The 57,671-nt window shown below is 34.0% G+C and carries 47 protein-coding genes and 2 tRNA genes; 28 read left to right on the plus strand and 21 right to left on the minus strand.

Annotated features, from left to right (window positions below; all coding sequences use genetic code 11):
• Positions 1–16: 16 nt before the first annotated feature.
• The gene (gene hypD, locus IPK14_20320) at positions 17–1,123 is read left to right on the plus strand and encodes a hydrogenase formation protein HypD (protein MBK7995632.1); all 1,107 of its coding nucleotides are present in this window, start codon (positions 17–19) and stop codon (positions 1,121–1,123) included.
• Between the two features lie 21 nt (positions 1,124–1,144).
• Positions 1,145–2,248 carry a hydrogenase expression/formation protein HypE gene (gene hypE / locus IPK14_20325; protein MBK7995633.1) on the plus strand — a complete coding sequence of 368 codons (1,104 nt, stop codon included), beginning with the start codon at positions 1,145–1,147 and terminating at the stop codon, positions 2,246–2,248.
• 318 nt (positions 2,249–2,566) lie between these two features.
• Here hypE and IPK14_20330 read toward each other — a convergent pair whose 3' ends face one another.
• From IPK14_20330 to IPK14_20350, 5 genes are all read right to left on the minus strand, one after another.
• Positions 2,567–6,181: a protein kinase gene (locus IPK14_20330; GenBank protein MBK7995634.1), complete on the minus strand. Its 3,615-nt coding sequence runs from the start codon at positions 6,179–6,181 to the stop codon at positions 2,567–2,569.
• Between the two features lie 143 nt (positions 6,182–6,324).
• Complete coding sequence (locus IPK14_20335; protein ID MBK7995635.1) at positions 6,325–6,882, minus strand: DinB family protein; 558 nt, start codon at positions 6,880–6,882, stop codon at positions 6,325–6,327.
• 70 nt (positions 6,883–6,952) lie between these two features.
• Entirely contained in the window at positions 6,953–7,489 is a 537-nt protein-coding gene (locus IPK14_20340) for a DinB family protein (GenBank protein ID MBK7995636.1), read from the minus strand.
• 33 nt (positions 7,490–7,522) lie between these two features.
• Entirely contained in the window at positions 7,523–9,436 is a 1,914-nt protein-coding gene (locus IPK14_20345; protein MBK7995637.1) for an amino acid transporter, read from the minus strand.
• Positions 9,437–9,641: 205 nt separating this feature from the next.
• Positions 9,642–10,715: an alpha/beta fold hydrolase gene (locus tag IPK14_20350; protein MBK7995638.1), complete on the minus strand. Its 1,074-nt coding sequence runs from the start codon at positions 10,713–10,715 to the stop codon at positions 9,642–9,644.
• A 188-nt stretch (positions 10,716–10,903) separates the two neighbouring features.
• Between IPK14_20350 and IPK14_20355 the strand changes: the two genes are divergently transcribed.
• Positions 10,904–13,402, plus strand: a complete 2,499-nt coding sequence (locus IPK14_20355; protein MBK7995639.1) for a YfhO family protein — start codon at positions 10,904–10,906, stop codon at positions 13,400–13,402.
• Here the strand turns inward: IPK14_20355 and IPK14_20360 are convergent.
• From IPK14_20360 to IPK14_20405, 10 genes are all read right to left on the minus strand, one after another.
• Entirely contained in the window at positions 13,399–13,881 is a 483-nt protein-coding gene (locus IPK14_20360) for a dihydrofolate reductase (protein ID MBK7995640.1), read from the minus strand. The two genes, IPK14_20355 and IPK14_20360, sit on opposite strands and share 4 nt — an antisense overlap.
• Positions 13,878–14,807: a thymidylate synthase gene (locus IPK14_20365; protein MBK7995641.1), complete on the minus strand. Its 930-nt coding sequence runs from the start codon at positions 14,805–14,807 to the stop codon at positions 13,878–13,880. The genes IPK14_20360 and IPK14_20365 overlap by 4 nt, the downstream gene beginning before the upstream one ends.
• Before the next feature lie 3 nt (positions 14,808–14,810).
• Positions 14,811–16,187 carry an HlyC/CorC family transporter gene (locus IPK14_20370; GenBank protein ID MBK7995642.1) on the minus strand — a complete coding sequence of 459 codons (1,377 nt, stop codon included), beginning with the start codon at positions 16,185–16,187 and terminating at the stop codon, positions 14,811–14,813.
• 30 nt (positions 16,188–16,217) lie between these two features.
• Positions 16,218–16,496, minus strand: coding sequence for a hypothetical protein (locus tag IPK14_20375; protein MBK7995643.1), 279 nt, complete (start codon positions 16,494–16,496; stop codon positions 16,218–16,220).
• Positions 16,497–16,532: 36 nt separating this feature from the next.
• Positions 16,533–17,471 (minus strand): ribokinase, encoded by a 939-nt coding sequence (locus IPK14_20380; GenBank protein MBK7995644.1) that lies wholly within the window; start codon positions 17,469–17,471, stop codon positions 16,533–16,535.
• A 9-nt stretch (positions 17,472–17,480) separates the two neighbouring features.
• The gene (locus IPK14_20385) at positions 17,481–18,353 is read right to left on the minus strand and encodes a CPBP family intramembrane metalloprotease (protein MBK7995645.1); all 873 of its coding nucleotides are present in this window, start codon (positions 18,351–18,353) and stop codon (positions 17,481–17,483) included.
• 56 nt (positions 18,354–18,409) lie between these two features.
• The gene (locus IPK14_20390) at positions 18,410–18,940 is read right to left on the minus strand and encodes an NUDIX hydrolase (protein ID MBK7995646.1); all 531 of its coding nucleotides are present in this window, start codon (positions 18,938–18,940) and stop codon (positions 18,410–18,412) included.
• Entirely contained in the window at positions 18,930–20,276 is a 1,347-nt protein-coding gene (locus IPK14_20395; protein MBK7995647.1) for a bifunctional folylpolyglutamate synthase/dihydrofolate synthase, read from the minus strand. The genes IPK14_20390 and IPK14_20395 overlap by 11 nt, the downstream gene beginning before the upstream one ends.
• Complete coding sequence (locus IPK14_20400) at positions 20,276–21,130, minus strand: acetyl-CoA carboxylase carboxyltransferase subunit beta (GenBank protein MBK7995648.1); 855 nt, start codon at positions 21,128–21,130, stop codon at positions 20,276–20,278. Before IPK14_20400 ends, IPK14_20395 begins: the two co-directional genes overlap by 1 nt.
• A gap of 168 nt (positions 21,131–21,298) precedes the next feature.
• The gene (locus IPK14_20405) at positions 21,299–22,420 is read right to left on the minus strand and encodes a glycosyltransferase family 4 protein (protein ID MBK7995649.1); all 1,122 of its coding nucleotides are present in this window, start codon (positions 22,418–22,420) and stop codon (positions 21,299–21,301) included.
• Between the two features lie 107 nt (positions 22,421–22,527).
• Here IPK14_20405 and IPK14_20410 point away from each other — a divergent pair, with 107 nt between their 5' ends.
• The 7 genes from IPK14_20410 (at position 22,528) to IPK14_20440 (ending at position 28,534) form a co-directional block, all read left to right on the plus strand.
• The gene (locus tag IPK14_20410) at positions 22,528–23,820 is read left to right on the plus strand and encodes a prepilin peptidase (protein ID MBK7995650.1); all 1,293 of its coding nucleotides are present in this window, start codon (positions 22,528–22,530) and stop codon (positions 23,818–23,820) included.
• A gap of 240 nt (positions 23,821–24,060) precedes the next feature.
• The gene (locus tag IPK14_20415) at positions 24,061–24,993 is read left to right on the plus strand and encodes a UDP-3-O-acyl-N-acetylglucosamine deacetylase (GenBank protein ID MBK7995651.1); all 933 of its coding nucleotides are present in this window, start codon (positions 24,061–24,063) and stop codon (positions 24,991–24,993) included.
• 130 nt (positions 24,994–25,123) lie between these two features.
• Entirely contained in the window at positions 25,124–26,101 is a 978-nt protein-coding gene (locus IPK14_20420) for an alkaline phosphatase family protein (GenBank protein ID MBK7995652.1), read from the plus strand.
• The gene (locus tag IPK14_20425) at positions 26,098–26,787 is read left to right on the plus strand and encodes a hypothetical protein (protein MBK7995653.1); all 690 of its coding nucleotides are present in this window, start codon (positions 26,098–26,100) and stop codon (positions 26,785–26,787) included. Before IPK14_20420 ends, IPK14_20425 begins: the two co-directional genes overlap by 4 nt.
• Before the next feature lie 2 nt (positions 26,788–26,789).
• A complete protein-coding gene (locus tag IPK14_20430; protein MBK7995654.1) occupies positions 26,790–27,506 on the plus strand; it encodes a glycosyltransferase family 2 protein in 717 nt (238 codons plus the stop codon).
• A complete protein-coding gene (locus IPK14_20435) occupies positions 27,503–27,865 on the plus strand; it encodes a flippase-like domain-containing protein (GenBank protein ID MBK7995655.1) in 363 nt (120 codons plus the stop codon). Before IPK14_20430 ends, IPK14_20435 begins: the two co-directional genes overlap by 4 nt.
• A 336-nt stretch (positions 27,866–28,201) precedes the next feature.
• The gene (locus IPK14_20440) at positions 28,202–28,534 is read left to right on the plus strand and encodes a flippase-like domain-containing protein (GenBank protein MBK7995656.1); all 333 of its coding nucleotides are present in this window, start codon (positions 28,202–28,204) and stop codon (positions 28,532–28,534) included.
• A gap of 70 nt (positions 28,535–28,604) precedes the next feature.
• Here the strand turns inward: IPK14_20440 and IPK14_20445 are convergent, their stop codons facing one another.
• Positions 28,605–30,044 (minus strand): cation:proton antiporter, encoded by a 1,440-nt coding sequence (locus tag IPK14_20445; protein MBK7995657.1) that lies wholly within the window; start codon positions 30,042–30,044, stop codon positions 28,605–28,607.
• Between the two features lie 396 nt (positions 30,045–30,440).
• Here IPK14_20445 and lysS point away from each other — a divergent pair, with 396 nt between their 5' ends.
• The 3 genes from lysS to IPK14_20460 all read left to right on the plus strand — a co-directional run bounded on the left by lysS (position 30,441) and on the right by IPK14_20460 (position 35,836).
• A complete protein-coding gene (gene lysS, locus IPK14_20450) occupies positions 30,441–31,991 on the plus strand; it encodes a lysine--tRNA ligase (protein ID MBK7995658.1) in 1,551 nt (516 codons plus the stop codon).
• 218 nt (positions 31,992–32,209) lie between these two features.
• Complete coding sequence (locus IPK14_20455) at positions 32,210–33,400, plus strand: hypothetical protein (GenBank protein ID MBK7995659.1); 1,191 nt, start codon at positions 32,210–32,212, stop codon at positions 33,398–33,400.
• A gap of 330 nt (positions 33,401–33,730) precedes the next feature.
• Positions 33,731–35,836, plus strand: a complete 2,106-nt coding sequence (locus tag IPK14_20460; protein ID MBK7995660.1) for a hypothetical protein — start codon at positions 33,731–33,733, stop codon at positions 35,834–35,836.
• Positions 35,837–35,931: 95 nt separating this feature from the next.
• On the opposite strand, the gene IPK14_20465 is transcribed toward IPK14_20460, so the two are convergent.
• Positions 35,932–36,558, minus strand: a complete 627-nt coding sequence (locus IPK14_20465; protein ID MBK7995661.1) for an energy transducer TonB — start codon at positions 36,556–36,558, stop codon at positions 35,932–35,934.
• 587 nt (positions 36,559–37,145) lie between these two features.
• Here IPK14_20465 and IPK14_20470 point away from each other — a divergent pair.
• The 12 genes from IPK14_20470 (at position 37,146) to IPK14_20525 (ending at position 51,224) form a co-directional block, all read left to right on the plus strand.
• Positions 37,146–38,213, plus strand: coding sequence for a VWA domain-containing protein (locus tag IPK14_20470; protein MBK7995662.1), 1,068 nt, complete (start codon positions 37,146–37,148; stop codon positions 38,211–38,213).
• A gap of 254 nt (positions 38,214–38,467) precedes the next feature.
• Positions 38,468–40,903, plus strand: coding sequence for a hypothetical protein (locus IPK14_20475; protein ID MBK7995663.1), 2,436 nt, complete (start codon positions 38,468–38,470; stop codon positions 40,901–40,903).
• 24 nt (positions 40,904–40,927) lie between these two features.
• Positions 40,928–42,052, plus strand: a complete 1,125-nt coding sequence (locus tag IPK14_20480) for an SDR family oxidoreductase (GenBank protein ID MBK7995664.1) — start codon at positions 40,928–40,930, stop codon at positions 42,050–42,052.
• A gap of 18 nt (positions 42,053–42,070) precedes the next feature.
• Positions 42,071–42,580, plus strand: a complete 510-nt coding sequence (locus IPK14_20485; GenBank protein MBK7995665.1) for a hypothetical protein — start codon at positions 42,071–42,073, stop codon at positions 42,578–42,580.
• A 97-nt stretch (positions 42,581–42,677) separates the two neighbouring features.
• On the plus strand, positions 42,678–43,841 hold the full coding sequence (locus tag IPK14_20490; GenBank protein ID MBK7995666.1) for a serine/threonine-protein kinase PknK: 1,164 nt from the start codon (positions 42,678–42,680) through the stop codon (positions 43,839–43,841).
• A 29-nt stretch (positions 43,842–43,870) separates the two neighbouring features.
• A complete protein-coding gene (locus tag IPK14_20495; protein MBK7995667.1) occupies positions 43,871–46,555 on the plus strand; it encodes a hypothetical protein in 2,685 nt (894 codons plus the stop codon).
• Between the two features lie 129 nt (positions 46,556–46,684).
• Complete coding sequence (locus IPK14_20500; GenBank protein MBK7995668.1) at positions 46,685–47,443, plus strand: hypothetical protein; 759 nt, start codon at positions 46,685–46,687, stop codon at positions 47,441–47,443.
• A complete protein-coding gene (locus IPK14_20505; protein ID MBK7995669.1) occupies positions 47,427–48,146 on the plus strand; it encodes a class I SAM-dependent methyltransferase in 720 nt (239 codons plus the stop codon). Before IPK14_20500 ends, IPK14_20505 begins: the two co-directional genes overlap by 17 nt.
• Positions 48,147–48,148: 2 nt before the next feature.
• Positions 48,149–48,949, plus strand: a complete 801-nt coding sequence (locus tag IPK14_20510) for an RNA ligase family protein (GenBank protein MBK7995670.1) — start codon at positions 48,149–48,151, stop codon at positions 48,947–48,949.
• Positions 48,943–50,022, plus strand: coding sequence for an AAA family ATPase (locus IPK14_20515; GenBank protein MBK7995671.1), 1,080 nt, complete (start codon positions 48,943–48,945; stop codon positions 50,020–50,022). The genes IPK14_20510 and IPK14_20515 overlap by 7 nt, the downstream gene beginning before the upstream one ends.
• A gap of 512 nt (positions 50,023–50,534) precedes the next feature.
• A complete protein-coding gene (locus tag IPK14_20520) occupies positions 50,535–50,852 on the plus strand; it encodes a PilZ domain-containing protein (GenBank protein MBK7995672.1) in 318 nt (105 codons plus the stop codon).
• 66 nt (positions 50,853–50,918) lie between these two features.
• Positions 50,919–51,224, plus strand: a complete 306-nt coding sequence (locus IPK14_20525; GenBank protein ID MBK7995673.1) for a PilZ domain-containing protein — start codon at positions 50,919–50,921, stop codon at positions 51,222–51,224.
• A gap of 101 nt (positions 51,225–51,325) precedes the next feature.
• Here the strand turns inward: IPK14_20525 and IPK14_20530 are convergent, their stop codons facing one another.
• Both IPK14_20530 and IPK14_20535 read right to left on the minus strand, forming a co-directional pair.
• Positions 51,326–52,732 (minus strand): phosphoglucomutase/phosphomannomutase family protein, encoded by a 1,407-nt coding sequence (locus IPK14_20530; protein ID MBK7995674.1) that lies wholly within the window; start codon positions 52,730–52,732, stop codon positions 51,326–51,328.
• 1 nt (position 52,733) lies between these two features.
• The gene (locus IPK14_20535; GenBank protein ID MBK7995675.1) at positions 52,734–53,762 is read right to left on the minus strand and encodes an NDP-sugar synthase; all 1,029 of its coding nucleotides are present in this window, start codon (positions 53,760–53,762) and stop codon (positions 52,734–52,736) included.
• 251 nt (positions 53,763–54,013) lie between these two features.
• Here IPK14_20535 and IPK14_20540 point away from each other — a divergent pair, with 251 nt between their 5' ends.
• From IPK14_20540 to IPK14_20550, 3 genes are read left to right on the plus strand one after another with little or no spacing between them, the layout of a single operon-like run.
• Positions 54,014–54,676: a phospholipase gene (locus tag IPK14_20540; protein ID MBK7995676.1), complete on the plus strand. Its 663-nt coding sequence runs from the start codon at positions 54,014–54,016 to the stop codon at positions 54,674–54,676.
• Between the two features lie 21 nt (positions 54,677–54,697).
• Positions 54,698–55,921 carry a serine/threonine-protein phosphatase gene (locus IPK14_20545; GenBank protein ID MBK7995677.1) on the plus strand — a complete coding sequence of 408 codons (1,224 nt, stop codon included), beginning with the start codon at positions 54,698–54,700 and terminating at the stop codon, positions 55,919–55,921.
• Positions 55,922–55,980: 59 nt separating this feature from the next.
• Complete coding sequence (locus IPK14_20550; GenBank protein MBK7995678.1) at positions 55,981–57,120, plus strand: HU family DNA-binding protein; 1,140 nt, start codon at positions 55,981–55,983, stop codon at positions 57,118–57,120.
• Positions 57,121–57,207: 87 nt separating this feature from the next.
• Here IPK14_20550 and IPK14_20555 read toward each other — a convergent pair.
• Positions 57,208–57,281: transfer RNA gene (locus IPK14_20555), tRNA-Arg, on the minus strand.
• A 12-nt stretch (positions 57,282–57,293) separates the two neighbouring features.
• Positions 57,294–57,367, minus strand: a tRNA-Pro gene (locus IPK14_20560).
• Positions 57,368–57,671: the final 304 nt, after the last annotated feature.

A 57,671-nucleotide genomic window follows, 5' to 3' on the forward strand; every position in this document is an offset into this window, starting at 1 on the left:
ATTTAAGGTAATAATTATGAAATATATAGATGAGTATAGATCAGGAGAATTAGCTAAAAAACTAACAGAAGAAATTGCTAAAATATCAAATAAAAAATTAAGCATAATGGAAATTTGCGGTGGTCATACTCATACAATTTTTAAGTATGGAATAGAAGATTTATTACCTCCAAATATAAATATGATTCATGGGCCTGGCTGTCCTGTTTGCGTAATCCCTCTTGGTAGAGTTGACGATGCAATATCAATTGCTTGTAGCCCAGAAGTTATTTTTACTACTTTTGGGGACACAATGCGTGTGCCAGGGTCAAAAACTAGTTTGCTAAATGCTAAAGCTGCTGGTGCAGATGTACGAATGGTTTATTCGCCACTTGATGCACTAAAAATAGCTAAGAAAAACCCTGATAAATCAGTAGTATTTTTTGCAATTGGTTTTGAAACTACCACACCATCAACGGCCATGACTGTTTTACAAGCTGCTAAGGAAGGAATAAAGAATTTTAGTATTTTTGCTAATCATATAATGGTTGTACCAGTGCTTAAAGCTTTGTTAGAGTCGCCAGACCTTAAGCTAGATGGTTTTATTGGCCCTGGGCATGTTTCTACGGTGATAGGAACAAAACCTTATGAATTTATTGCTAATACATATAAAAAGCCAATTGTAGTTTCTGGTTTTGAGCCGCTAGATGTTTTACAGTCTATTTATATGGCAGTAAAGCAAATAATTAAAAATGAAGCAAAAGTAGAAAACCAATATGGGCGAGTAGTTACAGAAAATGGAAATCAAAGGGCAATAGATGCTATTTCAGAAGTTTTTGAACCTAGGGAATATTTTGAATGGCGTGGTTTAGGGACAATTGCTTATAGTGGTTTAAAATTACGTAAAAAATATGAAGAGTTTGATGCTGAACTTAAATTTCCAATAGCTAATTTCCAAATTGCAGATCCAAAAGCTTGTCAATGTGGAGAGATCTTAAAAGGCGTAAAAAAACCTTGGGAATGTAAGATTTTTGGGACAGCTTGCACACCTGAAACACCTATTGGATCTTGTATGGTTTCATCTGAAGGGGCTTGTGCTGCTTATTATAATTTTGGTCGGCTTTCAAAAATTGCTCAACGATAGGGAGTTAAAAATAAATATAAAATGACGGAAGATTTTACGCCGCTATTTCAGAGTATAGAAATAGCTAGAAGAAAAAAAACAAAAATAAAAGATAGTATTATTACCTTAGCGCATGGTAGTGGAGGCAAAGCTACACATGAGCTAATAAACGGCTTATTTTTAGAATATTTAAGTAACCCTATTTTAGAAAAACTTGAAGACCAAGCCACGCTTGAAATTAATAGCCCAAACTCTAAAACAAGACTTGCATTTACAACAGATTCATTTGTAGTTGACCCGATTTTTTTTCCCGGTGGAGATATTGGAAAACTTGCTGTTTATGGAACTGTAAACGATTTAGCAATGAGTGGAGCAACTCCGCTTTATCTTTCAGCAAGCTTTATACTAGAAGAAGGTTTTCCAATTAAAGACTTAAAACAAATAGTTAAATCAATGCAGGAAGCTGCACAAGAAGCGCAAATTCAAATAGTTACAGGTGACACAAAAGTTGTACAAAAGGGCAGTGCCGATAAAATATTTATTACTACTTCAGGAATAGGAATTATTGATTTGCCCCTACAGATTTCTTCTACACAAGCGCAGGTTGGAGACAAAATAATAGTAAGTGGAACAATAGGAGATCATGGAACAACTATTTTAATTGCACGGGGAGAACTTGAGCTTGAAGCTGAAATTAAAAGCGACACAGCACCGCTAAATTTACTAGTTAAAGATATGTTGGATGAAGTCTTGCAAATAGGAAATTTAGAAGCAATTCATTGCTTACGTGATCCAACTCGCGGAGGTATTGCAACAACATTAAATGAAATTGCTTTAAGCTCTAATAAATACATAGAGATATACCAGAAAAATATCCCAATTTGTGAAGAAGTTAATGGAGCATGTGAAATTTTAGGACTTGATCCTTTGTATGTAGCTAATGAAGGGAAATTAATTGCTATAGTCTCAAATGATGTTGCAGAAAGGCTTTTAGAGCGAATAAGAGAAAATCCTCTAGGTAAAGATGCTGCAATAATTGGAGAAGTCAAAGCAGAGCCTAGCGCGATAGTAGCCTTAGTAACGAATTTTGGTAGCACAAGAGTAGTAGATATGCTTGTAGGGGAACAATTGCCCAGGATTTGTTAGTACACTGTAAACTAAATATTCTGATATTTTAATCTTAAGCCCAAGCGGGGCGATAGATATGTAGCGTAGAGTTTTAACCCTACGTATGATAATGAGCAATTCCCAAAAGCCCCAACGGGGCGACAGAGTATTTTCTTAGCATTAAAAGACTATGTCGCCCTTACAGGGCTTAAAAAGACTTAATTATTATTTCCTAGGGCTTGCGCCCTAGGCTACAGTTATTTCGCCCCTCTGGGGCTTAAGAGTTAAGAATACAAAATTGCTATATTACTTAGTTTACACTGTAGTTAGTAGTAAAATACAATATATAAAAAACACTTATTTTTTAGTATTTAGAATAGTTTTTTTCTCAAATGAATCACTTGTTGAAGCTGAATTAAAATTAAAAAAAGGAGTTTGTGCAGAGATTATTTTAGTAGTTAGATCGTTAGAGGATTCATTACTTATTGATATTTCATCTGTTTGTGGGTCATTCGTTTCATCTAACAAATGCTTAAAACCAACCACACAAGCAAATTTTTCAGCTAATTCTTTAGTAGTTGGACGTTCATTAGGATTTTTTGCTAAGGCTTGGAAAATTACTTTTTCTACTTCAGGTGAAATTTTAGGGTTTTGCTCTGTCATTGATCGAGGAGTTTCAGTTAAATGTAAAGATATTATTGACCAAAAATCTTCTTTACTTGCTTGAAAAGGAGGGTGTCCTATAAGTAATTCGTAAAGCATTACACCTAAACTATAAACGTCAGCTTTTCCATCATAAGGCTTACCACTTAATCTTTCAGGAGCCATATAAACAGGTGTTCCAATAATGCAACCAGCTTCTGTTAGTGTATCGACCTTATTGCTAGCAGCATCTCCTAAAAGTTTAGCAATCCCAAAATCTACTACTTTAACTATTTCTCCATTTGCTCCTTTATGCAAAAAGATATTATCTGGCTTTATATCTCTATGAATAATGCCTGCGCTATGAGCTTTTGAAAGAGCATTGCAGACAGGTAGTAGAATTTCTACACAGCGTTCTAAGGAAAGAGTCCTTTTTTTAGTTAGCTCTTTTTCTAATGTGCGTCCTTTTAGTAATTCCATCACCAGGTATGGAATACCTGCTGCGGTTATTCCTGAATCAAGAATTGAAATTGCATTTGGATGATTAACTCTACAAGCAGATACTCCTTCCATTTGAAAGCGTTGTAGAGCTTCTTCTGTGACATTATTATCTATTGGGCGAAACACTTTCACAGCTACTTGATGGCTAAGATTTAGGTGTGTTGCTTGAAAAACTATTCCAAAACCACCGCTGCCAATTTTATCTTCTAGACGGTATTTGTTGTCTAAAATAGAGCCTGGCAAAAGCTCCGATAAAGCAGAAAATATAGTTTCTATTTTTTTGTTTGATTGTAGTAATTCTTCCTTAGATTTAACAAGCTCTTCATTCTTTTTATTTAATTCATCATTTTTTTTATTTAACTGTTCATTTTTTGATTCTAGCTCATTCTTTTGTGAAAGAACTTCATTAGTTCTTTCTTTTACTACTAGTTCTAATTGTTCTTTTTGTAGCTCTATTTTTCTAATTCTATAAGCATAAAATCCATATACTAGTGTTACTATAGTAAGAAATGACAAACTTAAAAACCAAAATTGTAGCCAAAAAGGTTTTAGAATTTCAATTTGTAAGGTTTTAACCTCGCTTGGTAATCCATTTTTATTTAATGCTTTAACCTTAAATAAGTATTTTCCTGGGGTTAAATTAGGATATTTAGCAATTTTTTCTTTGGTAGTTATCCAGTTTTTATCAAATCCTTCTAATTGATATTGATAAGAAATTAAGTCTTCATTTATAAAAGATATACCTAAGAAATCAAACTCAAAACTATTTTCAAAATAAGGAAAAGAGATTAGTTTATTTTCTAGTAGTTGGGAGTATTTTTCATATGCTAAAAGCTTTTGATCTAATCGAATAGCTTCAATTTCAATTGTAGGAGGTGTTTTAACTTGATAATCAAGAGAAGGAATATATTTTTTTAACCCAAATTCAGTAGCAAACCAAAGATTATTTTCTTTGTCTAACATTAAAGATCTAACATCAGAACTTTTTTGAGATGTTCCATCATTATAGTTATAATTCTTAAACTTACCATTAACAAACCTATCAACGCCTCTAGCCGTAGCAATCCAAAAAATACCTTTAGGCATTTCTAAAATTGTATAAGTAATATTGCTAGATAAACCATCTTTGGTAGTATATTGGGTAAAAGTTTTGCTATCCCACTTAAACAAACCAGAATTATCACTACTAAACCAAATATTTCCTAACGAGTCTTCATAAATATTTTGTACTCGTTTAGCTGGTAAACCTTCTTTTGTAAAGTAATGCTTAAAAGTAGGTGAACTATCTAAGCCAAGTGTGATTTTTATTGCTCCTTCATTTGCTCCTACCCAAATATTTCCTTTTGAATCAGTATTTATAAAAAGAAATCTGGTCTCAGGGAAATTTACAGTTGTGTTACTACTGTAAATTTTGATAGTTTGTCCATTATAGCAAATAAGTTCTGCGGCATAGGTTGTAATCCATATTTGGCCTAAATGGTCTTCGACTAAACTAAATGCTCTGTTAACTTTGTCTTTTGCTTCTAGGCTAACTACTTTTTTAAGAGATATTTTTTCTCCTTGACGCTGTTTTTCAAAAGCATAAACCCCATTTAATTCTTGTACTACCCAAATTCTTTCTTTGCTATCAATAAATACGGAATTAGTGTTGTTACCTAGCGTAGAGTCCGAATTAGATAAGATTATAGCTTTATTATTTACTAGTAAATTTACGCCTTTATGAGTAGCTATCCAAATATCACCATCTTTATCTTGGACAGTTTTATAAATAGTATTAGAAGATAGTCCAGTTGCAATATCATAACTAACAAATTTTTCACTTGTTAATTTACTTAAGCCATGATGAGTACCAAACCATAAATTATCTTCTCTATCTAATAAAATAGGGTTCATATTGTTATGAACTAGTCCATTTTGTTCTTGAAAAATTTGTAGGATTTTTAATTTATCAACTTGAGTAGGTTCTAAAGATTTTTCTAGTGTAAATTTAATTACGCCATTATAAGTAGTAGCCCAGTAGTTGCCAGCTTTATCTTGAAGTATCTTAAAACATAAATTAGAAGGTAGTCCGTCTTTTTCTGTAAATAATTGTGTTTTAGTAACAATTTGATCTTTAAAAACAACTTGCAAAATTCCTGATTCTTGAAATAAGAGCCAAAAATCTCCTAGTGTGTCCTGATAAATACCTCTAATTAAATTATCATTTGATAAAATGCCATTTTTATTGTCATAAATTTTGTAAGTAGAAGAAGTTATATCTAATTTAATAAGACCTTGGTTACTACCAACCCAAAGATTATGGTTAGGGTCTTTATAGCCACAACGAAAACGCATTTGAGGGTTTGAAGGAAGATTAGGAAAAAGACTAAATTGTTGACCATCAAATTTAATAATTCCTGTTTTTCCAATAAAAAAGAGTTGGTTATCTTTTTCTAAAATATTTGCAATTGCTCCAACATCAGGAATATCTAGTAGTTGGGTAAATTTTTCCTTACCCTCCTTAATTTCTAATTTTGTAATACCTGTTTCTGTACCAATCCAAAAAAGATTATCAAATTGTTGGTAAATTGTATAAATTCGGTTATTAATTAGCCCATCATCAGTAGTGTAATTCTTAAATTTAACTCCATCATAACAACTTACTCCATCTCCTGTACCTATCCAAATTTTTCCAGATTTATCTTGTAGTAGGTCTATAACTAGATTGTTGGCAAGTCCATCTTGAGTTGTATAATTGCGGAAATTATATTTTTGGGCAAAAACTACCAGGTTTAAACAAGCAAAAAAAATATATAAAAAAGTTACAAATAGAGAAAACTGCTTAGTCATAACTGCTTTATTACTTATAGGTTAAAATTTCGGATATTAACGACGGTAGTTTTGTTTATTTTAGCAGAAGACATAATTAAACGAGATAAAAATTTCTAAAAAGATAGCCTAAAACTTATAAATTTTAGGCTATTTTTTAAGCTTTATGCTGTGGCGTGAGACTTAGCTTGCTTTATTTCCTGAATTTGACTTAAGTGTCGCATATCATGATAAGCTAACAATGAAAGCCAACCCGGGCCACTAATCATCATTCCCATTTCTTTAACTGGGTGCTGAATTTCAATAGAAGCTAAATCATCTAAAGTAGTATTATTAAGAAGCTCTTTTAAAGCATTACGAGACTCTTCTAAATACTTAGGTATTTCGCTTAGAGAAGGACAATTAACAGGTACTGATCCTTCAGGTGCTACTATACGTTGTTTTCTACCTGGGACACGTTCGGCAATTTGTTCCCATTCAAAACGTAAATATTCATCAGATTTTCTTTCAACTTTTTGTGCTGCTAAAGTTTTTTGTATACCTGTAGTAATAATTTTTTCTACTAGATAAAGATGATAAGTAATTTCACTAACTGACCAACCATTTTCAGGTTTTGCATCTACTCCATCACTTATTTCATTAAGTATCATTTCTCTTGCTGTTTCTAATGCTGCTAGACGATCAGAAAGTGTTGCTGGAAATTCTTGTAACGGATTTGACATTAATTTTTACTCCTTAAGATTGAACTCTAGTAAATATTAATTAAATTATTTAATTAATTATTAAAAATAATTATTGTTTAAGCTCTTTAAGTTGTTCTACATATCGCAGTTCATGACGAGCAATTAAAGTAAGCCAACCTGGGCCACTAATTAGCCCTACTTCTTTTACTAAATGCGGACGAGAAACACAAGCTAATTGGTCAAGTGTAGTATTATTAATTAATTCTGATAAAGCTGCACGAGACTCTTTTATTAGCTCTAATGATTCACTTAACGAAGGGGCGTTGTTAGGTTCTACTACGCTAGGTGCTTGAACTTTTTCTTCTCTATTTCCGGTAAAACCAACAATTGTTTGCCATTCTATTTTTAAGTCTGCATCAGATTTTCTTTCAGCTTGTGTAGTTGAAGCTAATGCTTTTTGAAGCATTCCTGTAATACCTTTTTCAACAATATATAAATGGTAAACAATTTCGCTTACTGACCAGCCTGACACGGGTTTTGTGTCTATTCCATCTTTAGTTAGTTCTAGTAAAGTGTTTCTAGTTGCTTCTAACTCAGCTTGTCGGGCAGCCAAAGTTGCTGGAAATTCATTTAATACATTTGACATTAATTTTACTCCTTGGATTGAAAAACTTAGAAACTAACCAACATGCACATAAGGACGACGTTTTGGATTAGGTTCAGCTAATCGCAGCACTTCGCGTGTTACAGGTGCAGTATCACCTTCACCAAATGCTAAGTATTTTAATACATAAGTAATAGGATTGCCTTCTGTCCATCCAAAATAAACATGTGGTTGAAGGTGAGTTTTATCACGAATATGTAAAAGTAGTGCAGCTATTGCATTAGGTATAGCTGGGCTTTCGCATCTTAAAATATAATGTTTTCCTTCTTTGACTCCATGCACCTCTAAAACTTCATCTGTAAATTCTGAAGCATCCCCAGCTTTTATTTCAAGAAAAACTATTAGATCATCAAAAATATTATGAGTGTCACGAGCTTCTTTTTCCTTAAAAGTATAAGTATGCCCGCCAGGTCTATGGGCTACAATGCGAATAGATCCTTGTTTAGTAGCTTCTTTAATGAATTTTTGTGCTATATCATCCAAAATTACTTTCTTTGTACGAAGTTCTGTAGAACGTAAAGCACGAGATACTAAAGATGTTCCTACTATTGTAAGAATAAAAAATGATGCTATTTTTATTCCTTCAGGTCTTTGATACACATTAAGTAATAAAGTATAGCTAAAAATACTAGTTATGATAAAAAATAGTATTCTTTTCTTCCATCCGCTTTCCCAGGTAATAAGGCTAACTGCTATTGCTGCTGAAGTAATTAAAGCTAAAACCCCAGTTGAATAAGCACCGCCTTGAGCGTTTATATCAGCTTCAAAAAGAACTGTAAGAATAATGCCTACAATTGTAAAGAATATTACTAGCGGCCTAGATGCTCTTGCCCAATCAGGAGCCATTCCATACTTAGGTAAATATAAAGGTACAAGATTAAGTAATCCAACCATTGCCGAAGCACCAGCAAACCATAAAATAGAAATAGTGCTTAAGTCATAAATAGTTCCAAATATATTGCCTAAGTAAAAATAGGCTAAGTAGGCTAATGCACGTCCATTAGCTTGGCCGCCAGTTTGGAATTCTTTTACAGGAATTAAAATAGTTGTTATTAAACTACTGCCAATTAAAAAGAAACTCATAATTACAGCAGCAGTTGTTAATAAATATTTTGTATTACGAATACGGCCAAGAGGTTTGTCTATTTTATCTGTAAGCTCACCTTTTACTAAAGGCATAACAGAAACGCCAGTTTCAAAGCCTGACAAGCCTAATGCTAATTTTGGAAATAGAAGTAAGGAAAAGGTAGTTATTCCCCAAATAGAACCATGTGTATTAAAAATATTTACTTTCCAATTAGTAACTACAGAAAAATCCTTAGCTATATAATAAAATCCTACAGCAATAACAATTAAATTTAATAATAAATAAGCAAAAACTAAGAAAACAGCTAAATTAATAGCTTCCTTAAATCCTTTTAGGAAGATTAGGCCCAAAGCCATTATCAAAAGGGAAGTAACTATAACAGGATGGTGAAACATCGCTGGCACAAAGGGATTTTCAACAATATGTGCTGTAGCATCTGCGGCTGAAAGTGTAATGGTGATAATAAAACCTGTTGCTGCAAATCCAAGTAAAACAAGAACTAATGCTTTACCTTTCCAACGAGGTAGCATTGATTCTAGGATAGAAATACTTCCTTGACCATGAGGGCTATTTTCTGCAACTGTATTATAGACTGGTAAAGCTCCAAATAAAGTTACTAGCACTAAAACTAGGGTTGCCATTGGTGATAAAACACCTGCGGCTAAAATAGCAATACTAGGTTGATAGCCTAGTGTAGAAAAATAGTCTACCCCAGTTAAACACATCACTTTCCACCAAGTAGAGCGTTCATGAGACTTTTGTTTTTCTGGTGTTTTAGTGGATTCTTTTAAGCCTTCTAATAACCATAAATTAAATCGTTTTTTTAGAGCCTTATTTATCATAATAGACCTTATTTGATAGACGAGTTGCTACAGGAAAATTTTGGCAAGATTAAAGAAAAAGCTGTATGGGCTGGAAAATTAAACATGAACTAAATTTAACTGCATTATTAAAAAAAAGTGAAGCGAATTTTGGAAGGAAAATTTCTTGGAAAAGCTAGTAGCTTATGCTTATAAACTACCTAAGCTACTAGCTTAAAATGAAACCTTATTTATTTTTCTTACCAGCGGCTAAAATTTGTTTAATTGGATCAATTAAAGTAGCAGGACTAAAAACATGTACATTATGAACTGTATTTGCGCCTGTTAGGGGAAAGAAAAGCTTGCTAGAAGAATCTTGGGTTAAATGAGTATAAAGGTCTTGGTGTTCCTTAAGTGTATAAATTCCATCTTGTTCTAGTGCGATTAAACCAGCGGTTGTTCCAGAAGATTTAGCAAAAATACCTGCTGAAACGGTTGGACGTTGAAAAGGTGGTGCGCCAAGAAATTCTGCTACCATTAATGCTGAATCATTGGAGATAAAGCCATTGGCTACAGCTTGATCTGGGGTTGGTGCGCCAGCAACAACTCTTCCCATTAAATCACCATAAAAGAAACCAATCCAAACAGGAGGAGGAAATACTACAACTCTACCTTGTTGTGGATCGTCTACACTTAACATAGAAAGCACTGCTGCACCTGTTCCACTATCGGTAAATGCCCAGGCTGGCGGGCCCACAATATCTGGTACAACAAAAATAGCGGTTTTAACGCCAAATTCTTTTCTAAAGCTACTATTTTGGCTTACAAGTCTTTGTTGAGCTAAATGTAGCATTTCTGCACCAAGGCTATGACCAATAATTACATCTGGAGCCATATCAATTTCATTAAGTTTTCTTAAAGATTCAATTAAAGCTGTTACATAATCACTTAGTGTTAAATCACCAAATTTAACACCAGTTGTTGAAATAGGAAGACTGCTATTGCCATGTCCAGGATAGTTTAACAAAATGGTTCTGGCTACAAGCTTATTGGTAGTTGTGTCAGTAAATAATTGTTGTGAAAGTGGAATAAAGGTATTGGAATTTTGCCCAGTGCCGTTTAATACTAAAATAGTTGAACCTTTTTTTGGTTTAGTTGGGTTAAGTACTACATTAGCTCCCATATCAACCGTTACACCAGGTTTAACTTGTACGGTAAAATTGACTCTAAAAGTTGGGGCTTGAGCATTAACTATATGGCTAAAACCTAAAGTTAACATTAGAAAAAGCCCAAGAAGTGTGGATAAAACAAACTTTTTCACTAGATCTGTCCTTTCTAAATAGAAGATGTTTTTAAGCGTATCGTTTAAGTTAAATTCTGAGAATTTTTAAGATTTGTAGATTATTCCATAAATCTTAACCAATAGCCAAGTCTATTTTTGCTAAAATTTAATAAAATCTTAATTTTTAGTTTACTTGCTAATATATTGATAAATAATGATTTATATTTATGACTATAAATAAAATTTCTTTTTTTGACTTAATTACTAGTAAAGAAAATGTACCAATAAAAATACATGTTATTGCTGTTTTAACATTACTAGTAATTATTGTTGGAATGTTTGCACAAGTTTTCTTTTTAGGAGAAACCTTAGTTGATTTAGCAGCACATTCAAATCAATTACCCTGGGGAGCAAATACAACTGAATATAGTAGTTATGCTTATAATCGACGTGATTTAACTGACACCTATATAACACGAGACTATTTTTTAGTAGATAGCTATCGTAGCAAAGAATTACCACTTTGGAACCCTTATATTTTAGCTGGACACCCAATCTACGCCGATGGGGTGACAAAAATTTTTGCTCCTACAAATTTGCTTTATTTAATTTTTGATATTCCTTTAGGTTACTCACTTGCAAGACTTTTAGAGCTTGCTCTAGCTACAATTTTTATTTATCTCTTTTTAATTAACTTAAACTTAAGTCCTGCGGCAGCCTTTACAGGAAGTTTAGTATTTTTACTCTCTGATAATGTAATGCAGCATTTAACCTGGCTAGGTTGGTTAGGTGGGCTGATGTGGCTACCTTTAATGTTATTAGCGGCTGATAAAGCTTTATCACAGCGTAAAACCTTGCCTGCAATTGGTAGTGGTATAGCCTTAGCCTTACAATTTTACTGTGGTTACACCCCAACAGCTATTTATTACCTTGGTGCATTGATTAGTTATTATTTACTAGTTAGTTTGCTAAATAAAACAATTACTAATAAATTAGCTGCAATTAAAACCTCCTTAAAATATCTATCTATAACATTATTTGTAGGTTTTGGATTGTCGGCTGCAAATTGGTGGCCTGTCTTTGAGCTACTTAGTTTTTCTAATCGCAAAATTGTTCCTACAGAAATTGGTTATGTTTGGCTTCCACCTTGGCATTTGCTGACGTTAATTTTACCTCGTGCCTTTGGTCGTGCCTTTGACCATAATATTTCTAGCCGTTTTGTTGATATTGGCGTTTCACAAGATCATATAATTTACTTAGGACTAATAACTTTAATTTTAATAGCGTTTATTTTTTGGCGTAGCGGATGGAAGCTAGCCGACACTAGAATTTACTATTTTCTGTTTTTAACTTTAGGCGCGTTGTTGGTAATGACTTGTACACCGGTTTATGTACATATAACTAAATATATTCCTGTGCTAAAAACTATTAGAGCCGTTACTAGAATTAGTGGGCTTTACTGCTTTGGTGCTACAGTTTTAGCTGCATATGGAGCAGACCTTTTATTAAAAACTAGTTGGATAGAACTAAAAGCTTATCTCCAACAAGTTAAAAAGATTATGTTAGTTTTATTAGGTAGCTTAATTATAGTTATGCTAGGGTTTAATATTGTAGCTATACCTAATAATTTTAGTGAAATGTCAGGAGTCAAACGCTTAATTTTTAGAATATTAGTTTCTTTGAAAGAATATTTTTACTGGCGTAATTCAGATTTTATAATTTCGTTAATAATAATAGTTATTTTAACCATACTTTTATTGATATTGGTTAACTCTGCAAAAGACCAAAAAATAAAATTTGCTGTTGCATCCTTGTTAATTTTGTTTTTAGAACTAACTTGGCAATCAAATCAATATAATCCTACATATAAAAGCTCATTAATTTATCCAAAAACTAATGCAACAGAGTTTCTAAAAAATAACATAGGTTTTAGTCGTGTAATTGTTGCACCTGCTGAGCTTCGAGGTAAAGCAGAAAAAATTATTGGTGATAAAATAGTTGCTCCTCCTAATACTCTACTTCCTTATAAAATCAATACTATTTATGGTAAAGACCAGTTATTTCCAAAATGGTATCGTGAATTTACTAATTTAAGTGAGCGACAAGATAGACTAAGCCATATTGTTTTTAATCAAATAAGCTCACCAATGTATGATTTTCTTGGTGCTAAATATTTACTTACAGAAAATAATGTAGAGGTTGATAATGTTAATTACAAAGAAGTTTATGAGGGCGAAGGAGTAAAGATTTTTGAAAATCTACTGGTAAAACCAAGAGCTTTTTTTGCTACAAATTTTGAACAAGTCGATAGACAAGACCAAGTAATTCATAAACTTAAAGAGCAAACACTTGATAATTTATCTAACATAATAATTAGTGATAAAAACGTAAATATAGATAATATTAAGGCTGCTAGCAGCACTGATAAAGTAGAAATAATTAGCTATAAAAATAATCATGTAGTCTTAAAAACAATTTCTAGTGGCACAAAGTTATTGGTTTTAACAGATACTTATTATCCAGGTTGGGAAGTACTAATTGACAACAAGCCAGCAAAGCTAATTCGGGCAAGTCATGCTTTTAGAGCAGTTGTAGTAACAGAAGGGGAACACAAAGTAGAATTTATTTTTCGCCCTAAGTCTTTTTATTATGGTGCAATGATTAGTCTTATAAGTTTGATACTAACAAGTGTTGCTATTTTGTTGTGTAGAAAAGATTTAAGTTAAAAATGTTTTTTATAAATTTGAAATTTATAAGCAAATTTTTCACTTTCTGAGTAATGATTTTCTTCCTGAACAAGTTGCCAAACTTTAAGGTCTAGTTTAGGGAAATAAGCGTCACCATCAAAATTTTTTTCAATTAAAGTTAAATAAACTGTTTCAACTAACGGCAAGCTTTGTTTATAAATTTCTGCTCCGCCAATAATAAAAATTTCTGGGTTTTCTGCTAGCTCTATTGCTTCTTTTAAGCTGTCAGCAACTTTAACTCCTTGCACTTGATAGGTTTGTTGCTGGGTCATTACAATATTTTCCCTAGATGGTAAAGCTCTCCCAATGGACTCAAAAGTTTTTCGTCCCATTATTATAGATTTACCTAAAGTTAGCTTTTTGAAATATTTAAGATATTCAGGTAGTTTCCAAGGTATAGTGTTGTTGATTCCTATAACTCGATTAGCTGACATTGCTGCAATTATTGAAAGGCTCATACAGCTACATCACCTTTGATTGCTGGGTGTGGGTCATAGCCAATTAGCTCAAAATCTTCATACTTAAAATCAAAAATAGAAGTTATTTTAGGGTTTAGCTTTAACTTAGGAAGATCTTTAGGTGTTCGACTAAGTTGCAATTTAACCTGTTCTAAATGGTTATCATAAATATGAACATCGCCAAATGTATGAATAAACTCGCCTGGCACTAAATTACAAACCTGTGCAACCATAGTTGTTAACAGAGCATAAGACGCAATATTAAAAGGTACTCCTAAAAATACATCAGCACTTCGCTGATATAATTGGCAAGATAGTTTGTTATCAATCACCATAAATTGAAATAAAGTATGACAAGGCGGCGGCGCGTGGTGGTGGTTTTTAATTAACTCTTGTATTTCTCCAACATTCCAACCATTAATAATTAGCCTTCTAGAAGTTGGGTCAGTTTTAATTAGATCAATTAAATTTTGGACTTGGTTAATTTCCTCACCAAATTTATCTTCCCAACGAACCCATTGCTTACCATAAATTGGCCCTAACTCACCCCATTTTTTAGCAAATTCCTCGTCCATTTTTATACTGTTGATAAAGTTTTTAAGCCCTTCTTTCCAAACACTTGAGTAACGAGGATATTTTTCTACTAGGTTATTTTCTTCTAAGAAAAACTGATAGGCCCATTCATTCCAAATACTTACATTATTATCAACTAAAAACTTTATATTAGTGTCGCCTCTTAAAAACCAAAGCAGTTCATAAGCAATAAACTTAAAGCTAATCTTCTTAGTAGTCAGTAGGGGAAAGCCTTCTGACAGGTCAAAACGCATTTGATAGCCAAAAATACTAGTTGTTCCAATTCCAGTGCGATTAGCTTTTTTATCACCTTTACCTAGAATGTGGTCTAATAATATTAAGTATTGTTTCATAGGCTAATGTAGGGTAGTTGATTTTTCTACCCTATCTTTATTTAGGTCTTCAATAAGGATTTCCAAAATTCTTAAACGTTCAGTTTTAATAACAGTAAATACAAAGTCATCAAATTCTAATTTTTGTCCTACTTGTAAGACGTTTCCTGTTTCAGACATTAAAAAACCTGCTAGTGTAGTGTATCCTTCTTCTTCAGGTAACTTAATTTTTAGCTTACGGTTAATATCTCTAATTGGAGTGCTACCTTGAACTAAATAAACACCTTTGTCTTTTTCTATAATAGTTTCTGGAGTTTCTTGGTCAAACTCATCATCTATTTCCCCAACGATTTCTTCAAGTAAATCTTCTAGGCTAGCTATACCGACTGTTCCACCATGTTCATCTACAACTACACCTAAATGAACACGAGCGCGACGCATTTGACGCATTGCTTGTTCTAGGGTGACGGTTTCTGGTAAATAGAAAGGTTTATTTAGCAATTTTTCTAAGACAAATCCTTCAGGTTTACTAAAATAAGGAACAACATCTTTTAGCACTAATACGCCCACAATAGTATCTAAATTATCTCGATAAATTGGCAGACGAGAAAATTTATTTTCAATAAAAATTTTATAAATCTCATCTACAGTAGCTTTATCAGAAAGGGCCGTAACTTCTGCGCGAGGTGTCATAATGTGGCGAAGTTCTGTATTAGCAAACTCGATAACATTATTTACCATTTCCATTTCTTCATTTTGTAGATGTCCGCCCTGATGACTCATTTCTACAAGTTGGCGTAGTTCTTCTTTAGTGTAAGCTGTAGCATGTTCAGCAGAAGAACTTAGTCCAGCAAGACGCAATACAAGCGAGCCAGAGTGATTTAACACCCAAATTGGGGCCTTAAAAACTTTATAAAACATTTCCATTGGCCAGGCTACAAATAAAGCTACTTTTTCAGTACGTTCTAAGGCAAGGGTTTTAGGTGCAAGTTCTCCTAAAACTATATGAAGAAATGTAATTGTAGTAAATGCAACTATAATTGCAGCAGAGTGAGAAACTGCCGCAACATAAGTTGGAGGCAGTAAGCGTTGAAAAACAGGTGTTAATGTACCAGCAATTGCTCCTTCTCCAACCCAACCTAAGCCAAGGCTTGCTAAGGTTATACCTAGTTGAGTTGCAGAAATATATGAATCTAAAGAGTTTATTACTCGTAGTAATGTTTTAGCTCTTGTGTCTCCTGTCTCTACTAGAGATAAGACTTTTGAGCGACGTACACCTACTAGAGAAAATTCTGCTGCCACAAAAAAACCATTGGCAAATACTAAAAAAAACACCATTAGCATTTTTAGTGAAAATGAAAGAGCCGTTTCACTAGATTCAACTATAAAAAACAACATCATAGACGGGTAATAGTCCATAATTTTATTTAATTAATATCTGAAGATTATTATTATTAGGTTTTGTTCAAAAACTTGACCAATTTCCTCTTCATTGTCTGAGAGTATTTCCATTGCTTCTAAACTTAGATCTCCAATGGTGTGCATAGAACGTATCATTTCCGTTTTATTTAATTGGCCCGTTTTTAATACCTCAGCAAGTAGATCTGAAACTACACCTAGCTCTGCTTGCATTGTTAACACTACTTGTAGCAAATCGCTTATATCTATTTCTTGGAATTCATCTAGCTCATCAAATTGATCTTCTGACATAAAAGTTTATCCTTAAATTACTAATTTCTAAAAGACTTATTTTCCAGCTAAAAAATTTTTTACTTCTGCTAATGTTGGGAGTCCGGTTTGCGCTCCTAAATGCAGACATTTCATTGCTGCTACAGCATTAGCAAAACGTAAGGTTTCTAAAATTGACATTTCATTTAATAAAGCATAAATAAAACCACCATGAAAAGCATCTCCCGCACCAGTTGTATCTCGGCAAACTATTTCAAATCCAGGAACATGTAAATATTCACCTTCATGATAGGCTAACACTCCATCACTACCCAAAGTCATTGCTACAAAATAGCTTCCACTTACTTCTTTTAATTTAGCTAAAGCCTGTTTTGGCTCGCTAATTCCTGTTACTCGTCGTGGAAAATCAGATGATGTTACTAGAAAATCGATAAAAGGAAGTAGTTTATCTGCACCAGGATAAAAGTTATCTACATCAATTACTACAGCCATTCCTGATCTATGTGCCATTTGTGCTGCTAAAATATCTGCTGCTACGTCATGACCATCTATATGAAGAATTCTTCCACTATTTATAGCTTCTTCTTCTACTTCTTCAGCAGAAAAAGCTAATTTTTCATCCCGATCCCAAATTATGGTTCTCTCCCCATTTTGTTCATCAATGATTATAAAAGCGATTTGGTTTGTAGCATTTGCTATTTGTTTAACAAAGGAATGTTCAACACCTTCTGCTTTTAAGCGAGAAAGTTGCAAATCACCGCTAAAATCATTTCCTACTTTGCCAATATAGCGAGTTTTACAACCTAATCTAGCCAGTGCAGTTAAGGCTGAAGCAACTTGTCCGCCAGGTTGCTGACTATGGTTGCTAAGGCGAATTTTAGTATTAAATTCTGGGTACTTTGGAACAACTATAATATGATCTACTGCATTAAGACCAAGACCTACTACATCAAAAGGTCTATTTTCTGGTAAAGGGAAGTTAAAATTTCTTTCCACTGTGCTGTTTTACTCTCCTACAAAACCTTGAATAATCATTAGTATTACTTGAATAGTATTAAAAATTAAGTGAATAACAAAGCATGGTAAGAGCGAACTGCTATAAGCCCTAACTAAAGTTAGAGTTAGACTAAGCATCCCTAAACCAGTTATAACACCCCAGGATCCCCAATATTGAGGAATATGTACTAAAAGAAACAGAAATGAAACACCAATTATTGCTGGAGCAACTCCAAAATCTCTTCGCAAGCCAGCAAAAAGAATACCTCGATAAATTAATTCTTCAACAAAAGGTGCGCCAATTATTGCAATTATTCCTACTAAGATCCTGACTGCCATAGATATTTCAATAAATTTCTGCATATCTGTTTTTTGGTAAGGAAATAGAGAAATGACTATTGCAGTAACAAAAAATATAAAAATTGTAAAAAGAACTGTTTTTACTAAACCAAATCGCTCGGGCCAATGCCATCCCAACGCTGAAAGGAAATTGCCTTTACTAGTCCTAGTGATAAATCGGTGACTAACCATTAGAGTAAGTATTTGGGCTAAAAATGTTCCACAAATAAAAAAGATTGCTAGTTCTGGATTTTCTTCTATTTTTGGCTTATCTGGTAAAGTTTGCCCAGATAGTTGCATCCATATAGACCAAGTTAACATTGCAGGTAGCGGTGCAGTAATTATTAGAAATACAGATAACAACCAAATAACAATGCCAGCCCCATAACCCCAAGCCGGTTTGTCAGGGTCTAAATTGCTAAAAATTTTACTAGTCGTCTGATTTGTTAAAGCCTTAAAATTACTACCACATTTAGAACAAGTTACAGGTGGCATTTTAGGCAGTGGACTTAAGCATTCAGGGCAACAATATTCTATTGTCATTGAAATACTAACCTTATTATTTTCTTAAGTTATCTATTCAAAACAGAAAAATTTCACTATTCTTTTAACTTTCGTTCTGTTGCTAGAAGTCCAATAATTGTTTTAGCATCGCGGATTTCACCACTAAAAATCATTTCGCAAGCTTTAGAAAAAGGTAAAACTACCACTTCTATTTCTTCGTCAAATTCTGGACTACTACTTACTACTTTAAGCTCTTTTGCTAGATAGATATAAAGCCTTTCACTACAATAACCTGGTGCTGGATAAGTAATAGAAAGAAGTTCTAGTTTTTCGGCTTGAAATCCTGTTTCTTCTTTAAGTTCTTTTGCAGCAGTTTTTTCAGGGGTTTCTTCTTTTTCTATTTTTCCCGCAGGTAATTCTAGCAAATATTCACCCATTGGATGACGATATTGTTTAACTAAGATAACTTCTTGTTTATCTGTAAGTGCTACTACTGCCGCGCCACCATTATGATGAACTACATCTAGTTGTATAGTTGCGCCAGATTGAAAGAGGACTTGATCAATGGAAAACTCAAAAATCCGTCCACGATATTTTACTTCCCGACTTAAAAGCTCATAGGCCATAGGGTTTCTCTTGATAGGGTTTTTTGCTATTTTTTAAGTGTTGTTTAATACTTCCAACTAAATGAAGAGAACCGCTAACAACTACTAATTTTTCTCTAACTGCTTGATTATTAGCAATTTTTAGGGCTTCATCAACATTTTCAACAATAAAATATTGTTTTGCTAAGTTTAATATTTTCCCGTCCATCTGTCGAAAGTTTATTGCTCTTGTATCTTTTTGATTTAATAAAATTACTGAATCAAAAAGAGGAAAAAGCAAACTTGCCATTTTAGGCAGTTCTTTATCTTTCATTACACTAAAAATTAATGTTTTTTGAGAGTAATTTCTTTCTTTTAACCAGCTAACCAAAAAATCTGCTAACGTCTTGGTTCCTTGTGGGTTATGCGCTCCATCAAAAAGCAAATCAAATTCTTTTAATTTAATTAATTCTAATCGTCCGGGCCAAACCACTCTTTCTAAACCTTCTTTAATGTTTTGCTTAGAAATGTTAAATCCTTGTTGATTAAGTATTTCAGAGGCTTTAACTACTAGAGCAGAAGTTATTACTTGATGATAAGCTCTAAGACCTGTTTTTAAGGCTTTATAGTTTTCTTTCTCAGTAGAAAAATCAAACTCCCAATAACCATCCTTAATAGCTAAAGCATTGATTTGACTAGTATCTAACCAAATTAAAGGTGCTTGAACTTTTTCTGCTACTTCTTTAATTACTTTTTCTGCTTCTTCAGTTTGTGGAGCGATCAAAGCAGGAACATTTGGTTTTAAGATGCCTGCTTTTTCTCTAGCAATCTCTGTTAATGTATTCCCTAAATATTGCTGGTGATCATAATCAATACTAGTAATTACACTAAGAATAGGTGAAACTATGTTAGTAGAGTCAAGCCTACCGCCTAAGCCTACTTCTAAAATTGCTAGTTTAGCTCTACACTCTCGAAAGTATTCAAAACCTACAGCCGTAATATGCTCAAAAAAAGTTGGACGAGACAATAACTTTTGCTCTAATAATAAGTCATCTACTTGAGATTTAACTTTTTCAAGTAAATTAGAAAACTGAGTTTTAGAGATAGGTTTAAGGTTATATTGAAAACGCTCGGTAATATCTAGTAAATGTGGGGAAGTAAAAAGCCCTGTATCAATTTTAGCTTCTGTCAAAATCGAGGCTAGAGAAGCACAAAAAGAGCCTTTTCCATTTGTCCCAGCTACATGAATTGTAGAGTAAGTTTGTTGTGGCTGTCCTAGGCTCTTAGCTAAAATGTCAATGTTATCTAAACCTAGCTTCATTGCTAAGGTTTCATGTCCTAAGCTATAAAGATAGTCAAGTGCTAGCCAGTAGTCCATTAGCTCATCATAAAATCAAGAGATTGACAAATATAATCTTTTAAGCTCTTACGGTCGATTACTGCATCTAACATACCATGTTCTAATAAGAATTCTGAGCGTTGAAAACCAGCAGGTAATTTTTGTCTAATGGTTTGTTCAATTACTCTGGGCCCAGCAAAGCCAATCAACGCGCCAGGTTCAGCAATATTAAGATCGCCTAGCATTGCAAAACTAGCAGTAACTCCACCAGTTGTTGGGTCAGTCATCAATGAAATAAAGGGAAGTCTAGCCTGATCTAAATTTGCTAGTGCTGCGCTAATTTTAGCCATTTGCATTAACGATAATGCCCCTTCCATCATACGCGCACCACCAGAAGCAGAGACAATAAGTAGCCCACAACGTTCTTTAATGGCACGTTCAATAGCACGAGTAATTTTTTCTCCTACAACAGAACCCATTGAACCGCCAATAAATTCATAAACCATACAGCAAACTATAACAGTATGATTACCTATTTTACCTTTAGCAGAAATTAAAGCATCTAAAACGCCTGTTGTTTGTTGGGTTTTAGCTAATCTTTCATTGTAAGGTTTAGTATCAACAAACTTTAATGGATCTGTAGAAGCAATATTTTGATCAAATTCTTCATATTCGCCATTATCAAATAACATTTTTAAGCGTTGGTGTGCATCAATGCGAAAATGATGATTACACTTAGGACAAACATAAGCACTTTCCTCAAGTTGTCCCTTAAAAAGTGTTTGTGAACATTGCGGACATTTACTAAATAATCCTTCTGTTTTTACTTTTCGCTCTGCATCAGTTGGGATTGGGGGTAAATTATCAGTTTTCTTACGCTTAAACCATGCCATTGAATTACTGCCTCATAGAAATAAAATCAGATTTTGTTGTTGTAGAAAAATTTGTAAACGACGAGTCTAACATGTTAATTAACTTCAGTGCAAAACTAGCTAGCAGATAGGCAGTAATACTTTATATGCTTTAAGGAGTAAAAGGAATAAAACGTTTTTAAGCTAGATTTATTTATTTAGATAAAGTTGCTCTATTTGGGAAATCACTTTTTTCATTAAAAATTTTTCTTCTACAAAGCTATAAGCATTTTGAGCTAGTGTTTTTGCTAGGTTTTTATCATTTATTAATAAATTAAGTTTTTCTGCTAGCAAATCGCTACTACCTACAGGAAAAACTAGTCCTGTTTTGCTGTCTTTAACAAGTTCTGCTAAACCACCAACATTAGCTACAATTACTGGACGATGGCAAATCATTGATTCTAAACAGACTATAGAAAAAGCTTCATTTTCTGAGGGTATTACAACTATATCTAAAGCATTATATAAGCTAGCCAAATCTTTAACATGTCCAAGAAATTTTACTTGCTCAGTTAAATTAAATTTTTTAGCTAAATCTTCTAAATATTTAGTGTAGGGTTTTTCTTTGTTATGTTCATTTCCTGCAAATACAACAAAACAGGGAGCTTTTAACTTAGTAACTGCTTCTAATAACAGATGTTGACCTTTTGCTTGAGTTAGTTGGTTAACAATTCCAACAACAGGCAGATTACTTGAAATACCAAGTTTTTGGCGCGACTCTTCTTGAGTGTCGGAAATAATAAATTTTTCTCTATTTATCCAATTAGGAATAACTGCTAGCTTTGGATAAGAATTATTAGAAGTATAAAATTTTAAGTTAAAAAATTTTGCCCAAGTGTCGCGAACACTTGTAGATACAGCAATTACAGTGTCAACATTGCTTAACAAATGACTATAAGCCCAATTAGCCTTTACAGGTAAGTAATGATGTCTAGTTAGAAAAAACTTTGGTTTAACCCCAAGTTTTTGAGATAAATGCACAGCAATTGCGGTTAATGGATAATCGCGTGCGTAGTGGGTATGGACTACATCGATCTTTAGCTTTTGAATTAGATTAGCTAATTTATAAGCAGAGATTAAATCTATTGCTCCTCGTAAAGCTAGAGTATGACAGTTTATGCCAAAGTCTTTAACTTGGCTAGGCAGTGGACTAAATGGACGTACTGCAAGATGAATTTCATGGCCGCGAGAAGCAAGTTCTATAGACAAATCTACTACATGACGTTCTGCTCCACCAAATTCTTGTGCTGAACTAATCTGCAAAATTTTCATAATTTTGTTATTTTAGTTGACAAATTTTCTGAAAGCCATTACTTACAAACTATTAAGCTCGTTCTAAACCAGAAATATCAACAATTCTTAATTACTTGTGAGGCAATGTGGTAAATACAGGTATTCCAGACATTGATCTACTTCCAGAATGGTTTTGGGTTTTAACTGTAACTTTATTTGGTTTGGCAATAGGTAGTTTTCTAAATGTTGTAATTTACCGTATCCCTTTGATGTATAAAGACGAATGGGAAGAGATGGATGAATCTAGCGATAGTGAAGTCAGTAATACAAGCAAAGAAACTAAAGAACAACAAATAATTAAAGAAAAAATCGCAGAAGAAAAAATAGAAAATATACAAAAAGAAGCAATATCAATAGATAATGATAAGAAAGAAGTTGTAGAAACTAAAGAGCAGACTACAACAGATGAAGAAAAAATCTCGCTAGTTTATCCAGCACGATCTTTTTGTCCTAATTGTAAACATCAAATTACTGCACTAGAAAATATTCCTATTTTAAGCTATATGGTTTTAGGTGGAAAATGTCGTAAGTGCAAGGTTAAGATTTCTATTATTTACCCATTTGTAGAAGCTTTAACCACCATTGCTTTTTTACTAGCCTTTTATCATCAAGCTTCAAAACCTGTTTTTAGCATTGCTGATTATGTTTTTAACGTTGCGTTTATCTCTGTCAACATAGCTTTAATATTTATTGATTACCAGAAAATGATTTTGCCAGATGTACTAACTTTGTGGGGAGCCTTGCTAGCTTTAGTAATTCGCGGGTTTGTTGTTAATGAACCACAACTACAAAATGTGTTTTTAGCTACATTACTTGGGGGTTTTGTTTTTCTGATGGTAGTTGTTTTAATCATTCTACTTTTTGTAGACACAAAGCTTTTTCAACTACTAGTAATTGCAGGAGCATTAATAGCATTTTGCCTTGCTTTAACTTCGCTAATGGGTGACCCAGATAGGTTTTTTGATATTCAGAATAGATTTATATTTTTCTTGCAGGAAAAACTTGTTCCTTATCCCGCTTTGACCTCCATAATTAACAGCATATTAGGTGCAATAATTGGTTTTGGCCTACTTTTTAGCCTATCAGAAATCTATAGGTTGCTACGTGGGGTAGATGGTATGGGAGGCGGCGATTTTAAGATGATGTTGTTTGTTGGGATGTATTTAGGCTGGCAACTTTGTCTTACTACATTGCTGCTTGCTCCAGCACTAGCAATGTTACCTATAATTGCTATTTTTATCTTGAAAGGTAATGAAGCATGGCAATCTAAATTGCCTTTTGGCGTTTTCTTAGGCTTAGGAGCAATTGTTAGTTTGCTATATGGTAAACAAGTAATTGATGGTTATTTTTGGATAGCACAGCAATATCTTGCTCCTTGATTAACATTAATTAAAACTATTGTGGTTTCTCTGCAACATCGCTTGTTTAAGATTGTGGTCAAGTTGCAACATCTTAAACAAGCGTCTTATTTTTGGTTAAAGATTAACTCCAACAAATAGAAATAGTTGTTTTAGATCAAGTAAAGAAAAAATCTTTTGGTACAAAAAATGCTTAACAGCAAAGACTTGCAATAAACTGTAATACTTTATTTTGCTCAAGTTGCTGGGAGGATAGAAAAGTTGACTGTTTTTACGTTCGCGCAAAATGTTCTAAGTAATCAATTTAATACTTCTTTTTCGCAAAGAACTCTTAAAGAAGCTATTAGCTGTCAAGGTCGTGGGTTACACACAGGTTGTGATGTAAAAATGACACTTAAACCCGCCCCTCCTAACACTGGAATTTGTTTTCAACGAGTAGACTTATCTAATTTTGAAATTCCTGCCTTAATTGAATACGTTGCTAGAGTTAGTTACGCTACTACATTAATGCGTTTAGGAGTAATGGTAGCTACTGTAGAGCATTTACTTTCTGCCTTAGCTGGCTGCCAAATTGACAATTGTATTGTTGAACTTGATTCGTTGGAAGTGCCAATAATGGATGGTAGTTCACGGGAATTTATTACTTTAATAAAAGCTGCTGGTGTAGTTGAACAATCTGCGGCTAGGGTGTGTTTAAAAGTTTTAGCTCCGTTAGAAGTGTGTGATGGCAATCGTAGAATTAAAATTGAGCCAGCAGAGGAATTTTCTATTAATTCTTTAATAGATTTTGCTCATCCATTAATAGGAAAACAAATGTTTAGTTATAGTTCTAGCAAAACAGATTATATCAATGAAATTGCTCCAGCACGAACATTTGGTTTTACTAAGGAACTAGACGCACTACGCCAAGTGGGTTTAATTCGTGGTGGATCGCTAGAAAATGCTATTGTTTTAACAGAAAATGGATTGCTTAATACAGAAGCCTTACGTTTTATTGATGAATTTGCACGGCATAAAGTTTTAGATATTCTTGGAGATCTTGCTTTAATAGGTCGCCCAATTATTGGTCGAGTAACAGCCGAACGTTCAGGACACGCGCTACATGCTCAATTAGTTTCGCAATTGCTTAGGGATTCTAGTTCTTGGAAACTTATTGAACAAGAAAATCCACAACAATTAGCCGTTGCTAGATAAAACAAACTAATTGCAAACACTTCTACAATCCAGTAGCAATCCAGACTTGACCTTGTAGATTTTAAGGTTAAGCTATCAAGTTATTGTTTTTTAGCGAAAAGCTTCTATTACTTTAGTATTTGTTTGATTTATGAGTAAAAAATTATTTTTTCTTGGTTTAGATGGAACAACATTTGATTTACTTGACCCGTTAATGCGGGAAATAGGTCTTCCTAATCTTGAGCGTATTATTGCTAGTGGTGCTAGAGCTTCTTTAGAAACAACTATTCCACCCATCACCCCTACTGCTTGGGTTTCTTTAGTAACAGGTAAAAATCCAGGTAAACATGGAATACTAGAATTTTTACTTAGACGTAATGGATCAATGCACAATCTCCCAGTAAATCAAGCACTTAGAGATAGTCCGGCAATTTGGGATATACTTTCCCAGCTAGGTAAAAAAGTAATTGTTACAAATATGCCGGTTACTTATCCACCTGCTTCTGTTAATGGGTTGATGGTGTCTGACTTTTTAACTCCAAGAGGAAAACGAGATTTTACTTATCCATCAGATTTACTTGCAGAACTTGAATCAAAATTTGGCCCATATCGCCTTTATATTACAGAGGTTTACGCACCTGGCAATATTGATAAAGTGCTAGACCAGCTTTTTGATGAATTAGAGTATAAAACCAAGGTGACAGAATATTTAATGGAACAATACCCTTGGGATTTTTACGCTAACCATATTTGGAGTACAGACCGTTGCCAACACGAACTTTGGCATATTTGGGATGAAAAACACCCTCTTAGCAATCGTAAAGAAGTTACCAAACATCGTGACCGGGTTATGCAGTTTTGGAAGGCAGTTGATGAAGCAGTTGGAAGAATGGTAAGAAAAGCTGGGCCAGATAGTTTAGTTATGATGGGGTCAGATCACGGTTTTGGCCCAATTCATAAATTCCTTTGCTTTAATATTTGGCTACTTTCCGAAGGGTTACTTGTACTTAAGAAAAGTGCGATGACTCAACTTAAGAAACTGCTTTTTAATCTAGGGTTTACTCCAGAATTTGGCTATCGCATGTCAATGCGTATGGGACTAGCTAAAATCGGTTGGCTGCTGGGGTGACTAATCGCTCGCAATTGTTTAAGATTATTAATAGTTTGATGCTTTCGCTCCAAGATGTAGATTGGACACAAACAGTTGCTTACTCTAAAGGAAATTACGGACAGATTTTTATTAATCTAAAAGGACGTGAGCCTAATGGAGTAGTTACACCAGGTGTTGAATATGAAAGAATTTGTCAGACAGTGGTAGATAAATTAAAGGCAATAGTTAATCCTGATACAGGAGAAAAGCTAATTAATCAGGTTTGGCGACGCGAAGAAATCTACACCGGCCCACACGTTGAAGCGGCCCCAGATATTTCTTTCTTACCACTAGATATGCGCTATAAGCCTATGGGGACGCTAGATCTTACTTCTAACCGTTTTATTACAGATGTTTATGGTAATTCAGGCGATCATAGAATGAATGGGCTTTATATTGCTACAGGCCCTAATATCAAGCCTGCAATGAGACTTTCCCGCGCTCGTATAATTGACATTGCACCAACAATGCTTTATTTACTGGGCTATCCAATTCCTAAAGATATGGATGGCGAAGTTTTAACGGAAATGATTACAGACGATTATCTAAGCGCAAATCCTATAAGTGCTACAGATGGAATTGATAAGCAAAAAATTGCAGCAGATTTTTCTGAAGAAGATAGTGAAGAAGTAAGCGCACGCCTTAAGAGTTTAGGATATTTATAAAAATGACGAGCAAGTTTAATTCTATTTCCGCAGTGCTGCCAGCTTTTAATGAAGAGGAAAATATTGAAGCCGCAGCACTTAAAATGCTAGATGCACTTAAAACACTTCCTTTTTCTTCATATGAAGTAATCATTGTTAATGATGGTAGCAAAGACCGAACAGGCGAAATTAGCGACTCGCTAGCAGCAAAATATCCAGAAATTCGCGTAATCCATCACCCAACTAATCTTGGCTATGCTCAAGCTTTAAGTAATGGTTTTACTGGTGCTAAATCAGACCTTATTTTTTATACTGATTCTGATAACCAATTTGATGTCAAAGAGTTAAAGAACTTTATTGCACCTATTGAAGATTATGATTTAGTTTGTGGATTTCGTATTTATCGCTATGATCCTTTAACTAGATTATTTTTGTCTTGGGGTTTTAATTTACTGGTTAGAATTATTTTCCGTATACGAGTTAGAGATATTGATTGTGCTTTTAAGTTATTTCGTCGCAGCATTTTTGACAAAATTAAAATTGAATCACAACGCTTTTTTGTTGATGCTGAAGTGTTGGCTAAAGCCAGATATCATAAATTTTCTATGACGGAATTAGGCGTAAGACATTACCCTAGAACGGCTGGAAGTTCTACCGTTCGACCTTCTCATATTTTCTACACTTTACAAGAGTTAGCCAAGATTTGGGTTAATATTCATTTGAAAGGTGACAAATCTTGAACTCACAGTCACCTGAAGCCACTTTACTTAATCCTAGTCCTGTAACAGATCTAAAACTTAATCAAAACAAATCGAGTTTACTCTGGAAAATATTACAAATTGCTATTGGACTAGTAGCTTTTATCTTTGTTTTAACAAGAATTGACCAAAAGGAATTATTAAAAGTTATTGCTCAGGTAAATTATTTTATTTTACTAGGCGCAGTGCTAAACACATTATTTATGACTTATTTAATGGGTTGGCGTTGGCAACTATTAATAAAAGTAAAATACTCTGTTAGTAGTTGGACATTGTTTGGTCAATATTTAACAGCACAGTTTTTTAATTTATTTACTCCTAGTGCTGTTGGGGAGATCTAGCAAGACTACTTAGAGTTGGAAAAATTACAGGTGATAGTAGCTTTGTTTTTACTTCTATTGTAGTTGAACGCTTAGTTAGCCTTGTTGGACTGCTTTTAAGCAGTTTAGTTGGACTTTATCTTGGACGAGATTACTTAAATAATCCTAATAATTATTACTTTGTTGCAGGTTTGCTAATAATTTCTATTTTTCTTTGTTTGCTACTTTTTAGCAAAATGGCAATGAAGCTATTTCTTAATTTAGTGATTAGATTTGAGTTATTGATTAACCGTAAATTAGTTAGCAGTACAATAGAAAAAATTGGTAATCATTTAGCTAATTTTTAGTCAAAAACCTTTGCTACTTTTAAGTATTATTCTGACTACGTTTTTAGTTCGCACAACTTGGACAATTTCTTGTTGGTTAGTAGCACAAGCTTTAGATTTAAACATCCCTTTATTTGTTTTAATGGCTTTATTTGCAGTTGTTGATTTAGCTAGAATGCTTCCAATTTCGCCACCTAATGGAATTGGAGTACGTGAATATTTGCTGGTTTTGCTACTTAGTCCCTTAGGGATATCTAACACACAAGCAGCATTATTTTCTTTTTTAGCTTATAGCTTATTGATGGTAAATGGTTTAATAGGAGGGCTAGTTTATACTAGCCAAGCAATGTTAGAAAAAGAATGAGAAATGATTATGGCTTGGTAGCAAGTGCCAAGCCATATCTTTTAGGTAATTTTTTGTTAAATTCCTTATATCAAATAAGTTGTTCTTGTTGTTGCGATTGAAAGCTTTGTATAAAAGATAATAATGGCCCAGCCATAAAAGTTGTAATTAATGCCATTAGTACCATCATAGTAAAAATTTCTGCCGAAAGTATGCCTAAATCATAACCTACATTAAGCACCACTAATTCTACTAAGCCTCGTGTATTCATTAAAGTACCAAGAGCAAAAGATTCTTTCCAGCTTAGTCCTGTAAAACGTGCTGCTATAGCACTTCCAAACAATTTACCTACAACAGCTACTGTAATTATAAGCAAGCATATTAACCAACCATTTATATTATTTAAAGAGCCTATTTCAGTACGTAAACCAGTAAAGGCAAAGAAAAGGGGTAAAAGAAAGACTACAGAAAAATCCTCCACTCTATCTCTTAATAGCTTTCTAAATTTGGGATTTTCAGGAAGAATAACTCCCATTAAAAAGCCACCAAAAAGGGCGTGTATTCCAATGATTTCAGCAAATAAAGCAGATAAAGAAAGTAAGATAAAAATCCAGGAAACAAGACTTCTGCTTATATCATCCTGAACCATATGTTTATCAATAAACTTACTTAATAGAGGCTTAACTAAATAAAACATAAAAAATATAAAACCTAGTGCTAAAACAACTGTATAAATAGCGGAAGTAGGAGAACCAGATTTTACAATAGCAACTACTAAAGCTAAGATGCTCCAAGCAGAAATATCATCTACAGCAGCACAAGTAATAGCTATTGAACCTAATGACGTACCTGATAAACCCCTTTCTTGAACAATTCTTGCTAGAACAGGAAAAGCTGTAATACTCATAGCAATACCCATAAACAAAGCAAAAGCAAGAAAGGAAACCTCTTTTGGTGCATATAGTTTGTAAAGAAAAAGCGACAAGATTACGCCTAAAAGGTAAGGAACTATTATACTTGCATGACTAACAACAACTGCTGATTTGATACGATTGTTAATAGCTGAAATATCAAGTTCCATCCCTATTGTAAACATAAAGAAAACTAAACCTATTTGACTAACTAGTTGGATGTTACCCAAAGATGTTTTTGGGAAAAGAAAAGTAGTAAAATCTGGCGTTATAGTTCCTAGTAATGAAGGCCCTAGCACAATTCCAGCAAGAATTTCCCCTATAACTAAAGGCTGCCCAATTTTTCTCAGAGGAAAATTAAGCAATTTAGCAAGCATTATAATAAACATAATTTCTAGTAAAATAAGGCAAATAGGGCTAACAAAGTTTCTTTTAATATCATCTATAAATCCTTTTTCTGATTTTGCTTGGCTTGTTTGTTCTGCATTTGAGTTAGATGTGATATTTTGAGAAGAAGCAATATGTTGCCTTTCCAGGGTTTTTCCATAGTTTAGCAATAAAAAAAGACTAATTCCAAAAACTAGTATAACTGCTAGATAAAAAATTACATGATTTCGCATGAAGTGACTCCTATTTTACTACATTTGACTCAACTAAAAATAATTTTTATGAGAAGTTATGAGAATAATTAATAAATAAAGTTAGGTGTTATGAAATAAGATTAGCTAGCTAAGTTACTTATTGATAAGATCTTGATCAATTTTTAAGCCAAATTTACAAATATATTTTGAATGAAATTAGTTTTAATATGTATCTTACTTTTTAACGGTTTGTCAATTATCTTTATTGATTAGTATTTTTTATCAAGTTAAATTTTTTTCTTGATATTCCAACTTCTACAATAGTTTTAGAAGTAGTAAGCATCTTCCTTGACACTTCTTAAAGGCTCAATACATAATAACACTTCTTTTCTACTTAACAATTTCAAATCATTAACTTAGGAGCTTTTAGCCTTGATAGAACAAGACCACGAACAAACCTTGCAACGAAAGAAAAATCTACAAGACATTATAGAATTAGGTTTTCCTGCTTATACCCATTCTTATGATAAAACTCATACTATTACTGAAGTAGTAAATTTATATTCAGGGAAAACTAAAGATGAGCTAGCCGAAGCACATATTGAAGTGTGTGTGCCGGGTCGTATTCGTGCTGTTCGTAAAATGGGCAAAGCTGCCTTTATTACTTATTCAGATGGTCAAGAGATTTTACAAGTTTATCTACGTAGCAATGAAGTAGGGGAAAAACTTTGGAAGTTATTTGAACTCTTAGACTTAGGTGATTTAATTGGAGTTAAGGGACATCTATTTCGCACTAAAACAGATGAATTTTCTATTCACGCAACAGACCTAATGTTTTTAGCTAAAGCTTTAATTCCACCGCCAGACAAATATTATGGATTACATGATAAAGAAGTACGTTATCGTCAACGTTATGCAGATTTGATTGCAAATCGAGATGTTAGAGATGTATTTGTTAAACGCTCGCAAATTATTCGAGAAATTAGAAGTTATTTTGACAAGAATGCTTATGTTGAAGTAGAAACACCTATGCTATCACCTCTTGCAACAGGAGCCGCTGCACGTCCTTTTGTAACTCATCATAACGCACTAGATATTACTCTTTATGCTAGAATTGCTCCAGAACTCTACCTAAAACGTTTGATAGTTGGTGGACTAGACCGAGTTTATGAAATAAATCGCAATTTCCGTAATGAAGGTCTATCCATTAAACATAATCCTGAATTTACAATGCTAGAGTTTTACCAAGCTTATAGCGATTATAAAGATTTAATTGAGTTAACCGAAGAGCTAATAACTGATTTAGTTGCTAAAGTTTGTGGGACACTTGAAATTGAATACAACGAGAAAAAGCTTAATTTTGCTCGTCCTTGGACACGTCTTACAATGCGTGAAGCAGTAATTAAGTATTGGCCTGAAAATCTTTCACCAATTACCGAATCCGATTTAGTTGGTATTGATAATCTACGCTCGCTTATAGAAAAAACGGGTGCAGATGCTCATCCAAAGGCTAATGCAGGACAATTGCTAGGTGCTTTATTTGAACATTTAGCTGAACCTCATTTGCAAAGCCCAACATTTATTACAAGATTTCCTACAGAGCTTTCACCACTTTCTAAACAATCAGCAGATGACCCAAATTTTGTTGATCGTTTTGAACTTTTTATTGCTGGTATGGAAGTAGCAAATGCTTTTAGCGAGTTAAACGACCCAATAGAGCAGCGAAACCGCTTTGAAGCACAAATGAAACAGCGTGAAGGAGGCGACGAAGAAGCTATGGTCTTGGATGAAGATTATATTCGCGCTCTTAGTTATGGTATGCCTCCAACAGCCGGTGAAGGCATAGGAATTGACCGACTGGTAATGATTCTAACAGGGCAACATTCCATTAGAGATGTAATTTTATTTCCTCATATGCGTCCAGAAAGAAAAGCAGTTGAACAAGAAACAGAAGAAACTGAAGAAACGCAACAAACACAGGAATAACAACCAAACTTATTTCTAATAGCAAGTTAAGACCTAAGATGATGGTTAGGTCTCACCTTGCTATTTTCACTAAAAAACTTTCCAACAAATTCAATACGTTATTCTTACCTAACATCTACAATCTAGTAGTTCTTTTGTAACCGACTACAATTTACAGACGTTCACCTTTGTTAAAAGGAATTTCACTAATTAAAAATTGTAAGAGGAGGATTAAAATAATGAATCCAACACAACAACGATTTATGGTTTTTTGTGTTTTTGTTGTTTTAATAATTGTTGGAGTAGGTTTTGTGGTAAGTAATGCTTTGACGGGAAAAGCTGGAGAAGTCGACTTAAATGGAAAAGCAAAAAATATTCAAGCTGAAAAAGGAGCAAACCTAGAAGAACGTCTTGGAGTAGATGATGGTGCTTCACTAGCATTTATTTATGGTGCAGATATGCAGGGAAGTTTGGATAATTGCGGTTGTAAAGCTAATCCTGTTGGAGGGTTAGTTAGACGGGTTAAATATGTAAATTCTTTTAAGGAAAAATATAAAGATATACCAGTATTACACGTAGATGTAGGGCATTTATTTAATGAAGAATTAGCAGCAGAAAAGCCAGAAACCTTAAGAGAAGACGCGCTGTTAATGAATGAATGGATGTTAAAAGCATTTAGCCAATTTAAGTTGGATGCAATTAATTTTTCACATCGGGATATGCTTTATGGAAAAGTAGTTTTAGACAAAGAAAAATATCAACAACAATTAATGTCAACTCCAATATTAGGAGACATGATTTCTGCTAATATTTCACCATCCCAAGATATTAATAAAATTACTCCTCTTAAACCTTATGTTATTCGTGAAGTTCAAGGAAAACGCTTAGGCAAAAAAGCTAATTTAAGAGTTGGTTTTGTTGGTTTAACTGAAACTTGGCCTAATGCTATAACAGGTTTTGTTGTTAATGAACCTTTAGAGAAAATTAAAGCTATATTGCCAGAAGTAAGAGCAAAAGCTGATCTGGTAGTAGTATTAGCTTATTGTAACTTAGGAGTTGCTAAGGAAATTATTAAACAAAATCCTGATATTGATGTTTTAATTACTGCTAATGCTGTTGCTTTACCTCCTCCTGCTCAACGTGATGGAAAAACTATTTTTGTTCACAGTATCAATCAAACCAAGAGTTTAGGAGAATTAAGACTTTATTTAGATGATGAGGGTAAAGTTAAGGATTATCTTAATCGCTATATATCATTAGATAGAAATATTCCTGATGATACAGAAGCGGCTAAAGTTTTTGCTGCTTCTAAAGTAGAAATAGAAGCTGCTAAAGCTAAAATCTTGGCAGCAGAGGAAGAAGAGCTAAAAAGGCTTAATGAAGCAAATAATAATCTTAAGCCAAATAAAAATGCGGGTTCCACGAATTAGATAAACAAAACCTTTGATTAGAATAAAGATAAGCTCACTTTAGGACTATGTTTTTTTACTATGAGGCTAGCTTTGCTCTAGCTTTATTAAAGTGAGCTTATTTCTGACATTTCCATAAACTAATAATTAGTTAGTATGTAGTTTGACTTACTACAATATTTTTGCCAAATATTTTTTCTTTTTTGTTATATACCCTTCTAAAATCTTGTCTTCTTCAAGAAATGCTAACTTTAATCAATTAATTCCAATAAAAATATTTAAGTTAACTTTCTTATGGTCTTTCAAGATCAGCTTCTAAAAACATCTTATAAATAAGTGAGAGAGAAAATTATGAAAACATACAAACATCGGGTTGTTTGGAAGTATTTTATCCTTTCAATGATTTTTTGTTTTATGTGTAGCACTGCATTAGCTCAAAATAAACAAAAAGAAAATGTTCTTTTAACATCAATTAAAGCAACAAACTCATTGAATAATAACGAGCTTAGCGATGATGAAAAAAAAGACAATAAGAAAAAAATAGTTGAAAAAGCGAGTAAAGAAGTAGAACCAAACATAAATGAAACTTCTGTTACAAATATAGGTGCTGAATCTGCTACTACAGATGTTTTACCTGTCCCTGTTGGAGCAGAAGATCCACCACTTGGTTTTGTTGGGCCAAAATCGACTGTTAAAATCAAAAACCCAATGAAAACTGATGAACAAGAAAGCGGAGATTTTATTCCTGTAGATGATCGTTGGAGAGTAGGGTTTCCTGAGTGGGATAGACATGGCGATCCAACAAAAGCAAATTACCCTTACACTAAAGGTAGTCTGCTTAATCCTTATAGGCAAAATGTCTTAAAAGGCGATTATCCAATACTTGGCACTGATAAATTTTTTAACTTAACTTTAACTAGCGAGACTTTCTTAAGTGCTAGACGTATTCCGCTGCCTAGTGATATTAGTGCGCAACGTCCTGATAGTAGAGAGTTTTTTGGCCGTGGTGGACTTTTTCTTTTTAATCAAAATTTCAGTATTGCTGGAGATTTTTTCCAAGGTGCAGCTAACTTTAAGCCTGTTGATTGGCGCATTCATGCTACGGTAGTTTTTAATATAAATTATGCTCAGGCACGTGAAAATGTAGTTCTTAGAATTGATCCTAGTCGAGGTAATACCCGTCGAGATGGTTTTATCGCTCTTCAACAAGCTTATGGGGAATATCGTTTGGGTGATACAACTAAAGTTTTTCCATTTCTTCGTGGTAAAGGCAGCAAAGGCGGTTATAGCCCATTTTTTGATACAACTTCATTTCGTGCAGGTATTCAGCGGTTTAATAGTGATTTTCGGGGTTTTATTTTTAATGATTCTAACCTGGGTTTAAGGTTATTTGGTAATTTTGCTTCTAATCGTTATCAATATAATGTTGTTTATTTTGATATGCTGGAAAAAGATACTAACAGCGGTCTTAATACTATCAACTCACGTGCACAAAGAGTGTTTATTGCTAATCTTTATCGTCAAGACACTATTAAAAAAGGATACACCACCCAATTTAGTTATCACTATAACCGTGATGATGGAACAGCTTTTCGACTGGATAGAAATGGTTTTCCAATACGTCCTTCGGTAATTGGAACAGTAGTTCCACATAAACTAAGGACACATTATTTTGGATTTACTTCTGATGGTCACTTTGGAGAAAAACTACCTAAAATATTGTGGCTAAATAAAATTGGTGGTGGGCTAAATCTTAGTACTGCCGTTTATCAAGTTCTTGGAACAGGTGATTTTAATGGTTTAGCTGGTCGTAAAGTAGATGCTAATGCTCAATTAGTTGCTGTTGAACTTTCTGTTGACCGTGATTGGAAGCGGTTTCGCACTTCTTTTCTTTATTCTTCTGGTGATGGTAATCCTACGGATGGTACTGCTAGAGGTTTTGACTATATTTTAGACAATAACAATTTTGCTGGAGGGCAATTTAGTTTTCTTAATCAAGTTGGAATACCCTTTTTAGGTACAACTACGCAGCTTTCTACACCTAATAGTTTAATTCCTAATCTTCGTTCTAGCAAAATTGCTGGTCAAGCAAACCATGTAAATCCTGGTTTATATCTTTATAATGTTGGAGCAGATTTTGATATTACACAAAAACTTCGTGTTATCAGCAATGTTAATTTTTTAAGCTTTGCTGCTCCACAAGCTTTAGAACAAGCTTTAGCTCAACCATTTATTGAAAAAAACTTAGGAGTTGATTTTAGTACAGGAATTAAATATCGCCCAATTTTAACCGAAAATATTGTTATTTTTTCTGGAGTTTCGGCTTTTCGACCTGGAGCAGGTTTTAGTTCTATTTTTAGTCAAAATTGTAAGCCTGCTGGCCCGCTAGAATGTGGAACTGAGACAGGAAACAAAACTCTGTTTAATATTTTTGCTACAGTAAGAATAACTTATTAGTTAAAGTCTTGATTGGAAAAAGATAAGCTCACTTTAGGACTGTGTTTTTTGGCCGCGACACTAGTTTCTAAAGTGAGCTTATTTAGGTGTGATTTTTATAAGCTAAAGCGGAAAGTTATCACACCTTGAACTTTTACGGGTGTACCGTTAAGGAGGGTTGGGTTAAATTTCCATTGACGAGCAGCATCTAAGGCAGCTTTTTGTAGTAAGCCGTGTCCACCTAATACTTTGGTAGAAACAACTTTCCCATCTTCACTAATTAATATTTCTACTTTTACTTCACCAGTAATATTACCATTACGAGCTAATGCTGGATAATCTGGAGCGACTCTAACTAGTGCATTACCAGCTATTACACCTTCGCTACGTCTAACAATTGATGGTATGGGTTTAGCTTCTGGTTCAGCTACTTTTAACTCTTCTTTTGCTGGTGGAGGAGGGGGAGCAGGTTTATCTGTTGGAACACTTCCTATTACACCATTAGGTAAACCACCAATAGAGCCACCATCTACACCATTAGGTAAACCGCCTAAATCTACACCACCATTAGAAGCATTAACTAAGCTTGGTGTTGTTGCTATTTTAGGTGTAGATTCGGTGATAGGTTCGATTCTATCAGGAACCCTATTTGTTGGGTAATCTGGTTTTACAGTGGCATTATTATTTCTTACAACAGGTGATCCTGCTGGAGGTGGTGGAGGTGGCGGGAGGCGGTGCCACAAGCATTGTTAAAAGGGATAATTGTTCATCTAGTTTTGCATCATATAGAAAAACTCCTCCAACTATTGAGCCTGCTAAGGCTAATGTCCAAATTGTTGAGGTGACAGCAAAATACATCCAAGTTCTTTTATCTTTCTTTGTTTTGGTACACTCCACCAGATTGTTAAACATAGTTATACACTCCTTATTGTAATAGTTTTTAAGATACTTAAATTTTACTTATTGAATAGTTTTTTGAGTGTTTTCTGATGGGCCGGCTCTCTTTATTCACTCTCTTGCTTTCTGTAAACTTTGACACCTGGTTTTATTTTTAGTTCCCAAAATTTCCCAAAAATCTTAAAAATTTTTGCAAAAGTAGCAAAATTCTATCTATATGCAGTAGTTTCTGTAACTGTTTAATGATTTAATTACTTGTAAATAAAGGAGAAGATAAACTGATTTTAGATTTAATTAAAAACCTTAAAATTCTTTAATTTTATAGGTATGTTTTTTAATTGTTGGTGCCTAGCCTTCATGCTAGAATCTTTTGCCAACCCCAAAAGCTAAAATGCAATCTAATGCCATTAATAACTTATAAAAAGGTGGGACAATGAAAAAATATATTACAAAATTCTTTTTACTATTAATTATTATTTTCTCTAGTAGCGTTTTAACATTTTCTCAATCTGATGAAGTATCTAAAAAAACTCCAACACAAACGCCAACACAAACTTCACAACAACCAACACAAACGCCACAACAAAATGAACAAACAAAGACCGAAGATGAAGACTTAAATGTAGAAGCAATTAAAATTGGTGGTGAAGTCGTCCTGCTTAACGTGCTAGTTACAGATACAAAAAATCGTTATGCGGAAAATATGAGAAAAGAAGAATTTGAATTATATGAAGATAATAAAAAACAAGAAATAAGCTTTTTTTCTAGACAAAATGAACCCATTAGCCTTTGTATTATGGTAGATGCTTCTAATTCTATGATTGAAAATGGCAAACTACTAGAAGCACTTAAAGCAGCTAAGGAGTTAATTAGGAAAAGTAACAAAGAAGATGAAGCTTGTTTGATGAAATTTGATGACCGAGTTACTTTAATTCAAGATTTTACTAGTGATCAAAATTTGCTTTTTACCCAAACTGACCGAATTAAACCTTATGGCGGAACGGCCATTTATGATGCTTTAATTAGAGGCATGGTTCATACAAATAAAAATTCTAAACGCCTTCGCCAAGCCATTGTTTTAATTACTGATGGACTAGACCAACACAGCAACAGAGCTTTCCAAGACGCTATTCCTATTGCACAATTAACAGGAATTCCTTGTTATATGATTGGAATTTATTCACCAGAAGAAAAACAAGCTTTTTCTACAGGACAACAAAAAATTAAATTAGATACAGGGGTAATGGTTGATAACCCAGAGGTTATATTGACTAGACTAGCAGAAGAAACCGCTGGACGAGTATTTTTTCCAAGCTCAGAGAAAGAATTAGTAGTTATTGCAGAAAAAATAGCTAATGAACTACGTAGCGGCTATGCTGTAGGTTATTACCCACCAAATACTTCTTTAGATGGAAAATATCATTCAATTTCTATAGTTTCTAAATCCAAAAAGTATCTTGTCCGCGCTCGTCGTGGATATATTTCTAAACTACCAGAATAAAATTAATAGACATGTCCTAAAGAACTTGTCTATTGTTAGATGCCACTATATAGCATTGAACGGGTTTAATATATTTAATAAGTCCTAGCAATGCTTATGCTACTAGGTTGCTATTTATTTATGGATAGCTATTAGAAGTCGCTAACCTCTGTTTTGCTTACTTAAAACTCTATATATAATGCTAAGTTTAAAGTGTGAGTATCTTTAAGCACTTTAATCTTTAATCCCCCAGCAAATTTTTCTTAGGAGTCTTTATGAAAAAGATTGTCAGCATTAGCCTTGGCAAAGCCGAGCGAGATTATGAATTTACGGGTAATTTCTTAGGGAAAAAATTTCAAATCAAGCGGGTTGGCTGCGATGGTAATATAGATTTGGTTAGAAAAAGAATTAAAGAATATGATGGACAAGTTGATGTGATAGGCTTAGGTGGTATTAGTGCTTATTTTAAGATTGGAAATACAGTTCATATTCACCAAGAAGCACAAAGCCTAATCAAATTAGCAAAAAAGACTCCTGTTGCTGATGGTCGTGGGCTAAAGTCTATTTTACAAGGTTGGACAATTCGTTCCATCAATCAACGCTTAAAAGACTTATTTAATTATGAAAATGTGCTATTTCTTTCAGGAATTGCCCAATATGAAATGGTACAAGTTATGCAGGAATATACTAATAACTTCTCTTTTTGTGACCCACTAATTCATTTTAATACACCTTATACTTTGGATTCAGTAAATGCTTTAGAATATTATGCTGCTGCTTCTATGCCTGTTTTAACACGTATGCCTTATTCCTGGTTCTATCCAAAGGGCTGGGATGGCGATCAATGGAAACCTTTGTTACTTAGCAAACCTTTTGAAAAAGCAGAAGTTATTGTTGGGGATTATACTTATATACGTCATTATACCCCTAGTATGCTACCTAATAAAATTGTAGTAACTGATTCAGTAGATGATGCAGCAATAGCACTTCTTAAAAAACGTGGAGTTAGAACTATTATTAGCACTGTTCCAGATTTATTTAAGCAACAAAGAATAGATATTAATGTAATGCACGCGCTATTTGCTGCTTATTTAGAGAAAAAGCCACAAGAAATTAGTGAAAATGATTATTTAGAAATATTTGATCGTGCCAATATTGAGCCAAGAGTTATTTATCCACAAGGTACACCAAAAGAGAAACATAAATTTGCTTTTGTAATACATCCTCTTAGCCGTCGTTATTTGTTTAAGCATCCTTACTTAAAATGGATGGAAAATACTCCAAAACAAGTCCAGCAGCTAGTAGAAACTACAATGGCTTATTCTCCACCATTTATTTACTCACATGTAACAGGAATCAAGTCACCTCAAGGTGTAGAGGCCGAAGGATGGCTAATTGCACTGGGTGCAACACCAGAAGAAATGATGAGCCGTGATCCAGAGTTTACCTATCAAAGATTAGAAGAAGCTTCTCGTATGGCGGAAAAATTAGGTGCTAAGATGATGGGACTAGGAGCTTTTACTAAAATTGTTGGTGATGCTGGTATTACTGTAGCAAAACGCTCAAGAATTCCTATTACTTCAGGAAATAGCTGTACGGCTTCGGCTACGCTTTGGGCTGCAAATGAAGCTTGTAAAAAAATGGGCATGAAGACTGATAAAAAAGGACGTGCTACAGGTTATAAAGCAATGGTTGTAGGTGCTACGGGTGCAATAGGTGCAGTTTGCTCTAGGCTGCTAGCTTTGATTTTCCCTGAAATAGTTTTAGTCGCTCCTCGTGGGGATAAACTATTAGAACTTAAAATGACTATTGAAAAAGATAGTCCTGGGACAAAAGTTCATGTCACAACTAATGCTAATTCTTTTGCAGATCAAATGGATCTAATTGTTACAACTACCTCGGCTCGTGGCAAGAAAGTTATTGATATTATGAAGGTTAAGCCTGGGGCGGTAATCTGTGATTGTGCGCGTCCGCTAGATATTACAGAAGAGGATGCAGTTAAACGACCAGATGTTTTAGTTATAGAATCAGGAGAATTAGAAGTTCCTGGGCCAGTTGATTTTGGTGGTGATATTGGTCTACCACCAAAAACAGCTTATGCCTGTTTAGCTGAAACTATTATTTTAACCCTAGAAGGTCGTTATGAGTGTTTTACTTTAGGTCGGGATATTAATCTAGCTGGAGTAAAAGAAATTTATAAAATGGGCTTAAAACATGGATTTAAGTTAGCTGCAATTCGAGGTCATAAAGGTGTTATAACTGACCAAGAAATTGCCTTAGTTCGTGCTAAAGCAGAAGAGTCCCGCGCACGTCTAGCATTAAAGACGGCTGAAGAAGATGAAGCAACGGCTGAAATAGCTCCTAGAGCTAAAAAGCCTCGTGTAGCTAAAACTACAGAAAAAATTGTAGAAGAAAAAACTATTAAGGCTGCTAAAACTAGTAAAACTACTAAAATTACTAAAGTTGACAAAACCGACAAGTCCGCTAAAAGCACTAAAGCTAGAAAAACAAAAGAAGAAGTTGTAGAAGCAATTGAAGCAATTGAAACAATTGAGCCAATTACAGCAACAGAAGTAGTTGAGGCAGAAAATAAAGCTATAAAGCCTAAGCGAACAACTCGCAAAAAGAAGGCTGCTGAAGAAGTAGTAGAAGCTTTAGTTATAGAAGGTGAAACTTCTAAAGATTTAGAGGCTAATGCTGCAACAAGTTAATTTTATTATATTTAAAGGAAAATTATGCCACGTGGCAAAAGATTAGTTTTAATTACAGGCGCGACAGGTTTTATAGGCCGTCGTCTGGTGAAAAAACTTTTAGCACAAAAACAAGTTCAAATTTATCTGCTAGTGCGACGTAGTTCTTTTGCCAAAGTTGAGCGAATGATTGAAAGCTTGATGTTAGATTTTCCTGATGCCCCTGCTCGAATACATATTGTTAGTGGAGATCTATCAAAACCAACTCTACTGGAAAGTGCTGTAGAATGTGGCGAACTACAAAAGAAAATTCAGGAAATTTTTCATCTTGCGGCTCATTATGAATTAGGGATTAGCCGAGAAGATGCTATAAAAGCTAATGTAGATGGTACACTTCATATGCTTAATTTTGCTCGTGGTTGTGAAAGGCTAAACTGTGTTCATTATGTTAGTACTCTAGCAGTTGCTGGTGATTATTCAGGTGTTTGGTATGAAGATATGCTTTTAGCAGGTCAACAATTTGATAATCATTATGCTTATAGCAAATTTTTAGCAGAAGTAGAGGTTAGAGAAGCAGCCGAGGAATTGCCAATTGCAATTTATCGTCCAGGTGTAGTTGTTGGCGATTCAACAACAGGAGAAATGGATAAAATTGATGGGCCTTATTATTTATTAGTCCCTTTTATGAAAATTCAAGCCCTAACAAACGCTATTTCCCCAATGATTCCAACTATTTTTGCTATTGCTCCAGGTGGACAAAAAATTAAATGTCATGTTGTGCCTGTGGATTATGTAGTTAATTGCTTAGACTATATTAGCCGTAAAAAGGGGATTGAAGGGAAAACCTTTAGTTTGACTGATCCTAATCCTTTAAGTATGCGACAGTTTATAGACGTTTTCTGTGAAAAAGCAGGTTGGGTTAAACCATTTTTTAATGTTGCTACTGACCCGCTAGTTTGGACATTGCGACTGCCAGGAATTAAACAACTAGCTCAAGCTTTTGAACCTCTTACTAAAATACCTGTGGAAATGGTTCACTATACTGCTTATGCCACAAAATACGATACTACTAATACTAAAGAATTCCTAAAGGAGTCTGATATTAGTTGTCCATCAGTAAAAAGCTATGCAGGGAAATTACTTGCTTATGCTCGTAGACATTTTGTTTGATTTATTAGTGAGGAAAAAATGTTTAAGAAGAAATCCTTTATTGTTTTTACTTTGTTTATTAGTTTATTAAGCTTTACAGCTTGTGATGAAGCACCAACGGAAGCAACTAGTAAAGAAGAACCTGAATGGGTTGGAGATGCTGATCCTGTACAAAGTAAACTAAAACAAAGAGGTGAACAAGCTACTAGAGCTTTAGGTTATCAAAAAGAACTAAAAGAAAAGTTAGCAGAAATGCCTTTAATTGAGCTATTTACCCGTGAAACAATAGAAAAAGAGGCAATTGCTAAGTTAGGTAAACCAGATGAAATTAGAGAAGTAAAACTAGAAGATATTCCTCAAAAAGTGCTTTATTATAATAATTCAAATTTTGCTTTATGGTTTTGGAAACCAACAGATGAAAAAAGTCCTTATCAATATCGGGCTACAGTAATCCTTAAAGAAGGCAAATTTGATATGCCCATTCATAATGTTTTTGAGGAAGGCGAATTAAAACAAGTACAAAAATTATTTGAAGAAAAACCTAAGTAGCATTACATTTTTATTGATTACTTTGTTGCTAAGGCATAGAATTTACACACATTTAGTGTAATTCTGTGCCATTTCTCGTTAAAAAGGCTTAAAACTAATGACAGATACTACAGGGAGTAGTTTTCCTAGTACAGAACGATTTCTTATTCAGGAGTGTTTAGGAGCAGGCGGTTTTGGTGCTGTTTATAGAGCCTTTGATAAAGAGCAAAATACTTTAGTAGCCTTAAAAACCTTTACTGAACTAGAAGCAGAAGCCCTTTATGCTTTTAAGCAAGAATTTCGTTCTTTAGCTGACGTTACTCACCCCAACTTAGTAGAACTTTATGAACTCTTTTTTGATAAAGACCAATGGGTTTTTACTATGGAACTAGTTGAAGGTGTAAATATACTAGATTATATTTGCCAGCCTCTTGCAGAAGAAGACCTTTGGCGGGGCATTACACAAGAAGTATCAAGCAGCCTTAATTCCTTAGATACTCCTATTCCAGATTTAGAACCTAGTTGGAAAACAAAAGCTGCTAGTGCAAATGCAGAAACTATTAGCGATAGCAAAATTAATCCAATAACAAAAAGATTAAAATCTCCTGCTAGATTTGACCGCCTTCGCCGAGTATTAAAACAACTAGTAGAAGGATTAAACGCTCTACACGAAGCAGGAAAACTACATCGTGATATTAAACCTTCTAATGTATTAGTCACTAAGCAAGAACGTGTAGTAATCCTAGATTTTGGTTTAGTTACAGAAGTTACAGGACAAAAATCAGGTAAAGTTAAAACTATTGTAGGTACACCAACTTATATGTCACCTGAACAAGGTGCAGGGCAAGTAGTAACAGAAGCAACAGACTGGTATAGCATGGGGGTTGTTCTTTACGAAGCTTTAACAGGACAAGCCCCTTTTGTTGATAGTTTTGACCCAAATCCCATGAGAATTTTGTTAAATAAATTAAAGTATGAGCCTACTCCACCTAGTCAAATAGCTACAAGTATTCCTCAAGATTTGGAAAAACTTTGTTTAGATTTATTGTCTTGTGATCCTATTAAACGACCTAATGCTATAGAGATTTTACGGCGTTTAACAGGTGTAGAAACTAAACAAAAACGCAAGTTAATAGCTGATCAAGCGCGACTTATTGGACGTGAAGAGCAATTAGACATTTTACAAAAAACATTTTTGTCAGTTAAAGCTGGTAAAACTATGGCGGTCTATATTCATGGTCAGTCGGGGATGGGAAAAAGTGCTTTTATTCGCTATTTTTAGATAAACTTCAAAGTCAGGAACCAGAGCTTATAATTTTAACAGGTCGTTGCTATGAACATGAGTTTGTCCCTTACAAAGCTTTAGATAGTTTAATGGACTCTCTAGCTAGTTACCTAAGTGATTTAACTAGAAGAGAAAAAGCTTCAATAATACCTAAAGACATAAATGCTTTAGCTAGAATTTTTCCAGTTTTCAATCAAATTTCTGAGATTTCAGAAGCTAGTGGAGAGCTTTTAGATCAACTTAATTTTCAACAACTACGCCAAAGAGCTTTTATTGCTCTTCGTGACTTGCTAATACAATTAGGAAAAGAAAAATCCTTAGTTCTTTATGTGGATGATTTGCAATGGGGAGATAGTGATAGTGCTATTTTACTTCAAGAAATACTTCGTATTCCAAATGCTCCAAGACTATTATTTTTAGCTTCTTATCGCAGTGAAGATGCCTTAGGTAGTGAATTACTAAAAATATTGCTACATGAAGATGTAGATATGTTGGCAGAAAAGCAGGAAATAGAATTAAAAGCTTTATCTTCAGAAGAAGCTTATAAACTAGCAAAAATATTGCTAGATGATATGTCAAAAGAACAAGCAGAAATAATTGCTGCTGAAGCTGGGGGAAGTCCATTTTTTATAAGTGAATTTGTTCGTTATTCCCAACAAGGCCATAACTTTACACACACAACGGCAGAAAGAACAGTAAAAAATGGGTTAAGTTCTTTGGATGAAGTTATACAAAGAAATATTCAAGAATTACCTGAAACTGCGCGTAACTTGTTGGAAATAATTGCTATAGCTGGGCAACCTATAGATAGAAAAATTGCTAAACAAGCAGCTAATATTAAGGATGAAGATCAAGTAGTGGTGATAAATGTTTTAAGAGCTAATCGTTTAGTACGTGCTAAAGCCTCAAAACAACATTATGAGCTAGAGCTTTATCATAATCGTATTAAGGAGGCTATCGTAAAAAGTTTAGCTTCCCAAACTATAGAATCTCATCATGCTAATTTAGCCTTAGCCTTAGAAGAACTAAGTGGAGATGATCCACAATGGTTAGCATATCATTTTAGTTGTGCTGGTAATAATGCAAAAGCAATTAAATATATAATTTTAGCTGCTGAAGAAGCTTGTCATACTTTAGCTTTTAATCAAGCCGTTCAGTTTTATCAAAAAGCTTTGGAATTAGTTGCAAAATCTTCTGAACTTGAAAACTTATCTTTAGGAATACAAAAACAAGATCTAGAAATTAAGCTAGCTGACTCACTAGCTTTTGCTGGCCGTAGCAGAGAAGCAGCAGAAATTTATATAGCTATCGCTGATGAAATCTGTAATCTCTGTATAACAGATAACGTAGCATTAAAATTTCAACAACGAGCAGCAGAAGAACTATTTCGTTGTGGTCATATTGATGAAGGCTTAGAGGTGCTAAGTAGTGTATTAAATAAAGTGGGGATTAAAGTCCCAACTATGCGTTGGCAATCACTACTTTCTTTTGTTTTCCGTCGTTTGTGGATTCAACTGCGTGGACTAGAAACTAAAGAAGTTACAGCAGACAAAATAGCTTTAGACACTTTATTACAAATTGATATTTGTTGGACTGGAGCAATTGGATTAAGTTTAGTTGATAGTATGTTAGGTGCAGATTTTCAAACTAGGCATCTATTACTCGCGCTTAAAATAGGTGAGCCTTACCGTCTAGCTCGGGCCTTGACTTTAGAAATCCCTTATTCTGCTATTGATGGTGCTAGGGATTGGACAAAAATCAATCAGCTAATTGAAAAAGTTAAATCACTAGCAGAAAAACTTAACGATCCCTATTTAGTTACTTTAGTAAATTTCTCTGCCTGTGTTGCTGCTTTTTTGATGGGTGATTGGAAAAAAGCTCATGAATTAGGTGAACTATCAGAAAAAATGTTGCGTGAGCGTTCATCAGGTGTAAGCTGGGAACTTTCTACAGTAGTAATCTTTATGTTACGCCCCTTATTTTATATGGGGCAATGGGATAAATTATTTGATCGTGTAACAGCCTTGATTCAAGAAGCACAAAGATGTGGAGATTTATATACAGAAACAAACTTAAGAGTCAGACTTTATTATTTAATGCGACTTGCAAGCGATGAGCCGGAAAAATTAGAAGTAGAGCTTCGAGAAGCTTTAGAACAATGGTCACATAGAGGTTTTCATGTACAGCATTATTGGGAACTAGTTTGTCAGGTAGAAACTACTATGTATCGTGGAGAAGGTGAAGAAGGTTGGATTTTTCTTAACTATCGATGGCGAGAGATGAAAAAGGCACAATTTCTTAGGGTGCAATTTGTAAGAATAGAGATGTATCATTTACATGCTCGTAGTGCTTTATCTGCGATTATGTCGGGAGCAGATAAACATACATTACTTAAAGCGGCAGAAAAAGATGTAATAAAGCTTGAGGGGGAAAAAAGAACTTATGGAGATGCTTTGGCTTTATCAATTAAAGCAGCCATAGCTGCTATTAGAGAAGAAAAAGATCTAGCTATAAAATTTTTAATTGAAGCTGAGGAAAAATTTACTCTTGCTGATATGGAATTATTTGCTACGGCTGCTCGTTATAGACGAGGGCAATTAATTTTAGATAAAAATTTAATGCAAGCTTGTTGTCAATGGATGAAAAAGCAATATATAAAATGTCCAGAAAAAATGTTTGATATGGTGGCACCAGGTCTTTGGGAAAATTAAAACCTTTTAACTCCAACATCTTATAGCAGGAATTAAAGATTTTCTCTTGATGCTGGCTTAACAAATTTTGCTATGTTAGGATATGCAGCAAATAAGCATCAAATTCTGTGCCATGTTGGGAGAAAGTAAATGGCAGAAAAAACAAAACTTAAGTGGTTACGTAAAGAATTTAGCTCATCCGAAGAGCTAGAATATTACTTAACACAACTTAAACATCAAGATAAATTAAAGTCTGATATCATTGCTTTGCTAGAGCGGTTTCAACATTTGCTCTTTCAAGACTATGAACCAGACTTTCTAACCATTACTTATAACGGTCAGTGGGATGTTAGTTTTGGGCCAACTATGCTGGATGAGCAAAAAAAAGTAGATTCTGCCAATTCTTTGTTAAATGCTGGTAAAGAAGAGGTTAATGAAAAAATAGAAATCCATAAAAAGCCGGTCAAAACAACTTTAGAAAATTCTACAAAGATAGAAACTAATACTGTTAGCAAAGCAAAAGAAAAAAATAAATCTGTTAATAAAATAGCAACTAAAGAAGAACAAAAGGCTAGAGTAGTTAAAAAAGAGGATAAACCTACTAGAAAACATAAAAAAGTTGGTGAAAGAATAGATTTATTTGATCTACTTGAAGCAAAAATGTTAATGGCTGGAGCAAAACTTAAACATAAAAGCCAAACAAATATTTTTGGTATGGTGACAAGAGAAGGTAATCTTAAGGTTGGTAAGGAAGAATACAGTAGTTTGTCGGGTGCTGCTACTAGTTTAGCTCCTGCTGGAAGGCGAGATGGTTGGCTTTGTTGGTTATTTCAAGATTCTGATGGTGAATGGAAGCCCATAGATCTACTTAGGGATAGATGGAGAGAAAAGTTTGCAAGCCAAAGATAGCAATGAGATATTGGAACACTATTTTGCTAAACTTGCGGCTGCCTTTGTCCGAGGTCAACTTATTGATAGTCAAACAGCTTATAACCTGTCTTCACATTTACTTGAAACCCCGCTAGATGATTTAGAAACAGAAGCATTTGCAGAAATTATTCAAGTTGGTTTAGCTGCTGGACTAAAATTAAACAAATTCAAGAAAACAATGGGACTTGCTAGAGTACAGCGTGTTTTAGGTATCCTACATGGCCTAATGCCAAATACTTTGCTAGATATAGGTAGTGGACGAGGTACTTTTCTTTGGCCTCTTTTAGATGCTTTAGCAAACTTAAATGTAACATCAATTGATAAAGAAGAAATTCGTGTAAGAGATATAAATGCAGTAAAAAAAGGTGGGGTTACTAACCTTATTGCTAAACAATTAGATATAACAGAGTTAGATTTTGAAGATAAAAGTTTTGATGTTGTTACAATGTTAGAAGTCCTAGAACATATCCCTAATGCCCAACAAGCTCTAAATCAAGCTGTAAGAGTTGCTAAAAATTTTCTTGTCCTATCTGTTCCTAGTAAAGAAGATAATAACCCTGAACATATACATCTATTTAATAAAAATAGCTTAAGTAATATGCTAAGTTTAGCTGGTGCTAGTAGCTCTAGCTTTGATTATGTATTAAACCACTTAATTATAGTTGCTAAAACTCAGGTCTGATAATGCAAATCTATAAGTATCCTAGAACTCCACATTTAGAAGGCTCACGCTTTCAACCCGGTGATGAAGATTTAGATTGTCTTCCTTTTTCAGAAATTGCTGATAACTATGTTGTTATAGAAGAAAAATTAGACGGGGCTAATTCAGCTATTAGCTTTAATGAAAATGGGCAGTTAATGTTACAAAGCCGAGGACATTTTCTTTTAGGTGGAAATAGTGAAAGACATTTTAATTTGCTTAAACAATGGGCAAATTGTCATACTAGTATGTTATGGAATTTATTAGGTTTACGCTATATTATGTATGGTGAATGGCTTTACGCAAAACATACTATGTTTTACAATGCTTTACCTCATTATTTTATTGAATTTGATATTTTAGATTTAGAGGAAAATTGTTTTTTAAGCACTGAGTATAGACAACAAATGCTAAAAGATTTGCCAATAGTGTCGGCTCCAGTTCTTTTTAGTGGAAAAATAAAAACATTAAAAGACTTACAAAAATTACTAATTACCTCTAACTTTATTACTCCCAATCATTTAGAAATACTAAAAGAAATCTGTCAAGAACAAAATTTAAGCGTTGAACGAGCTATCAAAGAAACCGACCATAATAGAAATATGGAAGGGCTTTATATTAAAGTAGAAGAAAACGGAAAAGTAAAGGCGCGTTTTAAGTATGTACGTGCTAGTTTTTTAACTGCTGTAGAAGCTTCAGAAAGCCATTGGCAATCACGTCCGATAATCCCTAATCTTCTTGCAAATGGGATAAATTTATTTACTACTGGTAATCCCTTATGCTAGATCCCTGTAAAATTTGGGAATTTTGTCCAACTGTCCCCACCTGGTCAATCAACTGGACAGCAGTTTTAGCGTATTTCCCAGAGCTAAACACAAAAATATCGTTATTTACAAAACAGCTTTGTGAAACTTTAGTTCAGCTAAACAATTGGCAAGAGTTTACAGAAGACAACCGGGCAGCAATTTTTCTTGCTGCCCTTTGGCAAGATTTTCCTAGCTTTACAAATATAGAAAATAACCAAAAAATCCTAGTCAATTTACGTAGCAAAGTAAAAGAAGCAAGACAGATTTTTTGGCAAAAGAAAATCCCCTTTTACTTTAGAGAACAAGCGGTTAATTTAATTAGATACAGTAGTTTACCTTTTTTTATTTTTGAAAAATATAATCTACAACACAGCCTAATCAAAGCAAGTCAAACAGTAAGGCTAGATTTACTTGCTGTACTAGCAAAAGCTACTGTGCTAGCAGCAAAACCTGATAAAGAAAAAGACTTAATTGAAAAAATAGAACTATTTATAGAGTTTGCCAAAGAAGAAAATTGTTTTGATCAAGCAAAAAATTTTCCTTCACCACATAGCCGATTTATTTATTTTCAAAAGCAAAGCAGTGATCCTAATTATTTAGCTTATGATGACACAATTTTTAAAGTAATCTTACTATCAGGATTACCAGCATCAGGAAAAGATACTTGGATTAAGCAAAATAACTTAGCTAATTGGCCTGTTATATCACTTGATGATATTCGTAAAGAGTTAAAAATTTCTCCTAAAAAAAATCAAGGTGAGATTTTATCAGAGTCTAAAAAACGAGCAAGAGAGCTTTTAAGAGCCAAACAAAGCTTTATTTGGAATGCTACTAATTTAATGCGTTCACGGCGTAGGCAGTTAATAGAGCTTTTTACAAGTTATAAAGCTAGTGTAAAAATAATTTATTTAGAAGCAAATTCAGAAGAACTATTTAGGCGCAATAGCTTACGCCAAGAGTCTGTACCAAAAAATATCATTGAAAAAATGTCTGCTAATCTAGAAATTCCCGATCTAACAGAAGCTCAGCAAGTAGAATGGGTAATTGATTAAGTACAGCATAAACAAAATAATCAGTATTTTAAGCTTAAAGCCATGAAAGGGCGTGCATAGTCTTTTCTTGCTATTAAAAAACTCTTACGCCCCGTTGGGGCTTTATACAATATATTACTTAAACCCAGAGCGTAAGCTCTGGGCTACATGTCTTACGCCCCGTTGGGGCTTAAGGATTTAACTACTCTATCTTCAATTAGTTACTCTTAAGCTCGCGCTTATGGGGTGTAAGACCTAGATATGGTTTAACATTAAAAGGCTATGTTACCCCTATGGGCTTAAGGGTTAAGAATATAAAGTTGCTATACTATTTATATTATATTATGGTAGTTAATGTTTTGAGAAAATTTTCTCAAAACTTGGGTAAATTTCAACATTGTATTTTTTAAGATTAGCTTTATTTTAAGTAAAAGCAACAAGATAGCAAGAGTTTAAGCTACATTTTATATTTGGCATAACTATTGCTATTAAGTAAAATAACAATAAAAAATCCTAATAATTTAGGAGGGCTTATGTCAAAACTAAAGGCTATTGAAAGTCGCAAAGAAAATCGCCAATCAAGTCATTATCCTCGTTCCTATATCAAAATTAAGGCTTTAAATGATTACCAATATACAGGTGGATTGATTGTTGATAGCAGTGTTTCAGGCTTAGGTATTGTTACTTCTTTATCTGTTCCTGTTGGGGAAAAAGTTGCTATAAATTTAGATGATGAATATTCCGCTATAGGGGAAGTTATGAGTATAGAAGATGAATGGGGTGATTGGGAATGGTCTGGAATGATGAGGATAGGTATTAAATTAGTTGATAAAAATAATTGGCCTATATAATACATTAGTATATATATTTAGTTGCTAAATGGTTTATATTTTTAACATAAATAAGGAGAAAATATTATGGCTATGGCAAATACCCAATCTCTTTATCGTCATGAGGAGCGTAGTAATTACCGAAGATTTGTTGAAATAAAAGCTAGTGGTGAAGACAAAGATTTTATTGACGGTCTTACGATAGATTTTAGCGAGTCTGGAATGGGAATATTAACCTATATGCCTTTTCCTATAGGAACAGAATTAGAAGTTAGTCTTAAAGATGATCTTTCTGTCAAAGGAGAAGTTGTTAATATTGAACCTTGGCCGAGTTATGATTTAGTACGCTTAGGAATACGTTTTGTTGAAGAGAAAGAAAATTGGATTGTTTAATCTCCTTTTAGTTTAGATTTTGTTTTTTGCCCTCAATAGCCTAGCCTCGAACCTAGGTAAAGCGCGTAAGTGTTTTACCTAGATTCTTTTTTATAAAAATTTTAGTAATTTTTAACTAGCTCTCTGGCAGCAGAGAGTAATTTTTCAACTTTTTCTTCTGATGAAGCCTCACAATAAAGCCTTAAAACTGGTTCAGTGCCAGATTGCCTAAGTAGTAGCCAGCTTTCATCTTCAAAAATAAGTTTTGTTCCATCTAAAGTAGCAACATCGACAATTTTTTCTTCGGCAATTTCTAATGGAGGGTCAGACTTCATTTTTTCTACAAAAGCTTGTCCTCTCTCAATTTCTATTGGTAAATCTAGCCGGTCATAGGAAAAATAGCCAAATTCCTGCCAAATGCTTTTAAGTAACTCGCTAGGTGTTTTTCCACTAGCAATAATTGCTTCTGCTAGCAAAAGGCTATTAAGAATACCATCACGTTCCGGTATATTGCCTTTAATACCAATCCCTCCAGATTCTTCCCCACTTATTAAAACATTTCTTGTAAGCATTAGGTCTGCAAAATACTTAAAGCCTATAGGGGTTTCATAAATTGGTAAATTAAAATGCTTGGCTATACGTTTTACCAACGTACTTTGGGAAAATGTTACTGCTACTGCTCCAGATAGCTTACGCACTTTAGCTAGATGTAATAAAAGTATTGCTACAATTTGGTGTGAATTAATAAATTTTCCTTGTTCATCAACTGCGCCAACTCGGTCAGCGTCGCCATCAGTTGCAAGACCTAGTAGAGCAGAAGTTTCCCTAACACTTTCTGATAAGGCTTGAAGATGATGTGCTAACGGTTCAGGGTTAACACCGCCAAAATAAGCATCCTGGTTAGCTCTAATGGTAGTAACTTGGCATTTTCCGCCGCTTAACAAATGCTCTACCCAACGTGCGCCGCTGCCATGCATTGGATCAACTATTATTTTGGCTGTTGATGCTTTGATTTGTTCTAAATCTACAAGGTCAGCTATATGTCGTCCATAATTTATGGATGGTTGGATGGCTTTGACTTTACCTGTTGTGATGGCTTCAGCAAAAGACATAAGTTTTGGAGGAGTTTGACCTAATCTGGCTTCTATTTGTTGGGTTATTTCTGGAGGTGCTGAGCCTCCAAAAGGTGCTTTAACCTTAAACCCATTAAATTCTGGAGGGTTATGACTAGCAGTAATTACTATACCAGCAGCTAAATTTTGTGTTTTTACTTCAAAAGAAACCATAGGAGTCGGGACAGCTTCATCAAAAAGCAGGGCTTGAAAATCATTTGCTACAAGTTGTGCTGCTACTTGGCTAGCAAAACGGTCAGAAAGAAACCTACGGTCATAACCTACAGCTAAAGTTCTGTTAGGGAAATTTTCAGAATTTAAGTAATCTGCCAGTGCTTGAGTAACAATAGCTACATTTTGAAATGTAAATTCTTCTGCAATAACTGCTCGCCAACCATCTGTTCCAAATTTAATCATTTTAGATACCACCTATTTGGCTAAAATCTGTTATTACTGTGTTATCCCCTAAAACAGAGCCTTGTTTAATATTTGCAAATTGTTTGATTAAACAATTTTGACCAATAATTGAGTTTTCGATTGTCGCATTAGTTTCTACTTTAGTATTAGCTAGTAGTACAGAGTTTTTAACAGTTGCTCCATCTTCAATTAAGCAGTTTTCGCCGATTACAGAATTAGTAATTTTAGCTCCAACTCCAACTTTTACATTTTTAGCTAGCAGAGAAAGCGCATCTATTTCAGCAGAAGGAAAACTAGTTTGGTTACGTGTTGGATGGTAGGCTAGCCGATTAGCTATCACATCTAAATTAGCTTGCAAGTAACGGGCATTAGTTCCAATGTCTAGCCAATATTCTTTGCTAATTACAGAATAAAAAGGCTCATTTTCAGCTTTTAATCTTGGAAATAATTGATATTCAAAGGAATGTTCTACATCAGGAGGGATATATTGTAGAACTTTAGGTTCTAATACGTACATACCAGCATTAATTGTATTACAAGTAATTTCATCAGTTTTAGGTTTTTCTAAAAATCTTAGGACTTGACCATCGCTAGCAGTTTCAACTAGTCCATAAGCAGAAGGGTTTTCAACAGGTACTAAAATAATAGTTGCTGTTGCTTGACGCTGTTTATGTAATGCTACAGCAGCAGCCATATCAATATTAGTAAGAATATCTCCATTAAATACTATAGTGGTAGTATTTATATATTTTTCTGCAAATTTATAAGCCCCGGCTGTGCCTAGTGGTTGAGGTTCAACCAAATAGCGAATTTTAAGCCCTAACTTTTCACCATCTCCAAAAACAGCCATAATTTTTTCTGGCTGGTAAGATAGAGCTAAAATTACTTCTGCTACACCAGCTTTTTTTAATATTTCTAGTTGGTAATAAAGAAAAGGTTGGTTAGCTATTGTAGTAATGGGTTTAGGAGTGGAAAGAGTCAATGGACGAAGACGAGTTCCTTTTCCTCCAGCTAAGATAACGGCTTGCATAATTAAACCCTTCTTAATAAAAATTTAAGACAAATAAAATTAATCTTAGGAATGCAGACTACTTTTCTTCTTGCAATATGTTGTTAAGAAATTTTCCTCTAAATTTTTATTTTAGCAAAAAATTAAAGGCCACATTCTAGCACAAAAGTTAAGTTGCAAAACTATTCTAAACAGTAGCGATTTCTTGTCTTTTTATCTTTGTGAGGTAATATCTAAAGCTAATTGCGATAAATTCATTTTAGGAAACTTTTATGGCAGAAAACTCACAATCACATAATATTGATATTATTAGAACAGCTAGATATTCTACTCTAGGTAAAATATCGGAAAACTTAAAAGAAATTTGGTTTGTATGTCATGGACAAGGACAGCTTGCAGCTTATTTTATAAAGCCATTTGAAATTATTGCTAACGAAAGTAGGCTAATTGTTGCACCTGAAGCACTTTCTAGGTTTTACTTAGATGGTTTCGGTGGTAAAATTGGAGCTTGTTGGATGACTAGAGAAGATAGGTTGAATGAAATTGATAACTATGTAAACTACTTGGATAAACTTTATGATCAAGTTCTATCAACTGTTGCAAACGCCAATGTAAAAGTAAATGTGTTAGGGTTTTCTCAAGGAGTTGCTACGGTTTGTCGCTGGATAGGTCTAGGTAAAGCAAAACAAATAGAAAAATTAATCCTTTGGGGAGGTTTAACCCCACCAGACCTAGATTTAACTGCTACTTATGAAATATTTTCTCACTTAAAGATATTTGTAGTAGTAGGCAATCAAGATCAATTTGCTGATGCTAGTGTTATTGCTAATGAAGAAGAAAGATTAAAATCACATAATTTACCTTATCAATTAATTACTTTTGAAGGTGGACATCAGCTTAATAGAGAAGTAATTAAAAAATTAGCAGAAAATTAAGTATTTTTAAGGAAAAATTCTATGAAATCTGGCCCCATTGCAGTTGAAATTGCTGCTTGTACAGATGTTGGATTGGTGCGTAAAAACAATGAAGACTATTTTCTAGTAGTTGATCTATCTACAGGTAAAGCTTTAGGAGATATTTATAAAGGTGACAAAACTACCAATACTTTATCCATGTTGCTGGTTGTATCTGATGGAATGGGAGGACAACTAGCAGGAGAAGTAGCTAGTCAAATGGCAGTAACTAGTTTATGGGAAAATATGCTTAAACTTAGCAATGTTCCTGCTTATGATAGGCTAGTTCAAGCAGTGGAAGAAACAAATAGTCTTGTTTTTCGCGAGAGTAGAAGACCAGAATATAAGGGTATGGGAGCAACTCTTACTGCTGCATTGGTTGAAGGTGATAAGGCTTATATTGCTGAAGTTGGAGATAGCCGAGCTTATTTAGTGCGTGATGGACGTATTAAGCAAATTACTACAGATCAATCATTAATAGAAGTTTTAGTTTCACGAGGCTTAGTTACTCCAGCCGATGCAGAAAAATCCACTAATCGAGGTATATTGCTCCAAGCTATTGGAGTTAAACAAGAAATTCAAGTGGCTGTAACCTCTTTACCACTACAAAGTAATGATTATTTACTAATTTGTAGCGATGGGTTGTCCAATAAAATTAAAGCTCAAGAAATGATGAAATTTATTAGTCAAAGAGGAGCTACTCAACCTGCTTGTCAAGATATGATTGTTGCGGCTCGTCATCGAGGCGGAGAAGATAATATCACAGCCCTGCTAGCTAAATTTAATGGCTCAGGACTGCCAACAAAAATTTCTAATGGTAAAATTACTACTACTCTGCAAGCACTTTCTACTTTTGATCCTGATCGTCCTAAGCCTTCAAAGCGGAAAACACAAAGACTTTCTTCCTTAAGTAATAATGATAAAGCAGTAAGCTTTTCCTCTACAGTAGGTGGATTAAATAGTCAAAATCGGGATTTAAGCTCTTATCCAGAAAGAGACAATTTAGTTGCAGAATTTGAGCGTCTTTCTTTTCATTTAGATAAAGCTAAAGAGTCCTTAAGAGTAGAAATGGAAGGTCTACGTAAAGCTGCTGAATGGTTGCAAAAGGGTGGATCTATTAATCGTGAACTCCCAGAAATATTTACTAAAATGCGTAGTGCTGAATCTACCTTAGAACATACTCGAACTGTAGTAGCAGAAGCTAAAGAATTATTTAAGAAAAAATAACAAAGCATTTAATAATTAGCAAAGTTAGCGCAAGGAAAAATTTTTTTTTGGGGCAAAATGTGTCAAAAATAGACTTTAAACCTAATCGTTATTTTGTAGATACACTAGTTAAATCAGGGTTTACACGTAAAGAAGCACATAAGATTTTTAATAGCTTATTTACAAACATTACAGAGACTTTGCTAGCAAATAATACTGCTCAAATAAAAGGTTTTGGTACGTTTCAGCTTTATTCAAAATCTAATAACCGGCAAGTTTTACCAACAAATGATAGTAAAGCAGAAAGATTTGTTAAGTTTTACCCTACTAATTCGCTTAAATCATTTATTGGACAGATAGCAACTAATCTAGCAATACAAGAAAAGTTACCTAGTCTTAATAAAGTAAACTCTGAGAAAAACCTTGCACAAACTCAACAAACAGATAATTTAGGTGAAGATAAAACTATTGATGAAGCTTTTATAGAAGAAAAAGATACATTAGGAGATGTTGAATTAACTGAAGAACAAAGATGGGTAGAATTTGATTTACATTACAATGTTGGCATTGCTTACAAGGAAATGATGCTTTATGAAATGGCTATAGAAGAATTACTGGTAGCTATTGGCTTAATAGAAAGTCATTTATCTAACAAAGAGCAAAAAAGTAAATTAGTGCAATCTTGTGAGATAGTTAGTTTATGTTATGTTGGCTTAAGTGCTTATGAAAAGGCAGAGAGTTGGCTTTTAAGGGGCTTAGATTTAATTGATTATGAAGCTAATGAATATAAAGCTTTACGTTATGATTTAGCTTTACTTTATGAAGCAACAGGGCGAATAGAAGAGGCAACCGAAGCTTTTTTTGATGTTTATGCAATAGATATTAATTTTCGTCGAATAGCACAGAAGTTAAAAACTTTGCAAAGTCGTTATATAAAAAAATACCGTGATGAGCGACGGGATCAGCTAATTCCAGTGCTAGTGCGCGGTCGAAGTATTTCAGGCGAGAGATTTGAGGAAGATACTTTAATAGTTAATGTTTCACGTCGAGGAGCAGCAATAAAAAGCTCTTATCCACTTCAACCAAATACCTTTTTAGAACTGCATTTTCCAAATGTGGTAGCTGTAAAAATAGCTAAAATTGTTTGGTGTACTGCTGCTAGTAACTATGTAGGTGGATTTCAAGCAGGGATTTTAGTTTATCATGATAAGCCAAAGTAATTATTTTTAAGTTTTAGTATTTAAGAAGAGTTAAATGTAGAGATTAAGTTAGATTTAGAAAGGATTAAAGATTAGGTACTTTTTGAGTACGCCCATGTGGATTCGAACCACAGACCTACGGCTTAGAAGGCCGTTGCTCTATCCTACTGAGCTATGGGCGCAAAAGAAGGCAATCGGGGAGAGTGGATTCGAACCACCGGTCTCTTGGTCCCAAACCAAGCGCGTTACCAGACTACGCCACTCCCCGTAAAATTAAAATGATTAAAATAACTTGTTGTTTGAAAGTGTGTACTCTACTAAAATCTCTTTGTTACTGTCAAGCAGACTAAGCAAAAATTTACGGAAAATCTGCAAGTGCCATATCTGACAGCTATAGTCAAATATGGCATTTAGTTAGTGCCAAGCTTGTCAGGCATAGGATTTTAATTTAAGAAAATAGCTATGAAACTTTATAGGCCAAAAGGCTAATTACTAGTAAATACAAGTATTTATCTAAATGACCAATAGATTAGGTTATAAGCTACTTAAAGGCATATTATTTGATTTAGCTA

It is taken from the genome of Blastocatellia bacterium (genome assembly GCA_016713405.1).
Taxonomy (GTDB): domain Bacteria; phylum Acidobacteriota; class Blastocatellia; order Chloracidobacteriales; family JADJPF01; genus JADJPF01.

Coding starts and splice junctions, on each gene's coding strand:
- hypD (MBK7995632.1), top strand. CDS start 17: ATGAAATATATAGATGAGTATAGATCAGGAGAATTAGCTAAAAAACTA.
- hypE (MBK7995633.1), top strand. CDS start 1,145: ATGACGGAAGATTTTACGCCGCTATTTCAGAGTATAGAAATAGCTAGA.
- IPK14_20330 (MBK7995634.1), bottom strand. CDS start 6,181: ATGACTAAGCAGTTTTCTCTATTTGTAACTTTTTTATATATTTTTTTT.
- IPK14_20335 (MBK7995635.1), bottom strand. CDS start 6,882: ATGTCAAATCCGTTACAAGAATTTCCAGCAACACTTTCTGATCGTCTA.
- IPK14_20340 (MBK7995636.1), bottom strand. CDS start 7,489: ATGTCAAATGTATTAAATGAATTTCCAGCAACTTTGGCTGCCCGACAA.
- IPK14_20345 (MBK7995637.1), bottom strand. CDS start 9,436: ATGATAAATAAGGCTCTAAAAAAACGATTTAATTTATGGTTATTAGAA.
- IPK14_20355 (MBK7995639.1), top strand. CDS start 10,904: ATGACTATAAATAAAATTTCTTTTTTTGACTTAATTACTAGTAAAGAA.
- IPK14_20360 (MBK7995640.1), bottom strand. CDS start 13,881: ATGAGCCTTTCAATAATTGCAGCAATGTCAGCTAATCGAGTTATAGGA.
- IPK14_20365 (MBK7995641.1), bottom strand. CDS start 14,807: ATGAAACAATACTTAATATTATTAGACCACATTCTAGGTAAAGGTGAT.
- IPK14_20370 (MBK7995642.1), bottom strand. CDS start 16,187: ATGATGTTGTTTTTTATAGTTGAATCTAGTGAAACGGCTCTTTCATTT.
- IPK14_20375 (MBK7995643.1), bottom strand. CDS start 16,496: ATGTCAGAAGATCAATTTGATGAGCTAGATGAATTCCAAGAAATAGAT.
- IPK14_20385 (MBK7995645.1), bottom strand. CDS start 18,353: ATGACAATAGAATATTGTTGCCCTGAATGCTTAAGTCCACTGCCTAAA.
- IPK14_20390 (MBK7995646.1), bottom strand. CDS start 18,940: ATGGCCTATGAGCTTTTAAGTCGGGAAGTAAAATATCGTGGACGGATT.
- IPK14_20395 (MBK7995647.1), bottom strand. CDS start 20,276: ATGGACTACTGGCTAGCACTTGACTATCTTTATAGCTTAGGACATGAA.
- IPK14_20400 (MBK7995648.1), bottom strand. CDS start 21,130: ATGGCATGGTTTAAGCGTAAGAAAACTGATAATTTACCCCCAATCCCA.
- IPK14_20405 (MBK7995649.1), bottom strand. CDS start 22,420: ATGAAAATTTTGCAGATTAGTTCAGCACAAGAATTTGGTGGAGCAGAA.
- IPK14_20420 (MBK7995652.1), top strand. CDS start 25,124: ATGAGTAAAAAATTATTTTTTCTTGGTTTAGATGGAACAACATTTGAT.
- IPK14_20430 (MBK7995654.1), top strand. CDS start 26,790: ATGACGAGCAAGTTTAATTCTATTTCCGCAGTGCTGCCAGCTTTTAAT.
- IPK14_20445 (MBK7995657.1), bottom strand. CDS start 30,044: ATGCGAAATCATGTAATTTTTTATCTAGCAGTTATACTAGTTTTTGGA.
- IPK14_20455 (MBK7995659.1), top strand. CDS start 32,210: ATGAATCCAACACAACAACGATTTATGGTTTTTTGTGTTTTTGTTGTT.
- IPK14_20460 (MBK7995660.1), top strand. CDS start 33,731: ATGAAAACATACAAACATCGGGTTGTTTGGAAGTATTTTATCCTTTCA.
- IPK14_20470 (MBK7995662.1), top strand. CDS start 37,146: ATGAAAAAATATATTACAAAATTCTTTTTACTATTAATTATTATTTTC.
- IPK14_20475 (MBK7995663.1), top strand. CDS start 38,468: ATGAAAAAGATTGTCAGCATTAGCCTTGGCAAAGCCGAGCGAGATTAT.
- IPK14_20480 (MBK7995664.1), top strand. CDS start 40,928: ATGCCACGTGGCAAAAGATTAGTTTTAATTACAGGCGCGACAGGTTTT.
- IPK14_20485 (MBK7995665.1), top strand. CDS start 42,071: ATGTTTAAGAAGAAATCCTTTATTGTTTTTACTTTGTTTATTAGTTTA.
- IPK14_20490 (MBK7995666.1), top strand. CDS start 42,678: ATGACAGATACTACAGGGAGTAGTTTTCCTAGTACAGAACGATTTCTT.
- IPK14_20500 (MBK7995668.1), top strand. CDS start 46,685: ATGGCAGAAAAAACAAAACTTAAGTGGTTACGTAAAGAATTTAGCTCA.
- IPK14_20510 (MBK7995670.1), top strand. CDS start 48,149: ATGCAAATCTATAAGTATCCTAGAACTCCACATTTAGAAGGCTCACGC.
- IPK14_20515 (MBK7995671.1), top strand. CDS start 48,943: ATGCTAGATCCCTGTAAAATTTGGGAATTTTGTCCAACTGTCCCCACC.
- IPK14_20520 (MBK7995672.1), top strand. CDS start 50,535: ATGTCAAAACTAAAGGCTATTGAAAGTCGCAAAGAAAATCGCCAATCA.
- IPK14_20525 (MBK7995673.1), top strand. CDS start 50,919: ATGGCTATGGCAAATACCCAATCTCTTTATCGTCATGAGGAGCGTAGT.
- IPK14_20530 (MBK7995674.1), bottom strand. CDS start 52,732: ATGATTAAATTTGGAACAGATGGTTGGCGAGCAGTTATTGCAGAAGAA.
- IPK14_20535 (MBK7995675.1), bottom strand. CDS start 53,762: ATGCAAGCCGTTATCTTAGCTGGAGGAAAAGGAACTCGTCTTCGTCCA.
- IPK14_20540 (MBK7995676.1), top strand. CDS start 54,014: ATGGCAGAAAACTCACAATCACATAATATTGATATTATTAGAACAGCT.
- IPK14_20545 (MBK7995677.1), top strand. CDS start 54,698: ATGAAATCTGGCCCCATTGCAGTTGAAATTGCTGCTTGTACAGATGTT.